Below are 57671 nucleotides of genomic sequence, written 5' to 3'. Positions count from 1 at the left end.
GGCGCGCTATGTGCGCCTGGAACGCCATCCCGATACCCGGATCGGTTTCATTTCACCCAACAGCCACAACTTCTGTGGCAGCTGCAACCGGGTGCGGATGACCGTAGAAGGGAAGCTGTTGCTGTGTCTGGGTCAGGACGATGCCCTGGATTTACGTGGATTGCTGCGGCGTTATCCGTTGGATGACCAGCCGCTGATCAACGCGGTGCAGAAGGCCTTGCGCGGCAAACCGTTGCGCCACGATTTCAGCCCCGAAGGGGAGGTGCAGATAGTGCGGTTCATGAACATGAGCGGTGGTTGATTTGCACAGTTTGTAAGCACACAGATGATCCAATGTGGGAGCGGGCTTGCTCGCGAAAGCGGTCTGTCAGTCAACAATGATGTTGAATGTGATGGCCTCTTCGCGAGCAAGCCCGCTCCCACATGGGACCCGCGCTTGTCACAGATTCACCGGCAAATCTTGATATCGATCAATTGCAGATCAGTCCTTTGTCCGTAGTCTTCACTGCATGTTGTGTTTGTCTGTCTATAAACATCTATATGTAGTATCTGGAGGCCGAATGCAGAGCACGCTGATCTCAATAGGATGTAACCGCTTGCACAAGCGCGATGGCAGTCTGGTCGCCTTCGATGCCGACAAGATCCGTCAGGCATTGATCGCTGCCGGCAAGGCAACCGGGGAGTACACCGACGTTGAAGTCGAAGGCTTGCTCGAAGCGGTACTCGCCCGATTGGAGGGGCTGCCAAGGCTGCATGTCGAGCAGATCCAGGATCGTGTTGAACGGGTGTTGATGGACGCCGGTTTCTTCTTCGCCATGCGTGCCTACATCGTCTATCGCGAACAACACGGGCGTTTGCGCCGCGACCGCCGGACCATGGTCGAAGTGGCGACCTCGATGAACGAATACCTGGACCGTGAAGACTGGCGGGTCCAGGCCAACGCCAATCAGGGCTATTCCCTGGGTGGGCTGGTGTTGAACGTGTCGGGCAAGGTCACCGCCAACTACTGGCTGGACGAGGTGTACAGCGAGGCCATCGGCCAGGCCCACCGCGAGGCGGATTTGCATGTGCACGACCTGGATATGCTCGCCGGTTACTGCGCCGGATGGTCGCTGCGCACCCTGTTGCACGAGGGGCTCAACGGTGTGCCGGGGCGTGTCGAAGCCGGCCCGCCAAAGCACTTGAGCAGTGCCCTGGGGCAAATGGTGAATTTCCTCGGCACCCTGCAAAACGAATGGGCCGGTGCCCAGGCATTCAGCTCGTTTGACACTTACCTGGCGCCCTACGTGCGCAAGGACCAGCTGAGTTATCAGGAGGTGCGCCAGGCGATCCAGGAGTTCATCTACAACCTCAATGTGCCGTCACGCTGGGGCACCCAGACGCCGTTCACCAACCTGACCTTCGACTGGGTTTGCCCGCAGGATCTGCGTGAGCAGATACCCGTCATCGACGGGGAGGAAATGCCGTTTGCCTACGGCGACCTGCAAGTCGAAATGGACCTGCTCAACCGCGCGTACATCGAGGTGATGCAGGCTGGCGACGCGAAAGGGCGAGTGTTCACCTTTCCGATCCCGACCTACAACATCACCCATGACTTCCCGTGGGACAGTGAAAACGCCGACCGTCTGTTCGAGATGACGGCGCGTTACGGTTTGCCGTACTTCCAGAACTTCCTCAATTCGGACCTGCAGCCCAATCAGGTGCGTTCGATGTGCTGCCGGTTACAGCTGGATGTGCGCGAGTTGCTCAAGCGCGGCGGCGGTTTGTTCGGCTCGGCGGAACAGACCGGGTCGCTCGGCGTGGTGACCATCAACTGCGCACGCCTGGGCTATGTGTTCAAGGGCAACACCAGTGGTTTGTTACAGCGCCTGGACGCGCTGATGGAACTGGCGATGGAGAGCCTGGAGGTCAAGCGCAAGGTCATTCAGCACCACATGGATGCCGGTTTGTACCCTTACACCAAGCGCTACCTGGGCACCTTGCGCAACCATTTCTCCACCATCGGCCTCAACGGCCTGCACGAAATGCTGCGCAATTTCACCGGCGACGAGGAGGGCATGCACACCGAACAGGGCCGCAAGTTTGCGCTGAATATGCTGGACCATGTGCGCGCCACGTTGCTGCGTTTCCAGGAAGAAACCGGGCACCTCTACAACCTGGAAGCGACACCGGCAGAAGGCACCACTTACCGCTTCGCCAAGGAAGACCTCAAGCGTTATCCGGACATTCTCCAGGCCGGTAGCCCGTTGGCGCCGTATTACACCAACTCCTCGCAACTGCCCGTGGGCTACACCGAAGACCCCTTCGAGGCCCTGGAACTGCAAGACGAACTGCAATGCAAATACACCGGCGGCACGGTTCTGCACCTGTACATGGCCGAGCGGATTTCCTCGGTGCAGGCCTGCAAGCAGCTGGTGCGCAAGGCCCTTGGACGTTTCCGCCTGCCGTACCTGACCGTGACCCCGACCTTCTCCATCTGCCCGGTGCACGGCTACCTCGATGGCGAGCATGAGTTCTGCCCCAAATGCGACGAAGTTCTGCTGCTGCAAGAGCAGAAAGCCGGCGCTGTTCATTGATTTCGATCCACTCAACCGCAAGGAGCTTCACCATGACTGCATCGCAACCACTGCCTCAGGCTCAACGTCAACGCTGCGAAGTCTGGACCCGGGTGATGGGTTATCACCGTCCCGTGTCGGCGTTTAATCCGGGCAAACAGTCGGAGCACCGCGAGCGGCTGCACTTCACTGAAAGCGCGGCACTGGCCGGGCGCCAATGAGTCGAATGCTTCGGGTCGGGGGCATGGTGCCCCTGACCACTATCGACTATCCGGGACAGCTCGCTTGCGTGCTGTTTTGCCAGGGTTGCGCCTGGCGTTGTCGTTACTGTCATAACCCGCAGTTGATTCCGCCTCGTGGCAGTGAGGAAGTGGAGTGGCGGCGGGTGTTGGCGTTTCTGCAACGTCGTCAGGACCTGCTCGATGCCGTGGTGTTCAGCGGCGGTGAGCCAACCTTGCAGGACGGTTTGCTCGGTGCCATGGATGAAGTGCGGGACATGGGCTTTCGCATCGGCTTGCACAGCGCCGGCATCAAGCCAGCCGCCTTCGCCAAGGCACTCACGGGCGCGGATTGGGTCGGTTTCGACGTCAAGGCGTTGCCCGAGGATTGCCTGGCCATTACCCGGGTCGAGGGCAGTGGAACGGCTAACTGGCGCAGCCTTGAGCATCTGCTGGCCAGTGGTGTCGACTACGAATGTCGCACCACCGTGCATTGGCATCTGTTCGAGCCGGAGCGTCTGCTGATCCTGGCAAAACGCTTGAATGCGCTGGGCGTCAAACGCTTCGCCGTGCAGCTGGTTCGCACCGAGCGGATGTTCGATCCACTACTGCCAAGCATTTCGGCACAAGCCTTGTTGCCAGAGTTGTGGGAGGCCATGCGCGAGTTGTTCCCAGCCTTCGTGTTGCGGGGGTAACGGGGGCAGGGGAACTCAAACCCAGCCCCAGAACTGCAACCACCAGCCAAACCCGATCAGGCCGTTGGCGAGGAACAGGCAAACGCCACCCGACACGCGCCGAGCCAGGGGAATACCTTCGTGTTTCAGCCGTTTCCAACCCAGTAGCAGGCTCCACCCCATGGCGGCCAATAGCAGGCAGGCCCTGGCGGGTTGCACCCACTCCAGCAGCAGGCCTTCATAACGCAGTAATTTGACGGTGGTGGCTGACAGCCCGAGAAACAGTCCGGCGCCACCCACAGGCGTGAGTGTCAGCGCCAGAGGCCAATACAGGGCGCGATCTCGTGCCAGTCGGGCCGTCAGTCGCAGGAGCAGCATCAACGCTGCGCCGAGCGCGATCGAACTCACACTCAAGTAAGCGACGATGCTGAAGCCGTCGAGCCAACTGAAGCTGTCGTTGAGTTGCGGGTAATGGGTCAGCAACCACCAGGGGGCGTTGTCCTGCAGGGCCCAGAGCTGGTTGTGTTCGACCAGCCACTGGGCCAGGTGTTGTTTGAGGGCAATAAACCATGGGCTGACCGTCCATTGGAACGCGCCCATGGCCAAGCCGATCACGCCGAACAGCAGCAAGCGGGCGTCCCAGGGGGACAGGGTCTGCGCCGTCGCTTGAAGAATCTCCTGATTGCTGGAGCGGGCGATCAGTTGCACGGCACCACGTTGCCCACTGCAGCGTCCGCAGGCGTGACAATCACTGGCGCCTTGCAGGCGGCGAATATCGAGCAGGGGAGCGCAGTTGGGCGGCGGCAGGCGTGGTGCGGCATTCTCTATCCAGCGTTGCTCATCGACCTGAAAGTGCACAGGGGCCAGCCTTGCGAGCAGGGCGAAAACGCCGCTGACCGGGCACAGATAACGACACCAGACCCGCTTGCCCCGGGCGAACAACAACCCGACGCTGACCGCTACGACGGTCGAACCACCCAGAATCAACAGCGCAGCCTGGGCGTAGTCGTAGACGCTGATCAGCTGGCCGTAGAGGGTCGTCAGGCAGAACGCCAAGGTAGGCCAGCCGCCCCAGCGTAACCAGCGCGGCACACCCAGGCCTTTACCGTAATGGCTGGCCCATTCGCTGAGCGAACCTTCCGGGCACAGAACGCCACACCAGAGTCGGCCGAAGAACACCATCGACAGCAACACGAACGGCCACCAGATCCCCCAGAACAGAAACTGCGCGAGCAAGGTCAGGTTGTCGAGTATCCGTGCCTGGCTGTCCGGTAGCGGCAACAGCGCCGGGGCCACCAACAGCACCGCGTAAAACACTACAACAGCCCACTGCACCCCACGGATGACGGGCGCATGACGACGCATTCCGTCACCCAAACGCTGGAGCCATCGATTGCGTCGGCTCAGGTCGGGCATGGCAGGTTTTCCGCAGTGCGTTGCCGTAGCCAGCCGCCGACGGCCAGCCAATAACCGATCCACACCAACAAGGTCAGGCCGCTGGGGCTTGCGCGATAACCGGCGAACCCTGCAAGAAAACCACCCAATCCATGGCTGTCGCTCAGTAACGCGCTGCTGTCCCAAAGCACTTCGCCAACGAGACGGTAAACCACGTCCGGCACATCCAGGGCAAGCAGTTGGCCGCCGATTCGCTCGGTGCCGCTGACCAGCAAGGCGGCGCCGAGCATGAGCAAGATGACTTCGCTGATGGCAAAGAATCGTTGCCATGAAATGAAGCGGCGACTGCTGTGCAGCAGGGTAATGGTCAGCACCGACAGCACCAGCCCCAATACGCCGCCGATGGCAAACAAACCGAGGCGCGGACCTCGCAACCGGGCGCCGGCGCCATAGAGAAAGACCACCGTTTCGCTGCCTTCGCGGCTGATCGCGAGCATGGCCAGCAGTAATAGGCCTGCGCCACCTTGTCGAGCCAGGTGGCTATCGGCGTGCCGTCGCAAATCGTGGTTGAGGCTGCGCCCGTGACGGTGCATCCAGCCGACCATTTGCACCATCAACAGGCTGGCAACCAGGGCGAGTGCGGCCTGGAACCATTCACTGGCCGACCCGCTCATGGCCTCACCGGCAAACAGAATCAACACCGCCAGCAGGCTCGAGAGCATCAACCCCAGCACCACGCCCGCCCACAGGTATTTGACCAAGCGATGACGCTGGCCTTGTTGGCTGGCCCAGGCCTGGAGAATGCCGATCACCAGCAACGCCTCGACGCTTTCGCGCCAGACGATGAACATTGATTGATTCATGGAAGCTCCGTGAGGTTATTTCGCGAGGATGCCGCCCTCGGGCAATTGCGGATTGAACTCATCGAAAAACGGATAGTGACCGGGCCTGAGCGGGTGAATGACGACGAAGGTCGTCACGCCCGGCGACAGGACTTTTTCGACTCGCAACGGCGTGCTCTCGAACTCGGCCGGCCCTTGGCCGACGTTCTTCAGAACGATCTTGAAGCGCTGTCCGGCCGGCACCTCGAGCAAGGCAGGGGAGAAGTGGCCATCGCGCAGGATCAGCTCAAAGCTCGGCAATTCGGCATGGGCCGTCAACGGCGCAACGGCTCCGGCCACCATCAGCCAGGCAAGATGCAGGCGCTTCATTCAATAGCCGCCTTTTTTACCGATGCCGGCGTAGATGAATTCGTAGTGCAGTTCGCAGCGTTCGAACCAGGGCGCTACACCGGTTTCCTTATCGGTGTGGCGCCCGAGGGAGCCGTGACCGCTGGGTGGCAGGACGGTGAACGTCAGCTGATATTTACCGGGGCCAAGCAGCTTTACATTGTCGCCATAGTGCGGGCCGTCATTGGCGACCATGGCGTGGAAATCGCCTTTGAGCTCTGGGTCGCTGTCCTGTTTTTTCAGGTTGAAAGAGACGTTCAGGTAAGGCACGAAACTGCCTTCCTGAAAACCCTGGCGATTGTCCGCAGTGGCCCGGATATCGGCTTCCAGATGGATATCGGAATCCGCGGTGGCGCGCATCATCCCGGCAGGAGCCATCTCGATCGGTTGCAGATACACCGCCCCGACTTCCAGCCCCTGACACAGCTGTGGTTCCCCGATCGGGTATTCCTTTGCGTGAGCCAGCGGTACGAGCAAGAGCAGGGCGAGTGAGAGATGGGGACGCATAATGTCTTCCTGGGCACTGACGAATGGGAACCCGAGTCTAGGAAGCTTCTCTGCGAACAATAATGATTGTTATCAAGTTTCGAGCAATTAAACCGATGGCTCGTCACGCTGGCGAAATCGCTGGGCGCAGTCGCTCGATGTCGAATCTTGATATCCATCAAGGATGGTTTTGCACAAAGGCCGTAGGTTGGAAGAACGTCTCTCAATGATCGGAGAACGACATGGCCAAGAACTTCCCCATCAACCCCAAGCACCCCGAGCGGATCTGTTGGGGGTGCGACCGGTATTGTCCGGCCAAGTCCCTGGCCTGTGGCAATGGCTCCGAACGTACGATGCACCCGGCCGAGATGTTCGGAGAGGATTGGCATTTGCCTGGCGACTGGGGCATCGAGCCCCTGATCGTCACAGACAAGGCAGCGGATGACGGCGTCTAGCAATGCGAACAACGGATGCTCCAGGCCAGCGCCTTGAGTTCGCCCTTGCCACGAAAACATACGTGTAAGGCCCGGCTGTGAACTACGCTCTGGCATTCAGATTGGACGGTCAGTTTTTTCAGGCTCCTGAAAGTACTTGATCGTTCCTACAGGGAGTTACCGCCATGACGTTCTTGCATTGCACGCAATCCTCCTTACCTGTGCGCTGGGGGGGCAGCGACACTCCTGTCGGCGAGGGCACTCGAATGCGACGCGGTGTTCTTGCCAGCGTCGGCATCCTGGGGGCTTTCGCGCTCAGTCTGCTGCCCACTCCGGCCATTTCGGCCACCGCCACTGCGACGTTCGCTGTTTCCGCGAGCATTGTGGCCGGTTGCGGGATCACGGCCTCCCCCTTGGCTTTCGGCGCCTATACCGGCGTGCAAGCCGATGCCGAATCCAGCCTTTCGGTCAACTGCACCAACACGACGGCCTATAGTGTCGGCCTCGGTGCCGGGACGAGCGGCGGGACCGCGACAGCCCGGCAGATGTCCGGCACTCCCGCAGGCACGTTGTTCTATGCGCTGTACTCGGACGTCACGCGGGCGATCAATTGGGGCGACACCGGTGGCACGGGGCTCATCACCGGAACCGGCAGTGGCTCTGCCCAGGTGATCCCGGTTTATGGTCGAATAGCGGCGGGGCAGCTTAGTCCGCCGGGCACGTACGCCGACACAATGACGGCCACCGTTACCTTTTGATCGTTAGGACTGTGGTCAAACCCGCTTCCTTCTTTTAGAAACCCTGGCGGTACCAAGGCAATCACTGATACCCACCCAATGTGTCCCTTCGTCGCAAAGGCGCGGATCTGACGTGTTAAATGCCGCCTTGACTGGTTGTTTCCCCCTTGGGTGCTAACCTCAGCCTGCGCATAACCCCATAAAGGGAATGGAAATTTGAATGGACTCGGGGTTTGGGCGGTCATTGGCACGATGTTCAGTGCGACTGTGCTGGCCGCGCAGCTTCAGGTTGAGGTCCGGGTCAATGTGCAGCGCGGTTGCCAGTTGATTGGTCAACAGCGCGAAGCAGGTGTGGAGCAATTGGGCGTGCTCGACTTCGGCACCACCGCCCGCCTGGACGATCCAGCCGGGCCATTGAGTGCGGCACTGCTGACTACACGCCTGCCACGCCTGGAATGCAATCCCGATACCCCATACCAATTACAGGTCGACGGCGGCCTGCATGGCGGCGTAGGCGAGGTCCGTTATCTGGCGGGCAGCGCGGAGCACAGCAAACCCATCCCTTATCGACTCTATCAAGACGCCGCACGGCAGATTCCGCTGCCGGTGAATGTGCTGTTGAGTGGGCGAGTGCCGGATTCAGGCACGGTGGATTTGCCCCTGTATGCACGTATTGAGCGACTGGCCGAGATCCCCCGCGTCAGCCGTTATTCCGACCTTTTGAAAGTGACGGTGAGCTGGTAGCAAGGCACTGAGTGACACCTGTCCGATGGATTCAGGCAGCGCAGGGAAACGTCGTTCGCAAGCGGACGGCCAATGGTTGAATCCTGATGGAATTAGGATCGGTGCGAGACGATGAAGAGTTGGGCGGTGATGACCCTCGGCACAGTTCTACTACTGGCTGAGGAGGCGCAAGCGGCGATCAGCGGGCAAATTGATGCGCGGCTGACAATCATCGCCAGTTGTGAAGTGATCAATGGTGTCAACCGCTTCACCGGCAGCCCGGTCAGTGATTTTGGTCTGCTGGATTTTGGTATCCAGGGCCCGACCTGGACCAACCCGATCAACGCCAACCTGAGTGATGCCGGCAACGGCACGCTGGAAGTCTCGTGCAACCCCTCGGTCACCGGTTTCACCGTGACCATCGATGGCGGCGTCCATGGCGACGGTGCCACGCGGCGCCTGAGCAATGGTACTCAGTCCATCCCTTATCGATTGTTCCTCGATGCTTCCGGTGGCGACGGCTACAGCATCGGTCAACAACGCAATTTCGCTGTTACCGATGGAGGCCAGATACCAATCCCGGTATTTGGCTCGGTGGTCGCGAATACCAGTGCGGTCCCGGCGGGAGTCTATACCGACACCCTGACGGTCACTCTGGATTGGTAAACCTCAGAGGATGGACATCATGGATATGCTCGTATCAAGGATTGGATTTTCAATACTCGTTCTGGCACTGGCCGGCAACGCTCAGGCGGCCACATCTACCGGCCAGATCACCACCAGCATGACACTCAGCAGCAGTTGCGAGATTAACGGTGCCCCCGGCGGGGCTACCGGGGTGGACTTCGGTACGCTGGACTTCGGCACCACCGGCAGTCTGTTCACCACGGCGAACGGTGCGGTGCTCGCTGGCGGCGGTGGCGCACTGTCGATTCTGTGCTCCAGCGGCACCTTACCGACGGTCACAGTCGGTGCTGGCGCCAATGACGGCGGATCTGTCGGCGGCAGCCGGGCGCTGGCCGATGGCAGCGGCAACTTCGTGCCGTACGACCTGTTCACCGACACCGGTCGGACGCAGATCCTGGCGATCGATGGGGTGATCGCACTCGCGGCCAGTACCGGCGTGGCACAGACGGTGAATATCTATGGCAAGGCCGTGGGCAAGGCAGGCTTGCCCGCAGGCACCTACTCAGACTCGGTCGCCGTTGAATTGACCTTCTAGTGCGATGGCCAATCATGGTTGTGCCGCCCTGATCCTGCTCTGCGCGACCGGTTTGCCGCTGCCGCTGGCGGCGGTGACCAATCAGAGTTTTCAGGTCAGCGCGACAGTGACGGCGGGATGCCTGGTGATGGGCGGTGTTTCCAATTACGGCAACCTCGATTTCGGCACTCAATCGGCACTGGCGACCCACTCCCTGCAGGGGCAATTGACCGGCGGCGTGCAGTTGCAATGCACGCCCGGCGTAACCCTGAACATGAGCATCGATGGCGGCCAGTACAACAGCAATGGACGGCACCTGCAGCTCGAGGGTGGCAATGCCCGGGTGGCCTATCAGTTGTTCAGTGACGTGGCCTTCAGTGAGAGCCTGGGCATCGGTCAGAGCGTGGCCGTGGCCTACAGCGATGCGAACGACATCCGATTGCCTGTTTACGCGCAAGTGCAGTTACCGGGTGATCAGCCCGGAGGGATTTATAGCGACGTGCTGCAGGTGCAGCTGTCGTGGTAGCTCGGTAGTTCGGGCATTAAGGAGTAGGCATATGTATTTACCTTCCCGCAGGTCACCGGTCGCGCGTTGCGTTGTGCTGGCGATGGTGTTGCTGGGCGCGGTCAAGGTGCAGGCGGCCAGTTCGGTGCTGATCTGGCCGATCGATCCGGTGCTGGAAGCCGATCAACAGGCAAGTGCGCTATGGCTGGAAAATCGCGGCAACGAGACGGCCAATCTGCAGATCCGGGTGTTTGCCTGGAGCCAGAGCGGTTTCAGCGATCAGTATCAGAACCAGCGCGATGTCATTGGCAGTCCACCGGTAGCGAAAATCGAACCCGGACAGAAGCAACTCGTGCGCCTGACCCGTACCCGCGAGATACCGCCGGGGCAGGAGTTGGCCTATCGCATCATTATCGATGAGATCCCGGCGGCCAGACCCGTAATGGCAGAAGACGGCAAAACCGCTGCCGCCATTCGGTTTCAGATGCGTTATTCGGTACCGCTGTTTGCCTACGGCGCCGGTCTGTGGAGCAAGGAAGACATGACCCGTAAACGCGACCCCAAAGGCGTCGGCGTGCCTGATCTGAGCTGGCGCAAAGTGGCGATCGATGGCCGTTCCTACGTGGAAGTGCGCAATCAGGGCGCGGTGCATGCCCGGCTGACCGATGTGGCGTTCAAGCAGGGCGGTCAGACACGGCCGCTGGTTGAGGGATTGCTCGGTTATGTGCTGCCAGGCGCGATCATGCGTTGGCCGGCACCGGAACCGGTCACCGCGGACCAGGCGTTGCAAGTGCGGGTCAATGGTGCGCCGCAGGTTCAGAGTATTGTGCCGGGGCGGTGACATTTCCCGTAGCAGCCTTCGGCAGTTGCTACGGCTCGCGTAACGGCTTGATTCCTTGACTGAGAGGCACTCAGGCATTCGCTCGCCACAGTAAGGAAATGTCCATTGACGGACGTAAAGCGGTGATGAGCCAGGATCGGGCTCGCAGTATCAAGCGTCCGCTGTGGGCCGCGACTGGCCTGTGCTGTCTGGTATTCGTCCACCACAGCCTGGCGGGTGACCTGCCGCCAGCACCCAGCGGCATGGAGGCGATGGCCGACGCACAATTGTTTCTGGAACTGGTCGTCAACCAAATGAATACCGGGCGTGTAGTCGCGATAGAGCAGCGTGGAGGACGCTTTTTCGTACCGGTCGCGGCGTTGCGCGAAACCGGTATGAAGTTGCCGCAAGACCTCGGCGCCGAAGTCGCCCTCGACAGTTTGCAAGGCCTGCGTGGCGACTATGACAGCCAGGGTCAGCGGCTATTGTTGAGCGTCCCGCCGGCCTGGTTGCCGGAGCAGTTTGTCGGCAGCCAAGCGTATCCGCGCACCCCGGCCTTGAGCAGTTTCGGCGCCTTGCTCAACTACGACCTGTACCTCAACGACACTGATGACAGCGGCACCTACCTCGCGGCCTGGAACGAGGTTCGGCTATTCGACAGTTGGGGCACGCTGTCCAACACCGGGCAATACCGGCGCACGATCTCCGGCATCAGCAGCGGCACACTGAGCAATGGGTATCGGCGTTACGACACCACCTGGCGTTACTCCGATGACGAGCGTCTGTTGACTTACGAGGCGGGCGATCTGGTCAGCGGTGCCTTGCCTTGGAGCAGTTCGGTACGCCTGGGTGGTGTGCAAGTGTCGCGCGATTTCGGCGTGCGCCCGGACCTGGTGACCTACCCCTTACCGCAGTTCGCCGGAGAAGCGGCCGTACCGTCCTCGGTCGACCTGTTCATCAACGGCTACAAATCCAGCAGCGCCGAGCTGCAGCCCGGTCCCTACACGCTGACCAACATTCCGTTCATCAACGGTGCCGGCGAAGCGGTGGTGGTCACGACCGATGCCCTCGGTCGACAAGTCTCGACCACCGTGCCGTTTTATGTCACCAGCAACCTGCTGCAAAAAGGCCTGATGGATTTCTCGGTGGCCGCCGGCACCCTGCGCCGTGACTTCGGGATCCGCGATTTCGGTTACGGTCCGGGTGCGACCTCCGGCAGCCTGCGTTACGGGCTGAATGACAGCCTGACCCTCGAAAGCCATGCCGAGGCCTCGGACGCGCTGACCCTTGGCGGCGTCGGCGGTAATCTGCGCCTGGGCAACTTCGGTGTGCTCAACACGGCGGTCAGCCAAAGCCGGTTCGACGGCAATGGCGGGCAGCAAGTCAGCCTCGGTTATCAATACAGCAGCCAGCGCTACAGTGTTTCTTATCAGCGGATGCAGCGCCGCGATCAGTACGCCGACCTGACCGTCGTCGACAGCCCCTATATCAGCCTCAGCCAGCGTAGCGAGCAGTTGACCCTGAGCCTCAGTCTCAATGGCTGGGGCAGCCTCGGCGCGGGCTATTTCGATGTGCGGGCGGCCGATGATTCGCGCACCCGGTTACTCAACCTGACCTGGAGCAAGCCGCTGTGGCGCAATACCAGTTTTTACTTGTCCGCCAATCGTGAGATCGGCGATAGCGACTGGGCGATGCAGGCGCAACTGGTCATCCCTTTCGACCTGCGGGGCACCTTGAGTGTGAGTGGCGAGCGCAGCAAGACCGGCGAAAGCCGCCAGCGCGTCAATTACAGTCGCGCCGTGCCCAGCGCAGGTGGCGTGGGCTTCAACCTCGGTTATGCCCACGGCGAAGGCCCGGATTATCGTCAGGCAGACCTGACCTGGCGTCTGCAATCGGTGCAATTGCAGGCCGGCGTTTACGGCAGCAGCGATGCCGAGACCCGCTGGGCCGATGCCAGCGGTTCGCTGGTGTGGATGGACCGCCAGGTGTTCGTCGCCAATCGCATCGATGATGCCTTCGTCGTGGTCAGCACCGGTGGATATGCCGATATTCCGGTGCGTTACGAGAATCAACGGGTGGGCCAGACAGATAAAAACGGCCACCTGCTGGTGCCATGGAGCAGCGCCTACTACCGCGCCAAATACGAAATCGATCCACTGAACCTGCCGACCAATGTGCAGAGCTCGAATGTCGAGCAACGGGTCTCTGTACGCCGTGGCAGTGGCTACCTGCTGGAGTTTCCTCTGCGCCGGATCATTGCCGCGAGTGTTGTGCTGGTGGACGCGCAGCAGCACGAAGTGCCCTTGGGCAGCCGCGTGCGGCACGAGCAGAGCGGGGCGTTTGCGGTGGTCGGTTGGGACGGCCTGGTCTATCTGGAAAATCTGGAGGAGCACAACAGCTTGCTCGTGACCCTGGCCGATGGCCGGACCTGCCAGGCGCACTTCACGGTGGACATGCATCAGGACCAGGTGCCGTTGATAGGGCCGCTGCTGTGTCAATGAAAACGCCAATGAATGGAACAGGGGGAGGGAGTGTGCAATTTTCCAATCGATGGTTGGCTAAACTGATCGGGCTAATGGCGATTGTTCTGCCATGTCAGGCTTATGCCTTGTGCGAGGTGGTCAGCACTTCACCGGCCGGTTTTGGCACGATGAGTTCGATCGCCGCGCGTACCACTGTGCAAACCAGTTCTACCACCAATGCCGGTTTGAGTTGCACCGGTTCGTTGGCGTCGTCGCTGGCCAGCGATGACTATTTTTACGCCACCATTACGTCGGCAACCGCAGGGGCGGTCGGGCCAACCAGTGATGTGATCGGTTACACGCTGTATGCGAACAACAGCACCAGCTATCCGATCACTCGCGGCGTGGCGTTCGACTTCGCCCGACACTCGATCATCGATGACCTCGGCCTGCTGTCCAATCCCACGGTTGCCAAGACCATACCGATCTACCTGAGTACGATGATCGGCAGCAACGTGGCGGCCGGGATTTACTCTGAAACCCTGAACATTTTCTGGAACTGGGATTATTGCCATGACTACGGTGGAGGCGGCAGCTGTCAGGGGCGAGACATCAGCAGCGGCTCCACCAGCCTGACTGTCAACATGACCGTGGACAACGACTGCACGATCACCGCGCCGAACATCAGCTTTGGCAGCGCCTCGGTCATCAGCTCCTTCGCCACCGTCACTGGCCTGACGATCAACCTGGCCTGCACCAAGGGCAGTGCCTACACGGTGGGCCTGGACGATGGTCAGCACGCTGTGAGCGTGGGAGGGCGCAGGCGGATGATCTCGGGTAGCAACTACCTGGCTTACGACATCTTCAAGAGCGCCGGCGCCACCCGTTGGGGCAGCATCAGCACGGCCCGCCGCGCCAGTTCCGATGCCGAGGTCAACCCTGGCAACGGCCTGGGCACCGGCAGTCAGATCTTCAACTACAACGCCAAAATCTACACCGACCAGAGCACGCCGCCACCGGGAACCTATCTGGACAGTGTGGTGCTGGATGTAGGGTTTTAGAAAGAACCTCGGGAGATGTCGTCACCGAGCCGAGTTCCCACCTGTTTCATGGGGCAACGCAGCGAATTGACGGACTTTTACATCCGCGACAACAAGGGACGCCAGCAAGTGTATCTCTGTGTATCCAGGCCGCACGCTGATACGGACTGTTTCTTTAATGGGCCGTTGGTGACACATCCGGGATACCTGACCGACGTCAAATGAGCTCCGTGGAGACAGTACAGGCTGTCTCACAGGATCACTCAACGTCCGGAGATATCGTCATGAACTGGTAGAACCTCGGCATCACCTCACCAGAGCAGGCCGCCACCGCTGCGGCGTTTTTCTGCAAGTCATACCTAAGTATCGACCGACACCATCGTGCAATCGTCCGGGTGGCAGCACGGTGGTTTGATCAAGCCTGCGTGAGCCCAATAGTCGCAACTGACCGTGGCCAAGGGTGCGCTATGGCCGGTGATCAGCTTCGGCAACGATCGCCGCGCCCATAGGCCACTTACTAATAAGGAGATTCATCATGCTTGCAGTTTTGTCCGTTTCCGCCTGGCACCGTTGCCTGGCTTCATCCGCCAGGGTTCACGTATTCGGTCTCGCACTGCTTGCCGGCAGCAGTGGCGTATGGGCAGCCACCACGGCCGCCGACAATGCATCCGCCAGCGCCGCATCGGCAGAATCGGAGGCCATTCGCCCCTACCGCATTCATGTTGATGAAGCGCGCCTGACCGACCTGCGCAAACGCATCGCAGACACCCGCTGGCCTGATAAGGAAACCGTCAACGACGTTTCCCAAGGTGTGCAACGGGCGCAGGTGCAAGAGTTGGTGAAGTACTGGGGCAACGGGTACGACTGGCGCAAGGCGGAGGCCAGGCTCAATGCTTTGCCGGAATTCATCACCACCATCGATGGCGTCGACATCCAGTTCATCCATGTGCGCTCGCGCAATCCCAACGCCATGCCGCTGATCCTCACCCATGGCTGGCCGGGTTCACAGTTCGAATTCCTTAAAACCATCGGCCCGCTGACCGATCCGACCGCTTACGGCGGGCGCGCGGAAGATTCTTTCGACGTCGTGATTCCGTCGATTCCCGGCCATGGATTTTCCGGCAAACCAACCGAATTGGGCTGGGGGCCTGACCGGGTGGCGAAAGCTTGGGATGTGCTGATGAAGCGCCTGGGTTACACCCATTACGTGTCCCAGGGCGGCGATCATGGTTCGGTGATCTCGGACGCATTGGGTCGCCTGGCACCTCCCGGTTTGCTTGGCATCCACCTGAACATGCCGGCGACCGTACCGCCGGAGTTGGTGAAGCCGATCAACAGCGGCGATCCTGCACCGGCCGGGCTGACCGATCCGGAACTCACAGCCTTTAACTCGCTGAGTACGTTCTTCGGTCGCAATGCGGCTTACGGCGCGATGATGGTGACTCGGCCGCAGACCATCGGCTACCTGCTGGCCGACTCGCCCTCCGGTACGGCGGCGTGGATGTACGAAAAATTCGCGGCCTGGACCGACAGCGACGGCAAGCCTGAACGTGTGCTCAGCCGCGATGAGATGCTCGACGATATCAGCCTGTACTGGCTGACGGACACCGGCGCCTCGTCCTCCCGTTTCTATTGGGAGAACAACAACAATAATTTCAGCGCGGCGGCGCAAAAGACTGCGGACATCAAGGTCCCGGTGGCGATCACCGTGTTCCCGCATGAAATCTACCGCGCGCCGAAAGTCTGGGCCCAGCGTGCCTATCCATCGCTGTCCTACTTCAGCGAAGTCAACAAGGGCGGCCACTTCGCGGCCTGGGAACAGCCTCAATTGTTCAGTGAAGAATTGCGCGAGGCATTCCGGCCGTTGCGTACGGCTGCAAACAACGCGGGCGCTCAGGCTACTAGATAAACCTTTCCAATCGATTCCAACACTCGGAACGGTTAACCAGCCGTTCGCAAGGGAGACTCACCATGGACACGACCCTGTTGAACCACACCTCCACACCGCGGTATCGGCGTCTGCTCGCGCCCTCTGTTCTGGCGATCGCATTGATGCAGCTGGGCGCTCTGAGTGTTGCCTCGTCGCCGGCGAGCGCCGCTGAGGTGCCTGCCAGCGCCATCGGCACCATTACGCCGGGAAGTAACACGTCGTTCGGCCCGTTGAAGCATGTCAAGGCGGGTCTGCTGGATGTTTCCTATGCCGAAGTCGGCCCTGCCGATGGGCCGGTGGTCATTCTGTTGCACGGCTGGCCGTACGATATTCACAGTTACACCGACGTGGCACCGGCGTTGGCGCAGAAGGGCTATCGAGTACTGATTCCGTATGCGCGCGGTTATGGCGATACGCGTTTTCTTTCGGCCAAGACCGTGCGCAACGGCCAGCCCGCCGCGCTTGCAAGCGATCTGATCGACTTCATGGACGCACTGAAAATCAAGCAGGCCGTGCTTGGCGGTTATGACTGGGGCGCGCGCACGGCCGACATCGTCGCGGCCCTTTGGCCGGAGCGGGTGAAGGCGCTGGTTGCGGTGAGTGGCTACCTGATCGGCAGCCAGGAGGCAGGCAAGACACCGCTGCCGCCTGCCGCCGAGTTGCAGTGGTGGTATCAGTTCTACTTTGCGACAGAGCGTGGCCGTCTGGGCTACGAAAAAAACACCCACGACTTCGCCAGGCTGATCTGGAAACTGGCCTCGCCGAAGTGGAACTTCGACGACGCGACCTATGAGCGAAGCGCCGCCGCTTTGCAAAATCCCGATCACGTTGCCGTATCCATCTTCAACTATCGCTGGCGCCTGGGCCTGATCAAGGGCGAATCCAGATACGACGGGCTTGAGAAGAAACTGGCGGCTTTCCCGTCCATCAGCGTGCCGACCATCACTCTTGAGGGCGATGCCAACGGTGCGCCGCATCCACCTGCCGAGGCCTATGCCAAGCGCTTCACCGGCAAATATGAGTATCGACTGATCGATGGCGGTATCGGCCACAACCTGCCGCAAGAGGCCCCGCAAGCCTTCGCCCAGGCCGTGATCGACGCCGATCATCTCTGATGGCCTGAAGGGGAGAGCACCGATGAAACGCAAGTATCTGGTCGTGTTGTCCGCTGCCATGGCATCGGTTGCGCTGACCGCTGCCGCCGTGGCCCTAGGCGACGCCGGTAGCGGCGACGCTTCACCGATCTACGGCGTGAAGCTGCCCGACGGCTATCGCCAATGGCAGCTGATAGCGCCGGCGCAGGAAGCGGCACCCCTGGACGAACTTCGAGCGGTCCTGGGCAATGATCTGGCGATCAAGGCCTATCAGGAGACAACGCTGCCGTTTCCCGACGGCACGGTGCTGGTGAAGCTCGCCTGGAAACACGTCCAGTCCCCGGAGTTCGAGCCGGCCTCCATTCCCGGCGCGGCCACCACCGTTCAGGTCATGGTCAAGGACTCCAGGAAATATGCGTCAACCGGCGGCTGGGGTTTCGGTCGCTTTATTAACGGCAAACCCGTCGATGAGGCACAGCACCAGACCTGCTTCGCCTGCCACCAGGCGCGAGTGCAGAACCACGACTTTGTCTTCACGCGATTCGCTCAATAGTCCAATCACCCAAGGAGTTTCCAATGAAAAAAGTAATGGCTGCCCTGGCCTGCACCGCTGGCCTGATCCTCGGTGCCAACGCATCGGCGCAAACTGAAAAGCCCACCGTCGTTCTCGTGCATGGCGCCTTTGCCGACGCTTCGAGCTGGAATGGCGTGGTGAAGATCCTCGAAAAAGACGGCTACCCGGTTGTGGCCGCCGCCAATCCGTTACGCAGCGTGAAAAGCGATGGCGCTGCCGTTTCCGCATTGCTGGCAGGCATCAAGTCGCCTGTTGTGCTGGTCGGCCACTCCTACGGCGGCAACGTCATCAGCGAAGCGGCCAACGACCGTGCCAATGTAAAGGCGCTTGTTTACGTCAGCGCCTTCGCGCCCGAGGCGGGCGAAACCGTCGCCGGGCTGGCCGGCAAATTCCCGGGAAGTACCCTCGGCCCAACCCTTGCGGCGCCTGTCGCGCTAGCTGATGGCGGCAAGGATTTGTACATCCAGCAGGATAAGTTCCACGACCAATTCGCCGCTGACGTTCCCGCCGCGCAGGCGGCATTGATGGCGGCGACCCAGCGCCCGGTCACCGAAGCGGCGCTCAACGAGCAGTCCGGTACACCCGCCTGGAAGCACATTCCGTCCTGGTACATCTATGGCGACAAGGACAAGAACATTCCACCGCAGGCCATGGAATTCATGGCCAAGCGGGCCGAGGCCAAGGCGGTAAAAGTCGTTAAGGGGGCGTCCCATGTCGTGATGGTTTCAAATCCGGAGCCGGTAGCCCGACTGATTGAAAAAGCGGCTGCGGCGATGTGATTCCTGCGCTTGTGAAGGGTAGGTAGACAGAGGGGCAAGTATCGAATCAAGGCATCGAGTGAGGAACTCATTCATGCCTTGATCGATTCTTGAACGGCTCGTTGTCGGTAAATGAATCAATTGATAGAGCGCGCCGTGGCCTCTACCGTAGCGCAATTCGGTGCGCTGAATATTCTGGTGAACAACGCTGGGATTCCAGGGCTGGGGTCGGTCGACGATTTTGCTCGAGCGGGCTGTTGATTCATCTGGTATTTGATTGAAATAAAGACCATCGGGTAATCCGTAGCCGCTGCCGAGCGAGCGAAACAGCGGCTACGGAAAGATGGGTCGTCGACTTCTGTTGTTCACATGGGCATCCAATGCCGCCAATCAAACACTAGCGCGCCGCCCAGGCATTGAAGTGTTCTTCCAACTCCTCGCCATGGTCCACCCAGAACTCCGCATCGACCGACCGGGCCTTGGCCAGGTTGGCTTCGGCCGTCGGCAATTGCTGGCGTACTTGCTCTGGCAATAGCGCCAGGGCCTGGCGATGGACGGGGCCATAAGGGATGTTTTCCGAGAAAACCTTCTGGGCCTGCGGCTGGCTGGCGAACGTGATGAAACGCTCGGCCAGTGCCTTGTTCGGCGAACCTTTGACCACGGCCCAGTATTCCGGGTCGTACAGGCTCTGTGGCCAGACGATGCTCAGGTTCATGCCCTCTTTCTGCGCCGAGGCGATACGGCCGTTGTAGGCGGCGCTCATCACCACGTCACCGGCGATCAACCACTGCGCCGGTTGGGCTCCGGCCTCCCACCACTGGATGTTGGACTTGATCTTGTCGAGCTTGGCAAAGGCCCGGTTCACGCCCTCGGGGGTGCCCAGTACTTTGTAGAGCTGGTCAGGCTTGACGCCATCGGCCAGCAGAGCGATTTCCAGGGTGTACTTGGCGCCCTTGCGCAGGCCGCGCTTGCCCGGAAAATCGGTGACATTCCAGAAGTCCGCCCAGGAAGTCGGGGCCTTGGCCAGCTTATCCTGGTTGAAGGCCATGACCATCGACCAGACGTAGGTGGCCACACCGCACTCGGTCAAGGTCCCCGGTACGAACTGGGCCTGGTCGCCAAAACCGGCCTTGTCCAGCCGCTCGAACAAGCCTGCATCACAGCCACGCAACAATTCCGGGCTCTCGACCTCGACCACATCCCAAGTGGCATGGCCCACATCGACCATGGCCTTGATCTTCGACAGTTCACCATTGTATTCGCCGGCCACGATGCGTCCGGCACCGCTTGCATTGAAGGGTTGGAAATAGGCCTTGTCCTGGGCCTGCTTGGTGGCGCCGCCGAACGAAATGACGGTCAGGGTCTGGGGTTCGGCGAACACGCCGGTGCACAACAGGGCCAGGGAAAAAGGAACACAGGTACGTAAGGATAAAGACATGGAACGCTCCCACAGCTGGTTTTTAGAATGGTGTAAAGCCGGGCAGTGCTGGCCAGAGGCCGATAAGGTTCCACCGTGCCGGGCTCTTGGGGCCGACATCGTTATGGAAAAAGCTTTCATCCGGGAAAGCCGGACCAGAGATGCTCAGTGCGGTTTGATAGTGCGGCATCAATCGGAAGAGGAAAATTATTAAAAATATGCTTGGGAGCTATAAAAAAGCTCTTTAGCAGTGCAATGCTGTTAAGCCGTAATGCGATTAGTAGCAGCTGGCGAAGCCTGCGTACGGCGGTAGCAGCTGTCGAGCTTGCGAGGCTGCGTTCGGCTGCGAAGCAGTCGTCAAATAAGACAATGCGGTGAGTCAGATACACCACGGTAGCCAGACTCACAACTGCTGCGCAGCCGAACGCAGCCTCGCAAGCTCGACAGCTGCTACAAGGAATGCGTCGCGGCTGAAATTGCTTAAGTGAATAACATTGCTTCAGCAGTGGGCGCTGCTGGCGATCATGTGGACGTTTGCTCAGCCACCAACAGCAACGACTGCGGCACGGGGCTTTGCGGGTGTTGCGGCTCCTGCAGGCCGGCCAGTCGAAAGCCGGCCATGTCCAGAGCGTTGAACCAACTGGACAACGTTCGCAAGTACCACGGCATGGGCTGCCACTGTCCCTTGAACCCGGCAAAGGTCTCTTCCCGCCAACCATCCTGATAGTCGCCCGCCGCGGCGGTCCACGGGTGCAGCGTCTGGATCACCAGCGCGCCGCCAGGGGCGAGCAGGGCGTTCATGGCGGCGAGCAGGGGAATGATGTCCTGCTGCAACAGGGCGAAGTTGGCGCAGATCAGGTTGTAGTCGCGGCCGATGTCCACTTTCGCCTCCACCAACGCTTCATAGCTCGCCAAATGCACCCGCGAAGAACCCGCTGCCCGCGCCGCTTCGACCAGCGTCGCATCGCCATCCACTCCGACCGCCTCGATGCTCCGTTCAGCCAGCGCACGCAACAACCATCCTTCGCCGCAACCCAGATCGAGCACACGCTCGGGTTGGCGGCCCAGTATCGCCAGCAGGATGGCCTGGTCGGTGACGGTGAGGCGGCTTTCGATCGCGCCGGTACGGATAGCCTCGATCCAGGAGTGGGCGTTGTGGTGCCAGCTCTGGAGGAGGGTGGATTCGGGAGCGGGCATTTTGATGTCCGGAGTAATGGGGTGGATGGAAGGATAGGACAAGTGCCGCGCCGTGTTGGGGAAAAGAGCTGAATCGGGTCAATTGCAGGGATAAAACCGGTGTGCCTGTGACGGTCTGTCGATTGCTACACACAGTCGTTCGGCATGATCTAAGCTCCTCAAGGTACGGCCTTTAGAGCAGGGGTTTCCATGCGAAACACACCTGAAAACAGTCTTAAAAAAGCGTTGAAAGCCTGTAGAGACAGCTTTGTTTCTGTTGGCTTTTTCAGCTTCTTCATCAACGCGCTGATGCTCGTTCCTACCTTCTATATGCTTCAGGTGTATGGACGAGTGGTAACCAGCGGAAGTCTGACGACCCTGGCAATGCTGACGCTGATCATGACCGGGTTGGTGATAACACTCGGTTCCCTGGAATGGGTGCGTTCACGCATCATGGTTCGGGTCAGTACCCGGCTGGATGTGTTGCTGGGGCGTCAGGTCTATAAGGCCAGTTTCAAACGGGCGCTGGAAAGTGGCGGCATGGATGCTTCAGCCCAGTCGCTCAACGACTTGACGGGCTTGAGACAGTTTCTCTCCGGTAATGGATTATTCGCCTTTTTCGATGCGCCCTGGTTGCCTATCTATGTCGCTGTGATGTTCATGTTCCATCCCTGGTATGGCTGGGTAGCGGTGGGCAGTGCGTTGTTATTGTTATTTCTCGCATTTCTCAATGAGAGACTGACGGGGCCGGCACTTGCCCAGGCTAACAAGGAACATATCAGCGCGACGCTCCACACCACGAAAAACCTGCGCAACGCTGAAGTCATCGAGTCCATGGGCATGCTTGAAACCCTGATGGACCGTTGGGGGCGTCGCCAGAGAAATGTCCTGTTGCTGCAGTCCGGGGCGAGCGACAGAGGTGGCATCATCAGCACGCTTTCCAGGTCCTTCCGGATCCTGGTGCAGTCACTGATCCTTGGTCTGGGGGCGTACCTGACCGTAGACCATCAGGTGGGGCCAGGCATGGTGTTTGCCGGTTCCGTGCTGCTAGGGCGCGCATTGGCCCCCATCGATCTGATCATCGGCAGCTGGAAGGGCTTTATTGCGGCCCGCTCGCAGTACCGCCGTCTCAACGAGATCCTCGACAAACAACAGGCTCAGCCCGAGCGCATGTCATTGCCTGCGCCTCAGGGGCATGTGCAGGTGGAGAATCTGATCGTCGCCGCACCTGGCTCGAAAACCCCAATCATCAAAAACATCAGTTTCAGTGCACCTGCCGGCTGCATTGTCGGAATCATCGGTCCAAGTGCCGCGGGCAAGTCCACCCTGGCCAGGGCACTGATGGGGGTGTGGGCACCGCAGCATGGGGTGGTCCGGCTCGATGGCGCGGACATCAGTGCGTGGGACAAACATGAACTAGGGCCGTACATAGGCTACTTGCCCCAGGACATTGAATTATTCGAAGGCAGCATCAGCGAGAACATTGCCCGCTTCGCCGAGGTCGATTCCGAGAAAGTCGTTCTGGCGGCCAGATCTGCCGGCGTTCACGAAATGATTCTGCTGTTGCCCGATGGCTATGACACCGTCATTGGCAGCGATGGCGTCATGCTGTCGGGAGGACAGCGCCAACGCATAGGCCTGGCCCGTGCCCTGTATGGCAACCCGCGGCTGATTATCCTCGACGAGCCCAATTCCAATCTCGACGAAGTCGGTGATCGTGCCCTGGCGGTGGCTATCCACCAGCTCAAGCTGACAGGTGCAACCCTTTTTGTGATTACCCACCGAACCAACATTGTGTCCCAACTTGACCGGCTGATGGTGATGAGTGATGGCGCTATCAGTCTCTATGGACCACGCGAACAAGTGCTGGCCGAACTCGCGCAGCGGGCACAAAAGCACGCCACGCAAGCAGGCGCAAGCGTGGCTTCGGTGGCTACTCGCAAGGGTGATGCCGATGAACAGTACGATGCTCAGTCATCAAACAGATAACTTCGCCGACCTGGCGGTATCTGATCGAAAGATCCGTCGCCTGGGTTTTGGCATTGTATTGATGACCTTCGGGGTGTTCGGCACCTGGGCGGCGGTCGCACCGATCGATGGCGCGGCTTACGCGCCGGGCGTGGTCACCGTGCAGGCTTACCGCAAAACGGTACAACACCTCGAAGGTGGCATCGTCAAAGAGGTATTGGCCCATGACGGTGACATCGTCAAGCAAGATGCCCCGCTGATTATTCTCGATGATGCCCAACTGCGATCCGAATACGATATGACCCGAAGCCAGCTCATTGCCGCCAGAGCCATGGAGGCAAGACTCAAGGCTGAGCGGGACAATCTGCCAGTAATCGGCTTTGACGTCATGGCCGATTCCGACAGTCAGCGAGGTGCCGAAGCGCGCCAGGGCGAGACCCAGGTATTCAACGCACGACGGGGGTCACGGCTGGGCCAGATATCGGTGCTGAAAGAGCGCATTGGTCAGTTGAATCAACAGATCAAGGGGCTGGAGGCGATGATCGGGGTCAAGGGCCAACTGAATAAATCATACAGCGGTGAAATCGTTGAATTGACCGACATGTTGTCGCAAGGATTCGTCGACAAACAACGTCTGCTTGAGCAGCAGCGCAAGCTTGAAATGGTCAAGTCCGAATTGGCCGACCATCGTTCGACCATCACCAAAACTCGCCTGCAGATCAATGAAACACAGCTGCAGATTCTACAAGTCGATAAAGACTTCAATGCCGATGTCGCCAAACAATTGGCCGATGTCCAGACCAAAATCTACGACCTGCAAGAGAAGGCTTCCGCCCTGGAGGACCGGCTCAGCCATATCATCATCCGCGCACCCGAGTCGGGCATGGTGATTGGCATGACGGTGCATACGATTGGCGGCGTCGTGCGCCCGGCGACGCCTTTGCTGGACATCGTTCCCTCGGTTTCAGAACTGGTCATCGAGGCCCAGGTGGCGCCGGTCGATATCGATCGCATCGCCATCGGCAAGCGTGCCGATATCCGTTTCGGCGCGTTCAATAGTGCGACTACCCCGGTGATCGAAGGCGAGGTCATCGGTGTCTCGGCGGACCGGCTGGTCAACGAAAAGACCGGGACTTCCTATTACCTGGCTCGGGTCCGGGTCACCGAGGCCGGTGTGCGCGCCTTGGGTGATCGAAAATTACTGCCGGGGATGCCCGCGGACGTATTGATCATCACGGGGCAACGCACGCTGTTGCAATACCTGATGCAGCCGGCCCGCAATGCCATCTCTCAATCAATGATCGAGGAATGATCGTGCGAGTGCCTGTAGCTTTGCCCAGTGGTCTGCTCATGCTTGCACTGGCCAACGAATTTGTCTTGGCGCAAACCACTGCGCCGACATCAACCGGGGTCAGTGCCTCGACGTATTCCACTGATCTCATGCAGTTGTATCGCGAGGCCCGGCTGGAAGATCCGCGAGTATTGGCCTCGTATGCGCAAGCGAAGGCGGGCCAGGAACATCAGCGCGAGGCCCTGGGCTCGCTGTTACCACAGGTGTCGCTCAACGCCGGGCAGAACCGGATTCATCAGGAGAGCGACCTGGTGCAGCGCAGTTACGATAGCGAAATCTACAGCCTGGTGCTGCGTCAGTACCTCTACAACAAGGCCGCGTGGGAGAACTATCAAAAATTCAAAAGCCTGGCCAAGCAATCCGAGTCGCAAGCGCAGGAGGCCCAGGCCGAGGCTACCGTGGACTTGGCCCAGCGTTACTTCGCCGCATTGGCGGCCGAGGATGAGCTGGAGTTGGTGAAGGCGGAGCGTCAAACCACGCAAAAGAGCCTGGACAGGGTCAATGCGTTGTACGAAAAGCAGCTGGCAATGATTACCGATCAGCTCGACCTCAAGGCCCGGGTCGATTTGCTGGCGGCGCAGGAACTGGATGCCCAGAACCAGGCCAGTATCACCCGCGAGGCACTGGCGGAGATCGTCGGCCGACCGGTCAAGGAGAAGCTCAACCGGATTCGCGATGACGTGCAACTACAAGTGTCGGCGCAGAGTCTTGAATCGTGGGTCCGCGAGGGTATAGAGCAAAACCCGGCGCTCAAGGCTAACCAAAGCGGCGTCGAAGCAGCAGGCGCTGCGTTGCGCAGCGGCAAGGGCGGGCACTATCCAACCGTGAGCCTTACGCTGAGCGCGCAGCAGACCAACGAGGGCTACAACAACTCCCTGGCGCCCCGTACCGACAGTTATGTCGCCGGTATTGGCGTGCAAGTGCCGATATACAGCGGCGGTTCAACCTCGGCGCGGGTGCGTGGGCTCTACCAGGATCAGATTGTGGCGGAGCAGCAACTGGAATCAGTCCAGCGCCAGGTGGTCAAGGAGATCACCACCGCTTACCTGACGGCCAACTCGAGCGCAGAAAAGATCAGTGCAAGCCGGCATGCCTTGGCCTCGGCACAGTTGTCCAGAGTGGCGGCAGAGAAAGGACTCAGTTACGGAATGGTCAATGCCGTCGATGTACTGACCAGCGTACGCAACGAATTCCGGGCTCGCCGAGATCTGCTCAAGACGCAATACGACTTCGTCACCAATGTCTTCACGCTCAATCGCTGGGCGGGCAAGCCGCCTGTCGAGGGTGTCGAGAACGTCAATGCCTGGCTGAGCCCCCGCAGCTCCAGCCAAAACCTCACATCCCCCTGAATCTGCCCGCCACACCAGCTTTGTATACCTATCCCGACACAGGGTACCGTTGAAGTGAGCCCACTGTCAGGCGGGTAGCTCAATGCATCTCCTGCAAGCCATCCGGTGACCCGGAAAATACCCTGCAGTGCCGAGTTCAACGAGGCCCGGGCCTTCATGCATCAACACGTTCACAGGATGGAGGCGGCCAGTGCAATGTGTTTGTTTCGTCAAGGCCGGGCTCGTGGATGGCCAGATTATCGCCGATAAATTGACGCCAGAGTTGCTTGTGCGCTTATTCGTACACCACTCGTCGGTTAATTGACGATTTTGAATGGGTTCAACGTTGCCCGCAGGTTGTCCGCGTCGAACCTAAGACCTTGATTTCCTAGGGGTGATCGCCTCCCTCGGGCACATCGGGGGGCTATGCGTATGAGGCTGAGTCGACGACCGGCAGATGGGCGGGCTGGCAGAGTGCTGAGCTGGCCTAGACTCAGTTGAGCGGCTCCTGGGAGAACATCATCATGCGCAACTTATTGATGATTATTCCTATTTTTTTTTCTCGATGGCTTTGCCCGGCTTTTGGGGGCGTCCGCAAACCCTGCCGGTGCAACGGGTGGAAGTGTCCCCAGGGCCGAGTATCCGGGTGGGAACCGTCGAGGTCTGTCGGTGCTCGCATCGGTCCTTCAATTGCGGTGGCCAGATGAGCGATCTGCTGATCCAGGAGGGCCAGTGGGTGGAGGCCATTGTTCACTTTTCAAGGGAGTCAGGACGGTAATGACGACCCACATAAAACCAATAAGCGTGATGCTGATCGACTGTCGTCCCCTCGTTTTGATGGGCCTTCACGATTTGATAAATGCCCGTAAGCCTCAGATGGAAGTGAGCGGCCAGGCCACCACCTATACCAAAGCGCTGGATCTTGCCGATCAGTTGCATCCCGATGTCATTTTTTTCAGTTTCTTTCCGGATGCGCTGAACCCGCTGGCGGTCATCACAGGACTCGCCCGTAACGCCGAAATGAAAGTGCTGGTGCTCAAGGGCCTGTACGAAACCATCCCCGTTGCCCAGGCGATAGAAGCGGGCGCACGCGGCATCGTGCTGGCAGAAGAGCCGACGGAATCGATCATCCGCGCGATCGTCACGGTCCACCATCGCGACATCGGACTGAACAGATCCTGGGCCGTTGGGCTTTCCGGCTATGCCGCGACCGGGCGTATACCCTTGAAATGCAATTCGGAGCGGGCGAAACAGGCGCGGCTGACGCTGCGCGAGAGGGAACTGATTCGCGCCATCGTGGGGGATCCGTCCGCCAAATACATGTGCATCGCCGGGCGCCTGGGCATCAGCGAGCACACCGTGCACAACCACCTCAGTAACATCTATCAAAAGCTTGATCTCATCAACCGCATCGACTTGCTGATGTACGCGCAGAAGCACGGGCTCACCAACAACGAAGAACCACCCGAGTCCATTTGAGTGGAATTGGATTGAATTTCACGTCAAAACAAGACGATCCGAGAGCGCGAGACAGGTTTTGATCCTGTCTCGCGCGTACTCTTCTTAGCGGATCAGACCCCCAAATCTGTCGGTGCCAGGTTAGTTAATCCCACCAGTTCGACTACGACAGGATTTTCGATATCAATCGTCTGGACAGCGGTGAAGTCGCTATCTCTATCGACGACCTTGAAGTCCAGCGTCAGATCAAGGGTAGCTGGTACAGTCGTGGTGGTGGAGAAACCAGCATCGATGATCTTCAGCGGATTCGTACTCGTATCCTCCGCAATCGTGTTTCCAGGCCCGACGAGACCACTGACCGGCTGTGCGGCAGTGCTGCTACCGCCATCGGCACCGACATCGCGATTCAGATTTATCGCGCTGCCCGTAAGGCCAGCATCATTCGAAAGAATCTGAATACCCTTGATGAGCCAGTTATCACCGGCCTGAATGTTGAAATCATTGCTTTCAACAATCAATAGAGCATCATTATTGTCCAGGAACGGGTCGTTCGGATCGGCTGGGTCGTTGACGATAAGGGCCTCGTACTTGGTTCCAACAAGATCGGTGTTGACCGTATCGTTCTCGTACACATCGCCTTGGTCGACGTAGATGGCACGTGTTGTAGTGAGGGAGGGATTATTTGCATCAGCAAGACTGACGATAAGCACAAGATCATCGCTTTCAGTTTCGTATCCGTCGAACTTGATAAAGAAATCGGTCGCGTAACTAAAATTGGTCGCGCCCAGATTTCCTTTCGGATCAGTCTGGAAGAAATTGATGTTGGCCGCTTCACCTGCCTGGATCGTATTTCCGGAGACGCCCAGAGCAGTGCTGGACAAGGTTACAGGGGCCTGCGTGCCGCTCACAAACTCACCCGCCGACACAACAGTATTGCCGCCGGCACTAAGTGGTGACTCGAAGCCCGTGATCTGGATGAAGAAACCTTCCCCAAGCTTCCCAGTGGCCACAGGTGATGGGCCGCTGGAAGGGCTCGTACCACCCACGTCATACGTTTGGTATCCAGTGCCTTGGCCCAGCGTGACGTCTTGCGTCGTTTGCAGCGCATCCATCGCGAAGGTATAGGTGTCATTGACTTTGTCAAACACCAGCGTGCCTTCCACCAGTTCAGGCGCGGTGCCAGCATTGCGATCGTGATCGTATTTGAACGACACGTTAAACGTGGCACTGTCGAGATTCTCCGAATCCCAGGTGACCGTTGGATCAACGATCGCGACATCGTTCGCCGAACCAGAGAGGGCGAGTTGGGCAAAATCACTGTCCGCTGCCGAAGAGTAGGTCGGCCCGCGCTGGTCGGCACCTATCGAGTAGGCGAAGTCACCCGAAAAGGTCCATGACGTCGCACCCAAATCGGGATCGGTATCCTGCACAGGGGCTGTCCCTATGACGGGCGTATCGTCGTCGACGGTGATGACCAGTTTGTCGGCCGCGGCCGTCACCGTGTCGCCGTCCTTGTCGGTGGCCTGCAGCAGCGTGCCCAGGTTGATGGTGATGTCGTTCTCGTCGTTGCCAGCTGCGTGATCCAGCTGCTTGAGCAGCGTGAAGCTGTACACACCCGCTGTGGTGAGGCTGAAGGTGAACACGTCGGTCGTGCCGGCCTTGGCGGTGAGCGTGTTGCCCGAGACGCTGTACACCAGCGCCACCCCGGCCGAGCTCAGCGCCGGCAAGCCGCTGGTGTTACTCGACAAGGCATAGCTCAGCGGCGTGTCGGCGCCCGACTGGAAGATGCCAGTCACGCTGCCGCCGGCGGTGGTCGCCTCGCCAGCCACGTCGCCCACACCACCGGCATTGCCATTGGCCAAGCCGTCCTCGTCGACGGTTCCCGTCACGGCGGTCCCGGTTGCCGTCGGCGTGTCGTCGTCGACGGTGATGACCAGTTTCTCCGCCGCGGCCGTCACCGTGTCACCGTCCTTGTCGGTGGCTTGCAACAGTGAGCCCAGGTTAATGGTGATGTCGTTCTCGTTGTTGCCTGCCGCGTGATCCAGCGGCTTGAGCAGCGTAAAGGTGTAGGCACCCGCTGCGGTGAGGCTGAAGGTAAACACGTCGGTCGCGCCGGCCTTGGCGGTGAGTGTGTCGCCCGCGACGCTATACACCAGCGCCACCCCGCCAGAGCTCAGCGCCGGCAAGCCGCTGGTGTCACTCAACAAGGCATAGGTCAGCGGCGTGTCGGCGCCGGACTGGAAGATGCCGGTCACGCTGCCGCTGGCGGTGGTCGCCTCGCCAGCCACGTCGCCTGTACCACCGGCAATGCCATTGGCCAGGCCGTCCTCGTCGACGGTTCCCGTTGCGGCAGTGCCGGTCGCCGTCGGCGTGTCGTCGTCGACGGTAATGACCAGCTTCTCGGCCGCGGCCGTCACCGTGTCACCGTCCTTGTCGGTGGCTTTCAGCAGTGAACCCAGGTTGATGGTGATGTCGTTCTCGTCATTGCCTGCGGCGTGATCCAGCGGCTTGAGCAGCGTGAAGGTGTAGGCGCCCGCTGTGGTGAGGCTGAAGGTGAACACATCGGTCGTGCCGGCCTTGGCGGTGAGCGTGTTGCCCACGACGCTGTACACCAGCGCTACTCCACCGGAGCTCAGCGCCGGCAAGCCGCTGGTGTCACTCGACAAGGCATAGGTCAGTGGCGTGTCGACGCCGGACTGGAAGATGCCGGTCACGCTGCCGCTGGCCGTGGTCGCCTCGCCAGTCACGTCGCCCACACCACCGGCAATGCCATTGGTCAGGCCGTCCTCGTCGACGGTTCCCGTTACAGCGGTCCCGGCTGCTGCCGGCCCGTCGTCTTCGAAGATCATCTGGGAGCCGATTTCGGCTTTCGTAATAGAGGCTTGGAACAGGTGGAGGCCATCGATATCAAAATCGGCGTGTTCATTGCCCTTGGCGTTGAGGGCCGCCCCGTTCTCGATGAGCACGCGGTTGTGATCCCCCGTTGTGGTGTATTCAATCTGGTAGCCGGCTTTAATGCCGGTGAGGGTTGCAATCCCATTAGCAAAGGTGATGCCAATGGTCGTGTCATTCACCGATCCGTCTGAATTCTCGATCACCGTCCCGGCGCTGTTGAGGACGCGAACATTGACGATGTCAATCTTCGTATCATTCGCATATCCGTCGATGAATTGCGTGCCAGATTCAACAGCGGTGCTGAATGCGCTGATTTTTACGACAGCACTCTTGCCGCTTTGCAACTGCACGACGTCGAAGCTGACTGTCTTCACATTGACGACGCCGGTAAAGTCGATGTTGGATTCGCGATCGGCTTCAGTCTGATCCAGGTTGGGAATGGTCACATCCTGCCTGGCACCCGTGACGAACGAAAAGCGGATGCCTTCCTGTTCCGTAATCATCTGGTTGTTGGTGCCGAAGGTGGTCGGCCCACCTGCCTGGCTGGTATTGATCGTGTCGCCAGTGTTTATACTGACGCCAGTTGACTCATTCGCCGGATCCTTGCCGGTGGCAATGATGGCGGGATCGGTGATCCGCACGACCCCATTGACCGTTTCAGTTGCCGGATTCAATTTCGTGAACATCAGGAAGAGGTTCTGACCGGAGGGCGCGCCGGCCAGACTGAATTCCAGGTTCTGACTGGCTCCGACGAAAACCTTATCCGTCAGATTGAGCGGATCATCTGGGTTCGTAGTCACTGGATGTTTGAGCGGTTGATACTCCACGGTCCAGATCTTGCCGCCCGTAACCGGCGATCCGGTTTCTTCGATATAGGCAGCGAACACGATCGCGCCGGTTGCACCCCCGGCTCGGCCCACAACGATGTTGTTGTTCGTATCGGTATAGAGAAGGATGCTGGTGCCATCGAGGGTAAACAGTCCACTGACCACGCCATCGAGCGGTAGGCCATTGCTGCCGACGAAGCTGACATCGGTAGCGCTTGTTGCGCCGCTGATGGTGAATGCATTGCTGCCGGTGTTGCCCACGGCACCGGTATAACCACTCAAGGCCGCATCCAATGCGGTACCTGCCCCTAGGGCGGTCAAACGGGTAGAGAAGGCCGAGGGCAGGGGTGTCGCCGTGTCGTTGTCGTTAGCGTCTTCCGCAGGGCTTGGCGTGGCGGTGAAGTTCTGCAATCCGGTCGTTTCGTCCAGCGAAACGTTCACGCCGGTGGACACGACGCTCAGAGTGCTAATAGTCATGACTTTTCCTTCGCAGTTGCGGTCATCGAGGCCTGACCGTTGGACCGTTGATCTTCGCGCAACTATGGCAAGGCGCCGGGGTACCGCGCATCGACCGATACTCCCAGAAGGAGTGGGAGTTTCAGACTACTTGGGAGGGGGAAACGGTATGAGGATGTGAAGGTGCGACGCCGCATTTTCCGTTTGTGAATGAGGACATGCCGCCTGCGATCCGTGCGGATCTCATATTGGAATTGCAAAAAAAAATGCGAGGGTGGTTCTACGCCACCCTCGCATCCTTTCACGCGCGCGTGCCTCAGACGCCGCCAATCACTATGTCGCTACTCAGAACGTCGACCCCGACCAAGGTGATGGTCGTGATTTGTCCGCCCGTTTCGGCAACCGTCACGATGCTGTCTGCGCCGCTGGTGTCGATCGATTGGACAACGGCGCTCTGGTCGCCGTTGAGCACCAGCGTGTCTCGCAGGCTTGCGTTCGCATCGAAGCCGGTGACCTGGTACTGGTTCTCATCGACTGACAAATCGACGTTGAAGGCATCCCGCTCACCACCCGTGCCAACCAGCGTGAAGTCGAAGAGGGCGTTGTCCAGTTCGTTGGCGAACAGGTTGGCGTCAAACGTACTCGACGCCGAGTCCCCATCCTTGTCCGTCAGCGTCGCGTTGAACGTCAGCTTGACATCGCTGGCCAGGCTCTCGGTCTCATGAGTGAACTGGATCGTCGGGATCTTGATCTCGCCCCGGGCCATCGTGAGCTGAACAGCGTCGATCAGATTGGTGCCATCGCTCTCAATGACGAAGGACACCTGGCCGCCGGCCTCCGGCGTCAGGGTGTTCACCTCGATCAGGTTCGAGAACGTGCCATCCTCGTAGAAGGCCCTGTAGTACAAGTCCTCGGTCGCCGTGTTGTAACCCCCCACGGAGTTGTCGATGAAGACCTTCATGCTCGTCAGCAGGCTCTCCGGATTGATGACGAAACTTTCATCTGCTGCGCCGATTGCCGCCTGGTTGTCTCCCTGGAACAGGTTATTGGCGACGCCGATGCCGGCCGTGCTGACGTTCATGGCCCTGGGGTCGATGTACGACGGCAGGGGGTTGGTCTGTAGCGTGGTTTCGGTCGGGTCGGGTGCTCCGAGCCCGATGCCGGTCAGGATGTCCGCAGTCGACGCAAGCGCCTTCGCGGTAAAGAACACAACCTCCTCGGATGCCGAAGGAATAGTCGGGTCATTCGTCTCCGGAATCAACAATGTGCGCACAGGGTCCGGACCGCCGGCACTGAGCGCGCCGTCGGCACTACTGAGCACGATCTGCGAACTGAAGCCTTGCACCAGATCCAGTGCATAGCTGCCGTTGGCAAACGCGGTCAGCGTGTAGTCGACGCTGGTATCCGCCGTGGCGGCGTTATTGTCGAAATCGCCGGTCAACGTCCCTGCGAAGTGGTACGCGCCATTGGCGTCCGGTGAAGGCGATTGCTCGGTGAGCGTGCCGGTGCCGGTCGTGGTCGTGTTGTCTGGCCTGACGAGGGTGAACTGGTTATTCACCAACGAGATATCCAGACCCGCCGCACCCAGCCCGTCGGCGCCGGCCGAGCTATCCCAGTAGCCGTATTGTGGAAGGACGCTACCGGTCCCGATCAGGTTGCCGAACGCGAGGGTTGGGCCGTCGTCCTCGAACACCAGGTTCTGCCCGATGTTCAGGGTGGCGTGGGCACTGTCGCCGTCCTTGTCGGTGACGGTCCCTATCAGTGTCACCAGGTTGTCCGCCGACAGACTCGTCGCATCATCCGGATTGTTTGGATCGGGATGCACTACTGCGCGGAGCTGGTCGAGGGTGACGTCACCGTTGGCGGCGACGCTGACGGTGAACACCAGCAGGTTGGTGGTGGCCGTACGGCCTTGTACCACACCGCCGTTGAGCGACAGGTTCACCGCCTCACCGGTGGCCGTATCGGTCAGCCCGGAGGCACCCGCCACCACGCCCAGCGCATAGCTCACCGTGCCCGCACCGTCAGCACCAAACGCCGAGCTGAAGTTGGCGGTAAAGCTCTTGGTATCGTTGGTGGCCAGTACCGTTTCGTCCACCGTCAGCACCGGTTCCGTGCCGGTGGTGCTGATGCTTGGTCCGTCGTCCTCGAACACCAGGTTCTGTCCGATGTTGAGGGTGGCGTGGGCGCTGTCGCCATCCTTGTCGGTGATGGTCGCCGTCAGTTTCACCAGATCGTCCGAGGCCAGACTCACCGCATCATCGGGATTGTTTGGATCGGGATGCACCACGGCCCGTTGCTGGTCGAGGGTGACGTCACCGTTGGCGGCGACGCTGACGGTGAACACCAGCAGGTTGGTGGTGGCCGTGCGGCCTTCGACCACGGCGCCGTTGAGCGACAGGTTGACGGCTTCACCGGTGGCCGTATCCGTCAGGCCGGAAGCACCCGCCACCACGCCCAGTGCATAGGTCAGTGTGCCCGCGCCATCAGCGCCAAACGCCGAGCTGAAGTTGGCGGTAAAGCTCTGGGTATCGTCGGTCGCCAGTACGGTCTCGTCCACCGTCAGCACCGGTTCCGTACCGGTGGTGCTGATGCTGGGGCCGTCATCCTCGAACACCAGGTTCTGCCCGATGTTGAGGGTCGCATGGGCACTGTCGCCATCCTTGTCGATGATGGTCGCTGTCAGGGTCACCAGATCGTCCGAGGTCAGGCTCGTCGAATCATCCGGATTGGTTGGGTCGGGATGCACGACAGCCCGTTGCTGGTCGAGGGTGACGTCGCCATTAGCCGCCACGCTGACGGTGAACACCAGCAGGTTGGTGGTGGCCGTGCGGCCTTCGACCACGTTGCCGTTGAGCGACAGGTTGACGGCCTCACCGGTCGCCGTGTCGGTCAGCCCGGAGCCGCCCGCCACCACGCCCAGGGCATAGGTCAATGTGCCTGCGCCATCAGCGCCAAACGCCGAGCTGAAGTTGGCGGAGAAGTTCTGGGTGGCGTCGGTCGCCAGCACCGTTTCGTCGACCGTCAACGTTGGTTCCGTGCCAGTGGTGCTGATGCTCGGTCCGTCGTCCTTGAACACCAGGTTCTGCCCGATGTTGAGGGTCGCATGGGCACTGTCGCCATCCTTGTCGGTGATGGTCGCTGTCAGCGTTACCAGGTTGTCCGAGGTCAGGCTCGTCGAATCATCCGGGTTGTTTGGATCGGGATGCACAACCGCCCGTTGCTGGTCGAGGGTGACGTCACCGTTGGCGGCGACACTGACGGTGAACACCAGCAGGTTGGTGGTGGCCGTGCGGCCTTCCACGACGGCGCCGTTGAGCGACAGGTTGACGGCTTCACCGGTCGCCGTGTCGGTCAGGCCGGAGCCGCCCGCCACCACGCCCAGCGCGTAGGTCAGCGTGCCCGCACCATCAGCACCAAACGCCGAGCTGAAGTTGGCGGTAAAGCTCTGGGTGTCGTTGGTCGCCAGCACCGTTTCGTCGACCGTCAACGTTGGTTCCGTGCCAGTGGTGCTGATGCTCGGTCCGTCGTCCTTGAACACCAGGTTCTGCCCGATGTTGAGGGTCGCATGGGCACTGTCGCCATCCTTGTCGGTGATGGTCGCTGTCAGCGTTACCAGGTTGTCCGAGGTCAGGCTCGTCGAATCATCGGGGTTGTTTGGATCGGGATGCACCACCGCCCGTTGCTGGTCGAGGGTGACGTCGCCATTAGCAGCGACGCTGACGGTGAACACCAGCAGGTTGGTGGTGGCCGTGCGGCCTTCGACTACGGCGCCGTTGAGTGACAGGTTGACGGCCTCACCGGTGGCCGTATCCGTCAGCCCGGAGGCACCGGCCACCACGCCCAACGCATAGGTCAGCGTGCCCGCACCGTCAGCGCCAAACGCCGAGGTGAAGTTGGCGGCGAAGTTCTGGGTGGCATCGGTCGCCAGCACCGTTTCGTCTACGGTCAGCGTTGGCTCGCTGCCGGTGGTGCTGATGCTTGGGCCGTCATCCTTGAACACCAGGTTCTGCCCGATGTTCAGGGTCGCCTGGGTGCTATCGCCGTCCTTGTCGGTGACGGTTGCCGTCAGCGTTACCAGGTTGTCCGAGCTCAGGCTCGTCGAATCATCCGGGTTGGTCGCGTCGGGATGCACCACGGCCCGTTGCTGGTCGAGGGTGACGTCACCGTTGGCGGCGACGCTGACCGTGAACACCAGCAGGTTGGTGGTGGCCGTTCGGCCTTCCACGACGGTGCCGTTGAGCGACAGATTGACGGCTTCACCGGTGGCGGTATCGGTCAGGCCGGAGGCACCTGCCACCACGCCCAGTGCATAGGTTAATGTGCCCGCGCCATCAGCGCCAAACGCCGAGGTGAAGTTGGCGGCAAAGTTCTGGGTGGCGTCGGTCGTCAGTACCGTTTCGTCGACCGTCAGCGTCGGTTCCGTACCGGTGGTGCTGATGCTCGGGCCATCATCCTTGAACACCAGGTTTTGCCCGATGTTCAGGGTCGCCTGGGTGCTATCGCCGTCCTTGTCGGTGATGGTTGCCGTCAGCGTTACCAGGTTGTCCGAGCTCAGGCTCGTCGAATCGTCCGGATTGGTCGCGTCGGGATGCACCACCGCCCGTTGCTGATCGAGGGTGACGTCACCGTTGGCGGCGACACTGACGGTGAACACCAGCAGGTTGGTGGTGGCCGTTCGGCCTTCCACGACGGTGCCGTTGAGCGACAGGTTGACCGCCTCACCGGTGGCCGTGTCGGTCAGGCCGGAGGCGCCTGCCACCACGCCCAGTGCATAGGTCAATGTGCCCGCGCCATCAGCGCCAAACGCCGAGCTGAAGTTGGCGGCAAAGTTCTGGGTGGCGTCGGTGGTCAGTACCGTTTCGTCCACGGTCAGCGTCGGCTCCGTGCCGGTCGCACTGACGCTCGGTCCGTCGTCTTCGAAGATCATCTTGGAGCCGATTTCGGCGGTCGAGGTGGAGGCTTGGCGTAGCGAGAAGCCGCCGATATCAAAATCGGCGTGGTTATCGCCTCTGGCGTCGAGGGCCGCGCCGTTCTCTATGAGTACGCGGTTGTGATCCGATGTCGTGGTGTATTCAATCTGGTAGCCGGCTTTAATGCCGGTGAGTGTTGCAACCCCACCCGTAAAGCTGATGGTGATGGTCGGATCATTCACCGAGCCGTCGGAGTTTTCGATCACCAGCCCGGTGCTATTGTTGATGACTTGAACATTGGTGATGGCAACCGGCGTGTCATTCGCATAGCCGTTGATGAAATTCGCGCCAGGTTCAGCAGCGGTGTTGAATGCGCTGATTTTTACCACGGCACTCTTGCCGCCTTGCAACTGTACGACGTCGAAATTGGCCGATGTCGAATTGTAGACACCGGTAAAGTCGATGTTGGACTCAACATCGGCCTCGGTCTGACTAAGGTTGGGAACGGTCACATCCTGCCGGGCACCGGTGACGAACGAAAAGCGGATGCCTTCCTGTTCCGTAATCATCTGGTTGTTGGTGCCGATGGTGGTCGGCCCACCACCCTGGCTGGTATTGATCGTGTCGCCAGTGTTTATGTTGGCGCCACTTGACTGGTCTGCGGGGTCCTTGCCGGTGGCGATGATGGTGGGATCGGTGATCCGTGTGACACCATTGACAACTTCAGTTGTCGGGTTCGCTTTCGTGAACATCAGGAAGAGGTTCTGACCTGAGGGTGCACCGGCCAGACTGAATCCCAGGTCCTGAGTGGCTCCGATGAACACCTTATTCAGTAAATTGACAGCATCGTCGGGATTGCTGGCGTCCGGATGCTTGAGCGGTTGGTACTCCACGGTCCAGATCTTGCCGCCCGAGACCGGCGATCCGGTTTCTTCAATATAGGCGGCGAACACGATCGCGCCATCTGCGCCCCCGGCTCGGCCCAGAAGGATGTTGTTGTTGGTATCGGTATAGAGAAAGATGCTGGTGCCATCGAGAGTATCCAGCCCGCTGTCCAGTCCATTGAGCGGTGCGCCAGCGCTGTCGACGAAGCTGATATCGGTAGTGATTGTGCCGGGCGCGCCAGTAGTGAACGCATTACTGCCCGTGTCGCCCACGGCACCGGTATAGCCACTCAAGGCCGCACCCGTTGCGGTACCTGCACCCAATGCAGTCAAACGGGTAGAGAAAGTCGAGGGCAGGGACGCTACCAGAATGTCGTTGTCGTCAGCATCTCCCGCAGGGGTTGGCGTGGCGGTTGCGTTCTGTAGCCCGGCCGTTTCGTCCAGCGAAACGTACGCGCTGGTGATTTCAATAGCCATGATTGTTCTCCAGAACAATTGCGGTCATCAAGGCCTGACCGTTGACCTTTAACCGCAACTATGGCGAAGCGCCGGAGATTGCGCATCGGCCGAAACTCCCAGGCGGGATGGGAGTTTCGGCCTATCCGTCCTCGTCGGTGGCCTGCCGCATAACGTGTATGTACCCGCCGCGTTCAAACCTTGTGGTCGAACGGCAAAAAACAATGCGAGGGTGGTTTGCACCACCCTCGCATCCGTTTACGCGCGCGATACCTCAGGCGCTGGTAATCACAATGTCGGTACTCAGAAGATCGACCCCGACCAAGGTGATGGTCGTTGTTTGTCCGCCCGTTTCGGCAACCGTCACGATGCTGTCTGCGCCGCTGGTGTCGATCGATTGGACAACGGCGCTCGGGTCGCCGTTGAGCACCAGCGTGTCTCGTAGATCTGCGCTCGCATCGAAGCCGGTGACCTGATACTGGTCCTCGGAGAATGACAAATCGACGTTGAAGGCATCACGCTCACCGCCGGTGCCAGCCAGCGTGTAGTCGAAGAGGGCGGGGGGCAAGTCGTTGGCGAACAGGTTGGCGTCAAACGTACCCGTCGCCGAGTCCCCATCCTGATCCGTCAGCGTCGCGTTGAACGTCAGCAGGATATCGCTGGCCAGGTTCTCGGTCTCCTGAATGAACTGGATCACCGGGATTTTGATTTCGCCCCGGCCCATTGTGAGCTGTACAGCGTCGATCAGCGCCGTGCCCTCCTTCTCAATGAGGAAGGACACCTGTCCGCCGGCCTCTGGAGTCAGGGTGTTTACCTCGGTGAGCGCCGAAACTGAGCCATCCTCGTAGTAGATCCTGTAGTACAGGTCCTCGGTCGCCGTTTTGTAACCCGCCACGGAGTTGTCGATGAAGACCTTCATGGCCGACAGCAGGCTCTCCGGGTTGACGACGAAGCTTTCATCGGCGGAGCTGATTGCCGCCAGGTTGTCTCCCTGGAAAACGTTGTTGCCAACGCCGATGCCGGCCGTGCTGACGTTCATGGCCGCCGGGTCGATGTACGAGGGCAGGGGGGTGGTCTGCAGCTCGGCTTCGGTGGGGTCGGGTTTCCCGAGCCCGATGCCGGTCAGGATGTCCGCAGTCGACGCAGTTGCTTCCGCGGAAAAGAACACAATCTCCTCGGATGCCGAAGGAATAGCCGGGTCATTCGTCGGCGGAATCAGCAATGTGCGCACGGGGTCCGGGCCGCCGGCACGGAGCGCGCCGTCGGCACTGCTGAGCACGATCGTCGAACCGAAGCCCTGCACCAGGTCCAGTGCATAGCTGCCGTTGGCATAGGCGGTCAGCGTGTAGTCGACGGTGGTATCCGCCGTGGCAGCGTTATTGTCGAAATCGCCGGTCAACGTCCCTGCAAATTGGTACGCGCCATTGCCGTCCGGTGAGGGCGACAGCTCGGTGAGCGTGCCGGTCCCGGTGGTGGTCGTGCTGTCTGGCCTGACGAGGGTGAACTGGTTATTCAGCAACGAGATATCCAGACCGTTCGCATCCAGCCCGTCGGCACCGGCCGAGTTATCCCAGTATCCGAATTGTGGAAGGACGCTACCGGTCCCGATCAGGTTGCCGAACGCGAGTGTTGGCCCGTCGTCTTCGAAGATCATCTGTGAGCCGACTTCAGCGGTCGAAATCGAGGTTTGGAGCAGCGTGAAGCCACCGATATCAAAATCGGCGTGGGTATTGCCCTTGGCATCGAGGGCCGCCCCGTTCTCGACGAGCACGCGGTTGTGATCCGCCGTTGTGGTGTATTCAATCCGGTAATCGGCTTTAACGCCGGTGATGGTTGCTACCCCAGCAGTAAAGCTGATGCCAATGGCCGGATCATTCACCGAGCCGTCTGAATTCTCGATCACCAGCCCGGTGCTGATGTTGATGACGCGAACGCTGGTGATGGCAACCGGCGTGTCATTTGCGTATCCGTTGATGAAATTCACGCCAGGTTCAGCAGCGGTGCTGTATGCGCTGACTTTTACGACAGCACTCTTGCCGCTTTGCAACTGCACGACGTCAAAACTGGCCGTCTTCGCATTGAAGACGTCGGTAAAGTCGATGTTGGCTTCAACATCCGCTTCGGTTTGATCCAGGTTGGGAATGGTCACATCCTGCCTGGCACCCGTGACGAACGAATAACGGATGCCTTCCTGTTCCACAATCATCTGGTTGTTGGTGCCGAAGGTGGTCGGGCCACCCGCCTGGCTGGTATTGATCGTATCGCCAGTATTTATATTGACGCCAGATGACTGGTCGGCGGGGTCTTTGCCGGTGGCGATGATGGTGGGATCCGTGATCCGCAAAACACCAGCGTCGTCGACAACTGTCGGGTTCGCTACCGTGTACATCAGGAAGAGGTTTTGACCGGAGGGCGCATCCTTCAGACTGAATTCCAGGTCCTGACTGGCTCCGACGAACACCTTATCCAGCAGATTGACAGCATCGTCGGGGTTGCTAGCGTCCGGGTGACTGAGCGGTTGGTACTCCACGGTCCAGATCTTGCCGCCCGTGGCCGGCGATCCGGTTTCTTCAATATAGGCAGCGAACACAATCGCGCCATCCGCGGCCCCGGCACGGCCCACAAGGATGTTGTTGTCGTTCGTATCGGTGTAGAGAAGGATGCTGGTGCCGTCGAGGGTAAACAGTCCGCTGTCCAGACCATCGAGCGGTGCGCCAGCGCTGTCGACGAAGCTGATATCGGTAATGGTTGCTCCGGGCGGGGCGCTGATGGTGAACGCATCGCTGCCCGTGTCGCCCACGGCACCGGTGTAGCCACTCAAGGCCGCACCTGTTGCGGTACCTGCCCCCAGTGCGGTCAAACGGGTAGAGAAGACCGAGGGCAGGGACGCCACCAGAATGTCGTTGTCGTCAGCATCTCCCGCAGGGGTTGGCGTGGCGGTTGCGTTCTGTAGCCCGGCCGTTTCGTCCAGCGAAACGTACGTGCTGGTGATTCCGATAGCCATGATTGTTCTCCAGAACAATTGCGGTCATCGAGGCCTGACCGTTGACCTTTAAACTCAACTATGGCGAGGCGCCGGAGATTGCGCATCGGCCGATACTCCCAGGCAGGGTGGGAGTTTCAGACTACTTGGGAGGGGGAAAGGCGATCCCCGATCGAGACCAGGCTAGTTGCCGTGGCGCCACACTTTCAGGTAGTCCACGCGGAAGGTGGAGGGCAGATCGGCGTCGTCGACAACGCCGAACCAATTCCACATGGCTTCGCTGTCAAAAACGATTTGCATCGGAAAGAACCAGTGAGTGTTCTTTGCTTCTCGCACCAGTACGCCGTCGACGTACCAGCGCAGGGTGTCGGGCTGCCAGTCAAAACCGTAGACATGGAATGCAGCGGCGAAGCGCCATGGGCTGATCCAGCTGCTGCCATTGCTTAAATGCCCGGTACTTTGTGGCGTGGCCCAAACATGGGCGTTCATGTTGTACAGACGGTCGAAGGCGGCGTCTTTGGTCCTGCCGCCGATTTCGAAGATGTCGATTTCCGTGGCGTTGTCGGCCAGCCCCGTCCACGCCAGCCAGAACGCGCTGGAACCTGCCGAATCCATCGGTTTGGCGCGGGCTTCGTAGTAGCCGTAAAAACTGCGCTCGATCGTGCGGACCATCGCCGAGCCATAGCCTTGGTAGCCCAGGCGAACGTACTTTTGCGGCACGGCTTGCTGGCGGAACACGATGTTCAGGTTGCCCTCGCCGAGGTAGGCATTATCTGGCGAGAACAGCGCCGGTTTACGCCCGAGCGAGTCAGTACCCGTGGCATCGTTGACGTGCCAGCGACGGGGGTTAAGGGTCGCGCCGTCGAAGTCGTCGCAAAATCGGGTGTCCAGGACCCACCGACCGACATTGGCCTGATCGGACAGTGGCAGATCAGCGTTGCGCCGTTGCGGTATCGGCCCCAAGGGGCCTGTACGGGTCCAGGAATTGGCAACCTTGGGAATGGCGACAGACCATTTTTGCGCCAGATACTGAGACACGCGCTGACGGTCCTCCAGGGAGTCCAGGCGCCGGTCGTACACCAGGATTTCAGCGATGTCGCCGCGCAAGTGTTCGGTGTTGCCGACCACATTCCGTCCCACCGCATACGGGCCGATGGGCACCTCGTCGAGTTCCAGGAAGAAGAGGGTCGGATCGTAGGCGTTGGTCTGTTGCACGCTGATCGCGAAATTCGGTGCCACGTTGTCGTTGTCGGCGATTCGCGGGCGTGAACTGAACAGCCGCTGCCAGGTTTCGCCGCCGCTTTGCCCGGTCAGTCGGCGTGACACGATCAACACGGTAACGGGGCCTTTTGCCGCACGAATCGCCTTGCCGAGGAAGGCTGAAGCACCGCTCAAGCGCACCACGGCATGGCCATTCATGGCGTTTTCCACCCGCAGCGGGAGTGAGGCGCTTGCTGCATCGTCGACGCTGACGTCGTTGGACTTGCCGGATTTGTCGTACCAGCGCAGAAGATGGCTGTGAGCATCCAGGGTCATTTTCGAGGCATCGGCGGCGTCGAGCCACAGCACCAGGCCGTTGGCAAGCGGCTGGGGAGAGGCCCCCGGCGTGTGGCAAGCAACCGATAGCAGGATGATCAGCAGAAGATACCTGCTCATACCCATTGTTTTAACGCAATCGATGCCATCAATCCGGGTTGGGAGCGGTACCCGTGCGGATTGAACAACTGCCATCGCCAGGTATCGATGATCATCTGCATCAGGTCGCGCTGCGCGCTCCAGCCCAGTTCTCGCCTCGCCTTGCCGGGGTCGGCCCAGCATTCGGCGATATCGCCGACGCGGCGCGGCGCGAACCGGAAGGGGATGGTAATGCCGGTAATGTCCTCGAAGCTGCGGATGATCTGCAGAACGCTGTAACCGATGCCGGTCCCCAGATTCCAGGCATGAATGCCGTTTCTGTTCTGCAACGCCTGCAACGCTTTGAGATGGCCCTCGGCAAGGTCGACCACATGGACGTAATCACGCACGCACGTTCCATCGACAGTAGGGTAGTCGCTGCCATACACCGTGAGTTCGGGCACTTGTCTCATCGCGACCCGTGTCAGGCAAGGCAGCAGGTTGTTGGGCCAGCCATTGGGGTTTTCCCCGATCAGCCCGCTTTCGTGAGCACCAATCGGGTTGAAGTAGCGCAACACCGCGATTCTCCACTGCGGGTCGGACAGGCACAGGTCGGTGAGCAACTCTTCGATCAGGAGCTTGGTGCGACCATAGGGATTGACCGGTTTGCCTGTGCCCAGGTCTTCGATGATCGGTATCTGTCGGGGGGCGCCATACACGGTGGCGGAGGAGCTGAACACCAATTTGAAGACTTCGTATCGGGCCATGGTATGGCAGAGGTTGAGCGTGCCGACAACGTTGTTGGCGTAATAATCCAGCGGCTTTCGAACGCTTTCCGCCACGGATTTGAGACCGGCGAAATGCACCACGGCCTCGATGTCATAGCGGCTGAAGATATCGTCGAGCAGTTTCGTATTGCGAATATCGCCTTCAATGAAATCGACCCGTGTGCGAGTCAGATACTCCAGGCGCGCGAGCGATTCCCGGCAGCTGTTGCACAGGTTATCGAGAACCAGCACCTGGTGGCCGGCGTCGATCAGGGTCAAGGTGGTATGGGAGCCGATGTAACCGGCGCCGCCGGTAATCAACGTGGTTTTGTGCATGATGGGGCGTTCCTGTCACTAGGCGATTGCACGGGTCAGGGGAATGTGGTCCGGACAGGAAAAAAGTTCGGGTTGTGTCCGGAACTCACTGGGGGAAGCGCTACGCGCCACTGAACTCAGCGGGTGGTGAAAACCGATTTGAATTCTTGCGGCCAGCGCGGGTGCATGACGCTATACGCCACGGCATAGCTCAGCGCGCCAACCACGATGCTGCAGATCAGGTGCAGGTAGCCTTGAAAGCCCAATCGGGAGGAAACCATCAGCACGATCGCTGCCATGACGAGCGAGGCAATCACGCTGCGATAGGTGGTTTCGAAGAACAGCCGCCAGCCATAGCCGATGGCGCTGTTCAACCCGCGGATTTGCAGCGGCGTGATAATCGTCATCCGGGCCAGCAGGGCCAGGGCGGCGGCCATGCCGCCATAGAGGCCGCCGAAGCTATAGACCAGCGCCAGTGCCAGTACCGTGGTTGCCACTTCGGCCTTGATGGTCAGGTGGCTGCGATTGACCGCGACCAGTGCGGTCGTGGCGTACATGGCGGTATTGCCGATGGCTGCGGTGCATGCAAGCACCTGCAGCAGGGGAATGGCTTCGGCCCATTTGGCGCCGAAGATCAACAGGATCAGGTCCTGCGCCGTGAGTGCGATGCCGATGAACAGGGGCGTCAGCAGGAAGCCGCTGACGACGGTCGAATCGCTGATGATCGCGCGCAACCGTGAGGGATCGGCGCTGCGCCGGGCAAACACCGGCAGCGCATAGCTCATCAGGCCGTGATAGATCGCCGTACGCGGTAGATCGATGATGCGCATCGCCATGTTGAACATGCCAACCGCGTGGGTGCCGGCCGTCATGCCCAAGACCACGTTGACCCCGCGCTGCAGCGTTTGCGAACTCAACGCGTTGATGGCAACCGGTGCGCCGGCCTTCAACAGTTCGCGCAAGAACGGGCCGTCGATATAAAAGGCAATGCGTCGCGAGTCTGCGCGCATCAATACGATAATGGACACGAACTCCATGATCAGGGCCTGGGCAATGACCGCCCAGGCCCCCAACCCCCACAGCGCGACGGCGATGCCGCCCACGCCACCAAACACCTTGCCCAGCAACGTGCGCGACGCCAGCATCCTGAAGTTGCCGCTACGGCGCATTTGCGCCACATAGACCCGCGCCATCATGGTGAACAGGATTTTCACCGAGGCCACCGCCGTCATCCATCGCAGCACCGGGTCGGGCGTGTACAGAATCGCCGCGCCCGAGATGACGACGATGGACACCAGGCTGACGAGCACCGCCGCCCAGAAGGCCGTGGCGATGTGTTTGTCTTCCAGCCGCTCGAGTCGTACCAGTGGGTCTTCCAGAATCGATGAATAAATCAGGCCGATCAACTCGACGGTGGCAATGATGACCGTGCCCACACCCAACTCTGCGGGCGACAGCAGCCTGGCATACGCGACGAAGGTTATCATCGACAGGAAGATCAGGCCGAATTTCTCGGTGAAGATCCAGATCAATGTAACCAGACGGCGATTGGCCATGGTGGATACCGGTTCAATGAGCGGTGGTTGACGCGGTTGTCTTGCGCAATGATCGGGCGCATGCGTAGAGGTAGCGCAAAGTCGGTTTGCCGTTGGCGAAGATCAGCGTTTGCCAGGAATATTCCAGCATCCGCCGGTACACGCCGATCACCTGGGCATGCTCGGCTCTGCGGGAAAACAGATTGAGAAAGTCGGTGTGGTTGCCCAGCACGAAATCGATCCGTTGCTGCTTGCTTAGCTGCTCGCCATAGCGGGCGAGGTACACCTCGATGAACCTGATTTTTTGCGGGTAGTATTTTGTCGGTTGCGAGGTGATGTTGCCGCTGTTGACCCTGCGCTGCAGCAGCACCTGGGGCACCGTGTGGATCTCCCAGTGTTCGGCGACCCGGGCCCACATGAAGCGGTCTTCGGAGTAACGCAGGCTGGCATCGAAGCCGCCGAGTTGCATGATCACATCGCGCCTGGCCAGCACGGAGGACACGCCGTTGACGACGTTGGCGTGGATGAAATCGTAGAAATGCCAGCCGTTTTTTCGCCGTTTTTCCACTTGCCGCCTGCCGTCGCCGTAATCGTTCAGCACGTAGCAATCTATCAGCCCCACCGGCCGTCCCTGACGACTGAGCTCGTCATACAGCGCCAGTTGTTGTTCCAGCTTTTGCGGATACCATGTGTCATCGGCATCGAGAAACGCCACGAAAGTCTCTTCAGTGTGCCGCAATCCGTGGTTGCGGGCGCTGGCCTGGCCTTCGTTGGCCTGGTGCAACAACGTCAGGCGAAACGGCGCCGCGAAGTCTTTGACCCGTTGTGGTCCGTCATCGGTAGAACCATCGTCAATGACGATGACGTGATCGGGCAGTCGGGTTTGCCCGGCCAGGGACGCCAGAGTTTGCTCAATGCTGTCGGCGCTGTTGTACATCGGGATCACGACGCACACTGAATGGGGTAAAGGAGAGGCTTGGTCTGGCATGGTTGTTTCTCCTGTAGTTTCTCCTGTGGCTACGCCTTGGCTGAATCGGGCGGCAAGGCCTTGCCAGACGGACCCTGGCCGAGGGTTGCCGGTGACAACTCGTGGCGGGTCGCGTGGTGATGCCGAAAGGACAGGGCCAGGGTGCAGAACACCAGGAACTCCGCGGAGCGGTAATTCGGGATCACATACGCCACATAGTTGGTGAGCATGAACGACCCAATGATGACCATCGCGCTGGCGTGAAACCGTGGCGACTGATCAGCCACCACGGCCCGATAGTGTTTGATCAGCGCCTCGAGCAGCATGAGGATCAGCGCTATCAACTGAACGATGCCACCATTCAACAAGGTTTCCATGTAGCCGCTGTGGGCATTGCCGATGTAACCCCAGCGGTTGATGAAGATGTCGGCGCTCGGGCTGGACCAGAAGGCGCCGAAGCCATAACCCTTGAGCAATTCGGCGTCGATCAGCGGCGTGAGCAAGTCCCAGATCAGCGTGCGGTCGGTGAGTGACGGGTCACGACCGGTCAGCTCCAGCAGCAGCGCATAATTGCCGTAGACAAAGAAGCAGATCAGCCCATAGACGACTGTCGTAGCGAGGAAGGCGGGCAGGGAGCGGTTGATGTGCAAGCGGATCAGCGTGAGGAAGTACCAATAGCTCGCCGTGCCGGCAACTATCAGTGCTACGGCTGTGGCAGATTGGGCCAGCGCAATCGCGATCAGCGAGAACAATGAGCAGATGATGGCCCAGGGGTTGCGCTGACGGATCATCGGCAGCAGTAGCAAAATGGCGATGGCGTTGATCCGGGCGCCGGCATTTTTTTCCGGGAAAATCCCTTTGAACGCGCCATCGCGAATACCGCCGTAAATGAAGGCAATGTCAGGCCTGAACAGCGCGAATACCAAGCCGAGCAACGCTGCGGCGCCGATCATGCAACCGAGCATGAAGGCGATTTTCTCGAGGCTGTAGTTGTAGGCGACGAAACCGGCAAAGAAGACCACGCTGATCAGCGCCATAAAGCGTCTGAAACTGAGCATCGGGTCGTAGGACCAACTGATCGATACGGCCAGGCAGAGTATGAACACCAGCAGAAAGACGTTGTTTCTGTAGAAACGCTTGCTGATGAAGACCTTGTTGCGGATGAAGAAGAACAGCGGCACCAGCAGGGTGATCAGGCCGCAGATCTGGTTGACCGCGTTGCCTTCGAGGTCTTTTTCGGCGGTGTCCAGGTTCGACACATCCGTCAGCCCGAAAACAAATCCGATCACCTGGACGTAAAACAGCACCCCGAACAAAGTGAAGGCGTCACGCAGCGTGGTGTATCTGACTTCCAGTTTACTCATGACGATTGGCTCCCCAGCAACGCATCGAGGTAGGTTTTTGCCGCGCGAGTGTTCATGAAGCGGGTAGTGGCATCGATGCGGGCCTGGCGATTTGCATGACGAGGCAACGTCAACTCCTGCGTGATGGCCCGTGCCAGTGCGTCAGCGTCATCGACGGCCACCAGCGGAGCGATCGCGCCATTGTCGAGAATCTCTTGTGGGCCGTAGGGGCAGTGAGTCGATACCACAGGAGTGCCCGTCGACATGGCTTCGACCAGCGCATTGGGACTGCCCTCGAACCGCGACGACAGGACGAAGCAATCGGCCGCTGCTACCTCCGCCAGTGGATCGACGGTATAGCCCGGCAGATCGAACCGATCGGCCACGCCCAGGGCCGCCGCCTGCTCAAGCAATTGGGGCCTGAGTGCGCCTTCACCGAAAATGATCAAGCGGGCATGGGGATCGGCCAGACGGGCGAAAGCCTCGATCAATACGTCAAAGCCTTTTTGCCGTGCCAGGCGACCCACGGCGACAATCACCGGGGTGGATTTTTCCCGCAGCCAGCGGTGGCTGGGACGCCCCGGCGTCTTGTCGCGAAAATCGTTGTCGAGCACCGGGTTGTCGGCGATGGTGACATCCTGGGGGCGTGTGATGGTGGTATCGACCAGGTCCTGGGCGACGCCGCGCGAAACGCAGATCACCGGATTGGGGATGAGTCGATACAGCAGCGGAGCCATCAGGTAGGCTGCCCGCACCGTCAAAGCGGGGTTGACGTGTTTGTCGTGGGAAAACGCGTTGCGCTCGCTGACGTGCAGACGCGCCAAAGTCCCTGACAGTGCGGCAGCGGCGATGGCGACCACATTGACATGGGTGAGGGCGGCCAGTAGCGCGTCGAAGCGATTGCGCCGAAGAAAGCGAGCCAGTGCCGGCACCGCCCTGGCGCTGCGCGCGCTGTGCAACTCGACCTTCTTTACCCGTGGGTCGAGGCGCATCGAGTTCACGCCGGCACCGGTGAGCATCAGTAAGGTCACGTCATTGCCGGCGTCAGTCAGCGCACCGGCAAGGCGCACCATCATTTTTTCGGCGCCGCCCCCGTTCAAGTCCTGCAGAATGATCAGCAGTCTTTTCATTGGTTCCATACCTGGTAATACGCTTGCGCGGCGTATTGGCTGGTGTACTGGCGGATTGCGTCAGCAACCACTTGCGGGCTTGGCGCAGCCTGGCCTGGGGAGGCCAGGCTGCGCAGCATCCCTTCGGCCAGCGCCGATACATCATTGACCTTGACCAATTGGCCGAGGCGACCGTGATCAAGCAGTTCCCGGGGCCCGGTATCGCAGTCACAGGCCAGCACCGGCGTACCCAGCGCCAGGGCCTCGATCAGGACGGTCGGCAAGCCCTCATGAAAGGAACTCAGGATGAGCAGCCGTGCATGCCTGATCAATGGGTAGGGATTGCTCAGGAAACCGGTGAAATGCACACGGTCCTCGATGCCTAGGCGATGAGCCTGGGTCGTCAGCGCAACGAGTTGCGGGCCATCGCCGATGATCACCAGATCCGGCAGTGCGGCGCTGTCCAGGGCCATGGCATAGGCGTCGAGCAGCAAATGGAAACCCTTGGGTTCCACCAGCCGACCCACCCCTAGCCAGAACTCGGTCGGCAAACCGGTGAGCAGGGGCGTCTGCGCGGCGTTGAGCAGTTGCTCGGTGACCACGGCATTGGGGCAATAACGAATGCGCCGATGCCCCCAGGGCACCAGGTCGGCGAGGGCCTGGCGCAGGCCCCTGGAAACCGCCACGACTTGATCGTTACCGCACAGGTACAACCCGTAGAGCAGGCGCAGGATGGCGGGGCTGATGCTTTGTTCGCTGCAATCGAGTGCCGCGTGCCGGGTATAGATGACCTTGCATGGGCTCCCCAGGGTGGCAAACCAGGCGCAGAGGTTGGCTTGTTCCTTGGCGGCGATCAGGTGAGTCACACCTTCGCGCCGAATGATCCGGCGCAGCAGCCGCACGGACTTGAGCAAACCGACGATGCCACTGCCGCCGCCCTTGAGGGTGACGGCCCCTTCATCGTCCGCGGTGTCGCCGTTCATGACGAAATAGCTGACCTGCTGGCCGTCGTTGAGAAACTGCCTGGCCAGGCGTTGCTGGACACGCTCGAGGCCACCATCGGGCTTGAAGTCCTTGAGGGTGAACAGGATATGCATGGCGGGTGCTCAATGCTAAGCGCTCAGGGATAAGTGATATGGATGGTCACTTGGCGCCGGACGATCATCACCAGCAGATGAACAAGATTGGTCGGGTAATCGATCAGGTAACGCTTGATGGTGTGCGGTTCGCGGTACATCCGATAGAACGCGCGCAGATGCAGGCGGTTGATCGGCTCAGGGTAGTAATGATGCGTGGCCGTGGCCTCTTGGTGAATGAAACCGCCACAGGTGAATGTCACACCGTTGAAGCCGGCACGCAGGGCATCCTGTTGGAACTGCTCTTGAAGCCCGGCGCCCAGGCCGACGATCAGGATGTCGGTTTCACTGCGGCAGATGTCCGCTTGAATGCGCGTGGCCTGCGATGCATCGAAATAGCCGTTGTGATGACCGACGATAAGCAGCGCCGGGTAGCGATCCTTGATCTTGTCGATGAACAGGTCCAGCTCGACTTGCCTGGCACCTACGAAATACATGCGTTTGCCTTGTTTCTCGGCACAGCTGAACACCGAGTCGGCGATGGAGGTGAAGTCGAAGCTGACTCGGTCGATCGTTCGGCCGGTAATGCGCGACATGAAGGTAGACATCAGCATGCCGTCGCAAAAATAGGTGATGGACGTTGAGCCCCTGTCGAACAGACTGCCGATGGACGCAAAATTGATGAAGGAAAATGCCTTGTTGGCGTCCAGCAGATTCGGTGCGTAATACCCGATTAATTCCAGCTCGATCATTACCTGATTCCTTAATAGATGTCCTTTGAGAACAACGTAAAAGGGGTCTTGACGAGAATCTTGATGTCCAGCCACAGCGACCATTGATTGATGTAGTTGAGGTCCTGGGCGACCCGCTGCTGCATTTTTTCCAGCGTCTGGGTTTCACCGCGATGTCCGGTGATCTGGGCCAGGCCGGTGATTCCCGGTTTGAGCCGATGGCGGGCCATGTAGGCGCGTACCTTGCCGGTGTAATAAATATTGTGAGTGACCGCATGCGGTCGCGGGCCGACCAGGGCCATTTGGCCGGACAGCACGTTGAACAGTTGCGGCAGCTCATCGATGGAACTGCGGCGCAAAAAACGCCCGAGCGGGGTGATGCGGTCATCTTCGCGGGTGGCCTGGCGCACCTCGCTGTCGTCGTGCATACGCATCGAGCGAAACTTCCAGACCTTGATCACCTCGGCGTTACAGCCATAACGATTTTGCTTGAACAGCACCGGGCCGGGCGAGGTCAGCTTGACCGCTACCGCCACGGTCAGCAGCAATGGGCTGAGGACGACAATGGCCACGGCGGCCAGGCTACGTTCGAACAGCTCTTTGCAGAGCAAGCTGCCCGGATGCGAACTGATGAGGCTTTCATTGAGGTAGATAGCCGGCATCCGCTCTATTTCCGAGATCGACTGATTGAGCAGCACCATGCTGCCGAAATCAGGGATCCAGACCACATCGACATTCATGTCCAGCAGGTCGATGTACAGGGCTTCAATGAGGGCGGCCTGTGCCAATGGCAGGACGATATAGATACGACGGATGTGCAGGCGGGTGATGATCTGGCGAATCTCGTCGACGCAGCCCAGCAGCGGCAGAATGCTGGGCGCCGGGCCGGTATGGTCGGCGGTTGCGATAAACCCCAGTACCGGTTCACGGTTCGGCCTGGACAGTTTTCTCGCCAGTTTGCGTGCGGTCGGGCAAGTGCCGATGATCGCCGCGCGGCGCTCGTTGCAGAGCTTGCGCGAGTGCAGTCGGGCCAGGTTATGCAGAGGCAGGAAGCTCGCAGCTTGTATCAGGTAACCCAGTAGGGCCCAGAGGACGATCACTTGCCGCGAGAAAATCATGCTGGTCTGGGTGACGAAGGCAATGCTGATCAGAACGGCCAGCAGGATCAACCAGGCCGCCAGCAACCGAGCCAGTCCCGACAACCACTCATGACGCTTGTGGTAAACCTGCATGACGCTGTAGATCGGAACCGAACCGAGGACCGTGAGTATCATCAGAATTCGGTATTCAGTGGTCAGGCTGCCGACGCGCCAGTACACCAGCACCAGCAGCAGCAGATTGGTCAGGATGAGTGCGCACAGCCATTGACCCCAGAAGGTCAGACCTCGCCGGCGTGTCATTTGAGCGGTGTATAGCGATGTCATCGGCTCAACCTCCAGGCATGGGTTGGACAACGCTGCCGAATACGGCACGCCCTTTCCCGCACGCTGGTATCGCTCGACTGGGATGAAGCAGTTCTGTGGGTTGTCAGAGGTTACTGAAGGGACAGGCGCAAGCGTTTACCGGGACAGGTAGTCGTAGTTCTGGAACGTATCGCTGTGGCTGTAGCCCCGCTTGCGCGCCTTGCGCAGGTCAACCTGGTTGAGCACCACACCGAACACCGGCGCGTGGCTCTGTTGCAGCATGGCGAGGCATTTCTGCACTTGGCTGACAGGCGTGCTTTCGGCCTTTATCACGTAGATCACCGCGTCCGAATGCTTGGCCAGCAACAGCGCGTCGCTGACCATCTGCGCCGGCGGAGAGTCGATGATAATGCGTTGGTAGCGCGACTTCAGCGCGTCGAGAAGGGGCGCCAGGCGTGGCGAGCTGAGCAGGTCCAGCGGCGCGGGCGAAAGCTTTCCGGCCGGCAACATGTCAAGGTTGCCGACGGTGCGGATACAGTCTTCGAGCCGCGCAGTACCCGCCAGGACATTGGCCAGCCCCGGGCTATCTACCGGAAAATCGAAATTGAGTGAAAGGCTGGATCTGCGCATGTCGGCATCGATCAACAGGACACGCTCCAGCAACGCAAGCGAGTAGGCCAGGTTGTTGGCAATGGTGCTTTTACCTTCGTCGGCCATGGTCGAGGCGACGAGCACAACCTGTGCCGGCTTTTCTCCGCTGTGCAACATCAACCAGGTGCGCAAGTTGCGGATGGTCTCGCAAAAACGCGGATGCTCGTTGTCGTCGAACAACCGCGCCAGTTGCCGGCGGCTTCGCTTCGTGATCAGCGGTACCACGCTGAGCAGGGGGATGTTCAGCGTGCTTTCGACTGCCTCGTCGGTCTTGAAGGTTTTGTTCAGGGTTTCGGACATTAATGCCAGTGCCATGCCGATCAGCGCGGCCACGATGGCGACAATCACCATGATCAGTGTTTTATGGGGCTTGCTCGGTTCCAAAGGAACAATCGCCGGGTCGACAATGCGCGCTTTGGTGGAATCCATGTCCGAGGTGGCCGCCGTTTCCTTCAAGCGAGTGATGAAGGTCTCATACAGCGCGCGGCTGCTGTCGACCTCGCGCTGGAACTCACGCAGCTGGAATTCCTTGCGCGAAATCTCCTGTATCTGTGCTTTGTTGCTATTGAATGATTTACGCAGTGAATTTTCGTTGGCCCGGGATAACTGGTATTCATGTTCAATGCCAGCCACCACCTGCCGAACCTGCAGGCGCAAGCTGTCGGTGGCCATGCGCAACTCGGCGAGAGCGGCGACAAGGGTTGGATGTTTCGGACCGTAGCGCCCCGACAACTCTTCTACCTTGGCTTGGGCCTTGGCCTGTTGAGCCTGGAACTTTTGCACCAACGGATTACTCAAGACGGCCGGAACGCTGGAGAGGTTGCTCAAGTTGCCGTTGCTCAGGGCCTGCACCTGGCGGTACTGGCTCTCGGCTTCCGCCAGGTTGCGCCGGGCATCGATCATCCGATTGCCGGTCATTTCCAGTTCGTTGGCGCTGATGGTCGCGACACCGTCGACATCGACCAGGCCTTGCTCTTCCCGGTAGGCCTGAAGCTTGTTTTCGGCACTGCGCAGATTATTGCGCAACTCGATCAGGCGGGAGTTCATCCAGCTGGTGTTGGTCTGCGAGGACTTCAGACTATTGTCGAACTGGCTATCAATGAAGCCCTGGGCAATCGCATTGGCGGTTGCGGCCGCCAGGGCAGGGTCGGGCAGCTCCACCTCTATATTGATCAGCTGGCTCTTGCCGACAAATTTGACGTTGGTGTGCTGCATGAGGTTCTGCGTGACTTGATTGAAAATGTCGGCTTCAGAGGGCATCACCTGCACGGGGATCAAAAAGCCCAGTGCCGGCAGCCACTGGTCAAGATCAAGGCTTGCCAACCATTTGCGTGGCGTAAACCATGACTGCGGCTGCTGGCGTGGATCGGTCACCGGGTTAGTGGTGAGGTTGAGTTTTTTGACGGCGCGTTCGGCCAGGTCCCGCGATTGCAGGAGCGCCAGTTGCGTCTGCAAGTAATCGACGGTACCGGAGCTTGAATCCGTTATTTGCTGGAAGGCCAGCAGCGGTGGGGTTTTTTCTTTGATCAGAAGGGTGGTGCTGCCAATGTACTGCGGGGGGATGAACGACAGCGTGGCCAACGCCAGCGCACAGCCAAGCAGCATCAACCATGCGATTTTCCAATGGGCACGCCAGATCACCCTCCAGTATTTGAGCAGGTCAATGGTGTCCTTTTCCTCGCTGTACAGCTGATGCTGAGACAGATGTGGCTGGAGCGGACGTTCGACGTAGATGCTTGGGCTGTTGTCCATGATTAGAAAAAGCCTTGTGCAATGGAGATGGTGTCACCGGGGGCGATGGCGGTGCTGCGCGTGACCGTATCGGTCAGTGGTGGCGAGCCATCGCCGCGCACGATGGTCACTCGCTTGATCGAGGCCCGCTCGGTCAGGCCACCGCCCAGGGCGATGGCTTTCTCCAGTGTCAGCCCGGGCTCGTATGGATAGCTGCCGGGCTTCTGTACTTCACCATTGATGTAGAACGAGCGGTAGACGATCAGGTTGAGACTGACCTTGGGGTCGACCAGGTAACCTTGCTTTAACCCGTCGACGATGATCTTTTCCACCTGATTGGGGGTGAGGCCCTTGGCGGCGATCTCACCCAGAAACGGATAGGAAAACGTACCGGCATCGTTGAGGCGGATTTTGTCGAAGCTCAGATCCCGCTCTCCGAATACGGTGATGCGTAATACATCGCCGGCAGCCAGTTTGTACTGGGCGCCGGTGTCTGCTGCAAAAGTCGCGGGAAACAGCCACGGCACGAACAACAAGCCAAGCATTCGCGAGTTCATGGGGGGAACCTCTTAGAGACTTACGTTGAAGCTGAGCAGGAAGATGTTGCGTTCAAAACTCTGATTGTCGGCATCGGAATTGTCGTTGCGGCGGCGATAGCCCAGTTCGATATCCAGCCAGCGACGCATCTGGTATTCCACGGCGAAGTTGTAGTCGCGAAGGTTGTCGGTGCGGTTCTGCCCCTCGTACTCATAGCGGGCCAGCCCTGCCTCGGCCACGGTAGTGATGCGCTCGGTCCAGCCATGACGCCAGCCGAACAGGGCAGAGGTGGTCTTGACGGCGTCAGCACCATCGTCGCCCTCAGCCATCGCCTGGCGAGCGACAAACGAAAAGGTCGAGTAGGTTCGTGGCTTCCATCGCAGGTCCACCTGCCAGGTCGGGTTACTGAGATCTTTGACACTGCTGTCATCAAAGTTCTTGCGTTCATAACCAATGCGTACTTTGCCGGTGGTGCGTGCGGTGAAGTCCCACTCGGCACCGGCCAGGATCGCATTGGATGTGCTGTTGAGACGGCTGTCGGTTTGCAGGTAATCAAAGACGGTATGGTCATACTCCAGCAGCCCACGCGTGTTGCTGCCTATGCGGTGGTACCAGGTGGTGGTCAGGCCGGTGGTATTGCGTTCTTTGTCGTCGTTGATGCCATCGGAGTTGTCGTAACGTAGTTGAGCGTAACTTGCGCCCAGGTCGATCTGATTGGCGGCGCTTCGGGCACCAAAGGTATAGAGACCATTGACGCGGTTACTGCGGATCTTGTCATTGATGCCATCGACAGCGGTCGATGTCGTGCGCTCGTATTTACGCGCTTCCCCTTCAAGTTTCAGGCGATGGCGGTCGGTGAACTCCATGATGCTTTCGAGCCGCACGCGTTGCGCCGTATTCGAGGCACTTGGCTCGTCATGATAAATGTAGCGGGTAGGCTGCCAGATCAGTCGCGTGGCACTGTTTCTATCTTCGGCCTTGAGTTCGAAAGAGGGCGCTATTTTGGTCACCATGGAAGACTGACGCCCCCGCTCCAGTTCCCGGAAGTTGTCGTCATAGCTCTCTGAAAATAACAGTGTGGGTGTGAAGTCGAATCCGTAGATACCAATGGACTGGGGGTCGAGACTCCAGGCCGTTCCGGGATACAAATAGATCATTATCAGTGCGAAAGGGCTGTGGGTCTTAATGGTCATATCATTGCTCCTGGGGGGTGAATCCAATGACTATAGACCGGAAAATAAGGTGCGAAAGTGAGCGGTATGTTGTCGACTGGTAGCAAGGATTATTATATGTAGATGAAGTAGGTAAGTTTAAAAGGCCGTGCGAATAAAGCAGGAGTCAAGGAAAAGTGGTAATAAATAACTTGGGTTTGTTGTCGGGTTCAATGAGCTTAAGTTGATGGGTTTGTTCATTGCGCGTTAATGGCAGATTGTTTATAGGCTAAGTTGCGGTCGTTGAATGTCGGTCAACGGAATGCGGACTGGCTGTTCTCTATTTAGAAAGTGCAGCAGGATCATCACTCGTTCGTCACCCAACATGGTCAGGAAAATACCTTCGAGTGTCGACAGCGGTCCTCGGGTTATTTGCAGTGTTTCGCCGGGCCTGAACTGTTGGGCTGTATGAATTTCCGATGATTTCAAACACCGGGTGCGTAGATGCTCGACGACATCGTCAGGGACTATTGCCGGGCCATGATTAAAATCCACGATTCGGCTGACGCCACGGGTAGAACGCAAAGGTGCCCATTTGTCATCACGACTCAGTTGAATGAAAAGATACCCTGGAAAGAGGGGCTCGACCGTTTGAAGAGATCTACCATTAACCACGCGTCGGCTAACGATTTTTGGGCAAAATATGGTGTAGTTTTGCCGCAATAAATTGATTTGTGCCCGTTCGTCCTGTCGTGGCTTGCACTGCAAAAGATACCAACTGGAAATTCGTGTACTCGTTAGCATACTGGCAAGCTCCTTAGTATTGGATTCAAGCATTGCCTGTTCGCGCATCAACGATGCCATGATATCACCAGTCCCCTTTATCGGGTCGTGGAACCTAGAAAATGTTAAGTTTTTAAAACGGTGTATCAAAGTTGAAGCATGTAATGCAGGCATAACGCTAAGGCGGATATCAAGTCAATAATCTGGCGCGTATCGCGAAGAAGTAGTGCGCGAAGGTTCTGGTTTGCTTGCGCTACGCTCGGATTATTGATGGAAAGTGTAAGCGCTACTTAACACTATCGCCTTCAATATGAGGCATACCCTATTTTCGATGGCCAAAGCTACCGCACGGTCCGAACCTTCGGTCCTTTAAAATCAAATACTTTCGTGCGCGAATCTTAAGTGCAGGCGGTAATAGATATCTACTGGCTGTATTCTCATCATTATCAGGCGTCGACCCTGTTAGGTATTGATCACTCAGGGCGAGCTGTCAAATGTCACTAGTCAAAAATATAACCTTCTGTCCAGTAATTCATTAAGGAACTACAGCTTATTGTTTTTAAATAAGTTTTTGGTGCTGACACTTGAAGTGTGGGCCATTTGGCCGCTGTTGAGTAACCCGCAAGGCTGGTTCCCCTTCAGGGAACACAGCCTGTGAGCGCTCTCATGGGGTGGTTCTTGCGCGCCGAATTTCGATGGGCGGCTCGATCAGCCGCAGTTCGAGCTCACCCGTTGCGGGCACGAAGCGCGGGCCAGTGCTTTCAGGCGTTGCCCGCAACCGCCAGGTGCGCTGCACCTTCGCCAGTTTGGCGACTCCCGTCGCCACGGACCAGCGCCGACAGACCTTCTCCAGCTTGAGCGGGTAAATAGTGAGTTGGTCGCCTTTGAAGTGCATACGCAGGAAGCATTTGTGGTCGGCGATGCGTTGCGAGGAAAAAACCACCTCGCTATGTAGCCCCCATAAGGTATTGCCCATGACCATCCAGCTACCGAACAGCAGACCTCCCAGGC

At 59.4% G+C, this 57671-nt stretch carries 44 protein-coding genes and 2 pseudogenes (2 of these 46 cut by a window edge); 23 read left to right on the top strand and 23 right to left on the bottom strand.

What is annotated here, in order from left to right:
* The 4 genes from moaA to PSH64_RS16240 all read left to right on the top strand — a co-directional run.
* A protein-coding gene (gene moaA / locus PSH64_RS16255; protein ID WP_305477823.1) for a GTP 3',8-cyclase MoaA crosses the window boundary here: on the top strand, positions 1 to 301 show its 3' end. 692 nt of this gene lie to the left of the window's left edge; only the last 301 of its 993 coding nucleotides appear in the window; the start codon falls outside the window, past its left edge; its stop codon occupies positions 299 to 301.
* A gap of 259 nt (positions 302 to 560) precedes the next feature.
* A complete protein-coding gene (locus PSH64_RS16250) occupies positions 561 to 2576 on the top strand; it encodes a ribonucleoside triphosphate reductase (RefSeq protein WP_305477822.1) in 2016 nt (671 codons plus the stop codon).
* Between the two features lie 32 nt (positions 2577 to 2608).
* On the top strand, positions 2609 to 2776 hold the full coding sequence (gene nrdD, locus PSH64_RS16245) for an anaerobic ribonucleoside-triphosphate reductase (RefSeq protein ID WP_018927817.1): 168 nt from the start codon (positions 2609 to 2611) through the stop codon (positions 2774 to 2776).
* Positions 2773 to 3468 (top strand): anaerobic ribonucleoside-triphosphate reductase activating protein, encoded by a 696-nt coding sequence (locus PSH64_RS16240; RefSeq protein ID WP_181150686.1) that lies wholly within the window; start codon positions 2773 to 2775, stop codon positions 3466 to 3468. Before nrdD ends, PSH64_RS16240 begins: the two co-directional genes overlap by 4 nt.
* Before the next feature lie 15 nt (positions 3469 to 3483).
* Here PSH64_RS16240 and PSH64_RS16235 read toward each other — a convergent pair whose 3' ends face one another.
* From PSH64_RS16235 to PSH64_RS16220, 4 genes are read right to left on the bottom strand one after another with little or no spacing between them, the layout of a single operon-like run.
* Entirely contained in the window at positions 3484 to 4863 is a 1380-nt protein-coding gene (locus PSH64_RS16235; RefSeq protein ID WP_305477821.1) for a 4Fe-4S binding protein, read from the bottom strand.
* The gene (locus PSH64_RS16230) at positions 4851 to 5705 is read right to left on the bottom strand and encodes an FTR1 family protein (RefSeq protein WP_305477820.1); all 855 of its coding nucleotides are present in this window, start codon (positions 5703 to 5705) and stop codon (positions 4851 to 4853) included. The genes PSH64_RS16235 and PSH64_RS16230 overlap by 13 nt, the downstream gene beginning before the upstream one ends.
* A 15-nt stretch (positions 5706 to 5720) precedes the next feature.
* Positions 5721 to 6053: a cupredoxin domain-containing protein gene (locus tag PSH64_RS16225; protein WP_305477819.1), complete on the bottom strand. Its 333-nt coding sequence runs from the start codon at positions 6051 to 6053 to the stop codon at positions 5721 to 5723.
* On the bottom strand, positions 6054 to 6578 hold the full coding sequence (locus tag PSH64_RS16220) for an iron transporter (protein ID WP_105344751.1): 525 nt from the start codon (positions 6576 to 6578) through the stop codon (positions 6054 to 6056).
* Positions 6579 to 6799: 221 nt separating this feature from the next.
* Here PSH64_RS16220 and PSH64_RS16215 point away from each other — a divergent pair, with 221 nt between their 5' ends.
* From PSH64_RS16215 to PSH64_RS16150, 15 genes and pseudogenes are all read left to right on the top strand, one after another.
* Entirely contained in the window at positions 6800 to 7012 is a 213-nt protein-coding gene (locus PSH64_RS16215; RefSeq protein ID WP_105344748.1) for a DUF3079 domain-containing protein, read from the top strand.
* Positions 7013 to 7176: 164 nt separating this feature from the next.
* Positions 7177 to 7749: a spore coat U domain-containing protein gene (locus PSH64_RS16210; protein WP_219847842.1), complete on the top strand. Its 573-nt coding sequence runs from the start codon at positions 7177 to 7179 to the stop codon at positions 7747 to 7749.
* A gap of 231 nt (positions 7750 to 7980) precedes the next feature.
* Positions 7981 to 8472, top strand: a complete 492-nt coding sequence (locus PSH64_RS16205; RefSeq protein WP_305477818.1) for a spore coat U domain-containing protein — start codon at positions 7981 to 7983, stop codon at positions 8470 to 8472.
* Positions 8473 to 8583: 111 nt separating this feature from the next.
* The gene (locus PSH64_RS16200; RefSeq protein ID WP_105344742.1) at positions 8584 to 9117 is read left to right on the top strand and encodes a spore coat U domain-containing protein; all 534 of its coding nucleotides are present in this window, start codon (positions 8584 to 8586) and stop codon (positions 9115 to 9117) included.
* A 19-nt stretch (positions 9118 to 9136) separates the two neighbouring features.
* Positions 9137 to 9673 carry a spore coat protein U domain-containing protein gene (locus PSH64_RS16195; RefSeq protein ID WP_105344740.1) on the top strand — a complete coding sequence of 179 codons (537 nt, stop codon included), beginning with the start codon at positions 9137 to 9139 and terminating at the stop codon, positions 9671 to 9673.
* A gap of 4 nt (positions 9674 to 9677) precedes the next feature.
* Entirely contained in the window at positions 9678 to 10178 is a 501-nt protein-coding gene (locus PSH64_RS16190) for a spore coat U domain-containing protein (protein WP_305477817.1), read from the top strand.
* Positions 10179 to 10209: 31 nt separating this feature from the next.
* Entirely contained in the window at positions 10210 to 10998 is a 789-nt protein-coding gene (locus PSH64_RS16185; RefSeq protein WP_305477816.1) for a molecular chaperone, read from the top strand.
* A 125-nt stretch (positions 10999 to 11123) separates the two neighbouring features.
* The gene (locus PSH64_RS16180; RefSeq protein WP_305481173.1) at positions 11124 to 13478 is read left to right on the top strand and encodes a fimbria/pilus outer membrane usher protein; all 2355 of its coding nucleotides are present in this window, start codon (positions 11124 to 11126) and stop codon (positions 13476 to 13478) included.
* Positions 13479 to 13552: 74 nt separating this feature from the next.
* Positions 13553 to 14500, top strand: a complete 948-nt coding sequence (locus tag PSH64_RS16175) for a spore coat U domain-containing protein (RefSeq protein ID WP_305477815.1) — start codon at positions 13553 to 13555, stop codon at positions 14498 to 14500.
* A 15-nt stretch (positions 14501 to 14515) separates the two neighbouring features.
* A pseudogene (locus tag PSH64_RS30470) lies at positions 14516 to 14602 on the top strand (AraC family transcriptional regulator); the annotation flags it as partial.
* A 412-nt stretch (positions 14603 to 15014) separates the two neighbouring features.
* Positions 15015 to 16388 (top strand): epoxide hydrolase family protein, encoded by a 1374-nt coding sequence (locus tag PSH64_RS16170; protein ID WP_105344727.1) that lies wholly within the window; start codon positions 15015 to 15017, stop codon positions 16386 to 16388.
* A 62-nt stretch (positions 16389 to 16450) separates the two neighbouring features.
* Positions 16451 to 17524 (top strand): alpha/beta fold hydrolase, encoded by a 1074-nt coding sequence (locus PSH64_RS16165; RefSeq protein ID WP_305477814.1) that lies wholly within the window; start codon positions 16451 to 16453, stop codon positions 17522 to 17524.
* A gap of 22 nt (positions 17525 to 17546) precedes the next feature.
* On the top strand, positions 17547 to 18056 hold the full coding sequence (locus tag PSH64_RS16160; RefSeq protein WP_305477813.1) for a cytochrome P460 family protein: 510 nt from the start codon (positions 17547 to 17549) through the stop codon (positions 18054 to 18056).
* Positions 18057 to 18079: 23 nt separating this feature from the next.
* The gene (locus tag PSH64_RS16155) at positions 18080 to 18856 is read left to right on the top strand and encodes an alpha/beta fold hydrolase (protein ID WP_105344720.1); all 777 of its coding nucleotides are present in this window, start codon (positions 18080 to 18082) and stop codon (positions 18854 to 18856) included.
* Between the two features lie 123 nt (positions 18857 to 18979).
* Positions 18980 to 19081, top strand: a pseudogene (locus PSH64_RS16150) (oxidoreductase); the annotation flags it as partial.
* 151 nt (positions 19082 to 19232) lie between these two features.
* Here the strand turns inward: PSH64_RS16150 and PSH64_RS16145 are convergent.
* Positions 19233 to 20273 carry an ABC transporter substrate-binding protein gene (locus tag PSH64_RS16145; protein WP_105344718.1) on the bottom strand — a complete coding sequence of 347 codons (1041 nt, stop codon included), beginning with the start codon at positions 20271 to 20273 and terminating at the stop codon, positions 19233 to 19235.
* Positions 20274 to 20774: 501 nt separating this feature from the next.
* Positions 20775 to 21449 carry a trans-aconitate 2-methyltransferase gene (locus PSH64_RS16140; RefSeq protein ID WP_105344713.1) on the bottom strand — a complete coding sequence of 225 codons (675 nt, stop codon included), beginning with the start codon at positions 21447 to 21449 and terminating at the stop codon, positions 20775 to 20777.
* 189 nt (positions 21450 to 21638) lie between these two features.
* Here PSH64_RS16140 and PSH64_RS16135 point away from each other — a divergent pair, with 189 nt between their 5' ends.
* The 4 genes from PSH64_RS16135 to PSH64_RS16120 all read left to right on the top strand — a co-directional run bounded on the left by PSH64_RS16135 (position 21639) and on the right by PSH64_RS16120 (position 27554).
* On the top strand, positions 21639 to 23417 hold the full coding sequence (locus PSH64_RS16135) for a type I secretion system permease/ATPase (protein WP_305477812.1): 1779 nt from the start codon (positions 21639 to 21641) through the stop codon (positions 23415 to 23417).
* Entirely contained in the window at positions 23383 to 24708 is a 1326-nt protein-coding gene (locus PSH64_RS16130; RefSeq protein ID WP_370694446.1) for an HlyD family type I secretion periplasmic adaptor subunit, read from the top strand. The genes PSH64_RS16135 and PSH64_RS16130 overlap by 35 nt, the downstream gene beginning before the upstream one ends.
* Before the next feature lie 38 nt (positions 24709 to 24746).
* Positions 24747 to 26096, top strand: coding sequence for a TolC family outer membrane protein (locus tag PSH64_RS16125; protein WP_105344783.1), 1350 nt, complete (start codon positions 24747 to 24749; stop codon positions 26094 to 26096).
* Between the two features lie 756 nt (positions 26097 to 26852).
* Positions 26853 to 27554: a LuxR C-terminal-related transcriptional regulator gene (locus PSH64_RS16120; protein WP_105344704.1), complete on the top strand. Its 702-nt coding sequence runs from the start codon at positions 26853 to 26855 to the stop codon at positions 27552 to 27554.
* 92 nt (positions 27555 to 27646) lie between these two features.
* Here the strand turns inward: PSH64_RS16120 and PSH64_RS16115 are convergent, their stop codons facing one another.
* From PSH64_RS16115 to PSH64_RS16035, 17 genes are all read right to left on the bottom strand, one after another.
* Entirely contained in the window at positions 27647 to 31732 is a 4086-nt protein-coding gene (locus tag PSH64_RS16115) for a hypothetical protein (RefSeq protein WP_305477811.1), read from the bottom strand.
* A gap of 295 nt (positions 31733 to 32027) precedes the next feature.
* Positions 32028 to 37985: a DUF5801 repeats-in-toxin domain-containing protein gene (locus PSH64_RS16110; RefSeq protein WP_305477810.1), complete on the bottom strand. Its 5958-nt coding sequence runs from the start codon at positions 37983 to 37985 to the stop codon at positions 32028 to 32030.
* Positions 37986 to 38238: 253 nt separating this feature from the next.
* Entirely contained in the window at positions 38239 to 40968 is a 2730-nt protein-coding gene (locus PSH64_RS16105; RefSeq protein ID WP_305477809.1) for a hypothetical protein, read from the bottom strand.
* Positions 40969 to 41130: 162 nt separating this feature from the next.
* Positions 41131 to 42603: a family 16 glycosylhydrolase gene (locus tag PSH64_RS16100; RefSeq protein ID WP_305477808.1), complete on the bottom strand. Its 1473-nt coding sequence runs from the start codon at positions 42601 to 42603 to the stop codon at positions 41131 to 41133.
* The gene (galE, locus tag PSH64_RS16095) at positions 42600 to 43664 is read right to left on the bottom strand and encodes a UDP-glucose 4-epimerase GalE (protein WP_305477807.1); all 1065 of its coding nucleotides are present in this window, start codon (positions 43662 to 43664) and stop codon (positions 42600 to 42602) included. The genes PSH64_RS16100 and galE overlap by 4 nt, the downstream gene beginning before the upstream one ends.
* A 116-nt stretch (positions 43665 to 43780) precedes the next feature.
* Entirely contained in the window at positions 43781 to 45199 is a 1419-nt protein-coding gene (locus PSH64_RS16090) for an oligosaccharide flippase family protein (RefSeq protein WP_305477806.1), read from the bottom strand.
* A gap of 13 nt (positions 45200 to 45212) precedes the next feature.
* Entirely contained in the window at positions 45213 to 46166 is a 954-nt protein-coding gene (locus tag PSH64_RS16085) for a glycosyltransferase family 2 protein (RefSeq protein ID WP_305477805.1), read from the bottom strand.
* A 29-nt stretch (positions 46167 to 46195) separates the two neighbouring features.
* Complete coding sequence (locus tag PSH64_RS16080; RefSeq protein WP_105344686.1) at positions 46196 to 47509, bottom strand: O-antigen ligase; 1314 nt, start codon at positions 47507 to 47509, stop codon at positions 46196 to 46198.
* On the bottom strand, positions 47506 to 48618 hold the full coding sequence (locus PSH64_RS16075) for a glycosyltransferase (RefSeq protein ID WP_105344684.1): 1113 nt from the start codon (positions 48616 to 48618) through the stop codon (positions 47506 to 47508). Before PSH64_RS16075 ends, PSH64_RS16080 begins: the two co-directional genes overlap by 4 nt.
* Positions 48615 to 49694, bottom strand: coding sequence for a glycosyltransferase (locus PSH64_RS16070; RefSeq protein WP_305477804.1), 1080 nt, complete (start codon positions 49692 to 49694; stop codon positions 48615 to 48617). The genes PSH64_RS16075 and PSH64_RS16070 overlap by 4 nt, the downstream gene beginning before the upstream one ends.
* A 23-nt stretch (positions 49695 to 49717) precedes the next feature.
* Entirely contained in the window at positions 49718 to 50425 is a 708-nt protein-coding gene (locus PSH64_RS16065; RefSeq protein WP_305477803.1) for a WecB/TagA/CpsF family glycosyltransferase, read from the bottom strand.
* Between the two features lie 11 nt (positions 50426 to 50436).
* Positions 50437 to 51828, bottom strand: coding sequence for an undecaprenyl-phosphate glucose phosphotransferase (locus PSH64_RS16060; RefSeq protein WP_105344676.1), 1392 nt, complete (start codon positions 51826 to 51828; stop codon positions 50437 to 50439).
* Between the two features lie 135 nt (positions 51829 to 51963).
* Positions 51964 to 54210, bottom strand: coding sequence for a polysaccharide biosynthesis tyrosine autokinase (locus PSH64_RS16055; RefSeq protein ID WP_305477802.1), 2247 nt, complete (start codon positions 54208 to 54210; stop codon positions 51964 to 51966).
* 2 nt (positions 54211 to 54212) lie between these two features.
* Positions 54213 to 54746, bottom strand: coding sequence for a polysaccharide biosynthesis/export family protein (locus PSH64_RS16050; RefSeq protein ID WP_305477801.1), 534 nt, complete (start codon positions 54744 to 54746; stop codon positions 54213 to 54215).
* 12 nt (positions 54747 to 54758) lie between these two features.
* Positions 54759 to 55919 carry an outer membrane beta-barrel protein gene (locus PSH64_RS16045; protein WP_305477800.1) on the bottom strand — a complete coding sequence of 387 codons (1161 nt, stop codon included), beginning with the start codon at positions 55917 to 55919 and terminating at the stop codon, positions 54759 to 54761.
* Positions 55920 to 56159: 240 nt separating this feature from the next.
* On the bottom strand, positions 56160 to 56681 hold the full coding sequence (gene rfaH / locus PSH64_RS16040) for a transcription/translation regulatory transformer protein RfaH (RefSeq protein WP_305481170.1): 522 nt from the start codon (positions 56679 to 56681) through the stop codon (positions 56160 to 56162).
* Positions 56682 to 57324: 643 nt separating this feature from the next.
* Positions 57325 to 57671: the end of a metallophosphoesterase gene (locus PSH64_RS16035; RefSeq protein ID WP_305477799.1), read on the bottom strand. The gene runs 1612 nt beyond the window's last position; the window shows 347 of its 1959 coding nt (coding positions 1613-1959); its start codon lies off the right edge, out of view; it ends in the stop codon at positions 57325 to 57327.

The organism is Pseudomonas sp. FP1742, assembly GCF_030687145.1.
Lineage (GTDB): Bacteria > Pseudomonadota > Gammaproteobacteria > Pseudomonadales > Pseudomonadaceae > Aquipseudomonas > Aquipseudomonas frederiksbergensis_D.
This window is presented reverse-complemented; position numbering and strand designations above follow the sequence as displayed.

What these genes read in the sequence shown, in the direction of transcription:
- PSH64_RS16190 (WP_305477817.1), top strand. Translation starts at nt 9,678, where the DNA reads ATGGCCAATCATGGTTGTGCCGCCCTGATCCTGCTCTGCGCGACCGGT.
- PSH64_RS16125 (WP_105344783.1), top strand. Translation starts at nt 24,747, where the DNA reads ATGCTTGCACTGGCCAACGAATTTGTCTTGGCGCAAACCACTGCGCCG.
- PSH64_RS16110 (WP_305477810.1), bottom strand. Translation starts at nt 37,985, where the DNA reads ATGGCTATTGAAATCACCAGCGCGTACGTTTCGCTGGACGAAACGGCC.
- PSH64_RS16140 (WP_105344713.1), bottom strand. Translation starts at nt 21,449, where the DNA reads ATGCCCGCTCCCGAATCCACCCTCCTCCAGAGCTGGCACCACAACGCC.
- PSH64_RS16065 (WP_305477803.1), bottom strand. Translation starts at nt 50,425, where the DNA reads ATGATCGAGCTGGAATTAATCGGGTATTACGCACCGAATCTGCTGGAC.
- PSH64_RS16250 (WP_305477822.1), top strand. Translation starts at nt 561, where the DNA reads ATGCAGAGCACGCTGATCTCAATAGGATGTAACCGCTTGCACAAGCGC.
- PSH64_RS16135 (WP_305477812.1), top strand. Translation starts at nt 21,639, where the DNA reads ATGCGAAACACACCTGAAAACAGTCTTAAAAAAGCGTTGAAAGCCTGT.
- PSH64_RS16220 (WP_105344751.1), bottom strand. Translation starts at nt 6,578, where the DNA reads ATGCGTCCCCATCTCTCACTCGCCCTGCTCTTGCTCGTACCGCTGGCT.
- PSH64_RS16145 (WP_105344718.1), bottom strand. Translation starts at nt 20,273, where the DNA reads ATGTCTTTATCCTTACGTACCTGTGTTCCTTTTTCCCTGGCCCTGTTG.
- PSH64_RS16215 (WP_105344748.1), top strand. Translation starts at nt 6,800, where the DNA reads ATGGCCAAGAACTTCCCCATCAACCCCAAGCACCCCGAGCGGATCTGT.
- PSH64_RS16060 (WP_105344676.1), bottom strand. Translation starts at nt 51,828, where the DNA reads ATGACATCGCTATACACCGCTCAAATGACACGCCGGCGAGGTCTGACC.
- PSH64_RS16210 (WP_219847842.1), top strand. Translation starts at nt 7,177, where the DNA reads ATGACGTTCTTGCATTGCACGCAATCCTCCTTACCTGTGCGCTGGGGG.
- PSH64_RS16105 (WP_305477809.1), bottom strand. Translation starts at nt 40,968, where the DNA reads ATGGCTATCGGAATCACCAGCACGTACGTTTCGCTGGACGAAACGGCC.
- PSH64_RS16185 (WP_305477816.1), top strand. Translation starts at nt 10,210, where the DNA reads ATGTATTTACCTTCCCGCAGGTCACCGGTCGCGCGTTGCGTTGTGCTG.
- PSH64_RS16170 (WP_105344727.1), top strand. Translation starts at nt 15,015, where the DNA reads ATGCTTGCAGTTTTGTCCGTTTCCGCCTGGCACCGTTGCCTGGCTTCA.
- PSH64_RS16205 (WP_305477818.1), top strand. Translation starts at nt 7,981, where the DNA reads ATGTTCAGTGCGACTGTGCTGGCCGCGCAGCTTCAGGTTGAGGTCCGG.
- PSH64_RS16165 (WP_305477814.1), top strand. Translation starts at nt 16,451, where the DNA reads ATGGACACGACCCTGTTGAACCACACCTCCACACCGCGGTATCGGCGT.
- PSH64_RS16045 (WP_305477800.1), bottom strand. Translation starts at nt 55,919, where the DNA reads ATGACCATTAAGACCCACAGCCCTTTCGCACTGATAATGATCTATTTG.
- PSH64_RS16200 (WP_105344742.1), top strand. Translation starts at nt 8,584, where the DNA reads ATGAAGAGTTGGGCGGTGATGACCCTCGGCACAGTTCTACTACTGGCT.
- PSH64_RS16050 (WP_305477801.1), bottom strand. Translation starts at nt 54,746, where the DNA reads ATGAACTCGCGAATGCTTGGCTTGTTGTTCGTGCCGTGGCTGTTTCCC.
- PSH64_RS16155 (WP_105344720.1), top strand. Translation starts at nt 18,080, where the DNA reads ATGAAAAAAGTAATGGCTGCCCTGGCCTGCACCGCTGGCCTGATCCTC.
- PSH64_RS16195 (WP_105344740.1), top strand. Translation starts at nt 9,137, where the DNA reads ATGGATATGCTCGTATCAAGGATTGGATTTTCAATACTCGTTCTGGCA.
- PSH64_RS16230 (WP_305477820.1), bottom strand. Translation starts at nt 5,705, where the DNA reads ATGAATCAATCAATGTTCATCGTCTGGCGCGAAAGCGTCGAGGCGTTG.
- PSH64_RS16240 (WP_181150686.1), top strand. Translation starts at nt 2,773, where the DNA reads ATGAGTCGAATGCTTCGGGTCGGGGGCATGGTGCCCCTGACCACTATC.
- galE (WP_305477807.1), bottom strand. Translation starts at nt 43,664, where the DNA reads ATGCACAAAACCACGTTGATTACCGGCGGCGCCGGTTACATCGGCTCC.
- PSH64_RS16175 (WP_305477815.1), top strand. Translation starts at nt 13,553, where the DNA reads ATGGCGATTGTTCTGCCATGTCAGGCTTATGCCTTGTGCGAGGTGGTC.
- PSH64_RS16115 (WP_305477811.1), bottom strand. Translation starts at nt 31,732, where the DNA reads ATGACTATTAGCACTCTGAGCGTCGTGTCCACCGGCGTGAACGTTTCG.
- PSH64_RS16090 (WP_305477806.1), bottom strand. Translation starts at nt 45,199, where the DNA reads ATGGCCAATCGCCGTCTGGTTACATTGATCTGGATCTTCACCGAGAAA.
- PSH64_RS16225 (WP_305477819.1), bottom strand. Translation starts at nt 6,053, where the DNA reads ATGAAGCGCCTGCATCTTGCCTGGCTGATGGTGGCCGGAGCCGTTGCG.
- rfaH (WP_305481170.1), bottom strand. Translation starts at nt 56,681, where the DNA reads ATGCTAACGAGTACACGAATTTCCAGTTGGTATCTTTTGCAGTGCAAG.
- PSH64_RS16085 (WP_305477805.1), bottom strand. Translation starts at nt 46,166, where the DNA reads ATGCCAGACCAAGCCTCTCCTTTACCCCATTCAGTGTGCGTCGTGATC.
- PSH64_RS16160 (WP_305477813.1), top strand. Translation starts at nt 17,547, where the DNA reads ATGAAACGCAAGTATCTGGTCGTGTTGTCCGCTGCCATGGCATCGGTT.
- PSH64_RS16130 (WP_370694446.1), top strand. Translation starts at nt 23,383, where the DNA reads ATGAACAGTACGATGCTCAGTCATCAAACAGATAACTTCGCCGACCTG.
- PSH64_RS16055 (WP_305477802.1), bottom strand. Translation starts at nt 54,210, where the DNA reads ATGGACAACAGCCCAAGCATCTACGTCGAACGTCCGCTCCAGCCACAT.
- PSH64_RS16235 (WP_305477821.1), bottom strand. Translation starts at nt 4,863, where the DNA reads ATGCCCGACCTGAGCCGACGCAATCGATGGCTCCAGCGTTTGGGTGAC.
- PSH64_RS16080 (WP_105344686.1), bottom strand. Translation starts at nt 47,509, where the DNA reads ATGAGTAAACTGGAAGTCAGATACACCACGCTGCGTGACGCCTTCACT.
- PSH64_RS16075 (WP_105344684.1), bottom strand. Translation starts at nt 48,618, where the DNA reads ATGAAAAGACTGCTGATCATTCTGCAGGACTTGAACGGGGGCGGCGCC.
- PSH64_RS16180 (WP_305481173.1), top strand. Translation starts at nt 11,124, where the DNA reads ATGAGCCAGGATCGGGCTCGCAGTATCAAGCGTCCGCTGTGGGCCGCG.
- PSH64_RS16070 (WP_305477804.1), bottom strand. Translation starts at nt 49,694, where the DNA reads ATGCATATCCTGTTCACCCTCAAGGACTTCAAGCCCGATGGTGGCCTC.
- nrdD (WP_018927817.1), top strand. Translation starts at nt 2,609, where the DNA reads ATGACTGCATCGCAACCACTGCCTCAGGCTCAACGTCAACGCTGCGAA.
- PSH64_RS16120 (WP_105344704.1), top strand. Translation starts at nt 26,853, where the DNA reads ATGACGACCCACATAAAACCAATAAGCGTGATGCTGATCGACTGTCGT.
- PSH64_RS16100 (WP_305477808.1), bottom strand. Translation starts at nt 42,603, where the DNA reads ATGAGCAGGTATCTTCTGCTGATCATCCTGCTATCGGTTGCTTGCCAC.